We start from the raw sequence: 57,671 nt of genomic DNA, 5'->3' as shown, positions 1-57,671 counted from the left end.
CCCATTCCACCGTCGCCTTGGGCCTTTCCAATGGTGTCCGTTGCAACCGGATCCAGCGACGAGCGGGCACGGAGGGCCTGCTCCGTACGGACCTGCTCAGGGCTGGAAGACCGGCGTTCATGAAGCCTCGGTTGGTGTATCCGCTCGGAAACGATGGACGCCGCCGTTTGGATCACCTGCCGGGTGGTCATGTCTTAGGCGTTCGCCCGCCCTGCGACAAGCGGGGTTCCAGTTGCCGTCAGTGATGCAACGGCCGCTCACCCCATCTTCATCCTGCTTCCGGTTTGTTCCCTTTGAAGCCGGGACCGGAGCGCCGTCCTAACCGGCACTTAAGGGCCCCCGTGGCTCGATGACCCGCCTGCGCCTCATGCTCCGGGCCGCCATTCGCACTTTTCTAACCAACAATTGACCCGCCCTGATCCGTTTTCACGCCCAGCCCGTATCTCGCGTTCGGGAGAAATCATTCGATGTGGCAAGCCCTGACCTGTCTGCCTGAGCAGCATGACCTCAGCTACGTCACAGCTGCGGCCCTCGTCTGCGTGCTGGGCTCCCTGCTGTCGATGCGGCTGTTGGCGCGAGTTCGTCGCAATACCGGCATGCGGCGGCTGCATCTGCTGTTCCTGTCAGGACTGGTTGCGGGCGGCACCGTCTGGACCACCCATTTTGCGGCCATGCTCGGCTACAATGCGCCGGTCGCGCGCGCCTTTGAGCCGGCGCTGTCGTTTGCTTCGCTGATGATCGCCGTGATCCTGGCCTGGGTGGGGTTCTTCATGACGACCCGCACCCGGCTCGGGCCCGAGATCGAGGGCGGCGGCGCGATCTTCGGTCTCGGCATCGCCGCGATGCACTACACCGGGATGGCGGGGTTCGAGATTCCAGGCGTGCTCGGCTGGAACTACCCGCTCGTTGCACTGTCTGTCGTGTTCGCGGCGGGCTTTGGCGCTGTGGCCGCGAACCGCATTGCGCGGCCGATCACGCGCTTCTGCAAATATGGCGGCACGCTCGCGATGATCCTGGCGATCGTCTCGTTGCATTTCACCGGCATGGCCGCCGTGACGATATATCCGGTCTTCGACCTGGCCGTGCCGCCGCAGACCCTGTCCGACACGTTCATGATCACCAGTGTCATCGTCGGCGTCAGCCTGATGATGGCGATGGGAGCCTCGGCCTACGCGATCGACTTGCAGGCCGCCAACGAAGCGACCGAAAGTTACAAGCAACTGGCGATGCACGATCCGCTGACCGGTTTGCCGAACCGCAACGGCTTGGCGCAGCGGCTGCACGATCTGCTGGCTGGACGCGGCGACGACACCGCGCGCGTCGTCGTACTGGCGATCGATCTCGATCGCTTCAAGGACATCAACGACGTCCACGGCCATATCGGCGGTGACTATCTGCTGCAGCAGGTGGCACGGCGCATCTCCGGCGAATTGCAGGAGGGCGAATTCCTGGCCCGGATCGGCGGTGACGAATTCGTCGCCGTCAAGAGCGAGATCTTCGCGCGGGGCGAGGCGGTGAAGTTCGCCGAGCGGCTGCGCAAGGTCGTGCTCGAGCCGGTCGAGTGGCAGCATCAGACGCTGGCAGTCGGTTGCAGCATCGGCGTTGCCCTGTTTCCCGAGCACGGGCAGACCGGCGAGTGTCTCACCCAGCGCGCCGACCTTGCGATGTATCGTGCAAAGAGCCTCGGCCGCGGCAAGATCTGCACCTATGAGCCGTCGATGGACGAGGCCAGCCGCGCCCGCGCCGAGCTTGCGATCGATCTCAAGCGCGCACTGATCGGCAACGAGCTGGAGCTCTACTATCAGGTTCAGAACGATACGCAGACCGGAGGGATCGTCGGTTTCGAAGCCTTGATCCGCTGGAACCACCCGCAGAAGGGACGCATCCCGCCGGATGCCTTCATTCCGATCGCGGAAGAGACCGGCCTGATCATCGAGATCGGCGACTGGGTAATGCGGACGGCCTGCCAGACCGCCACCCGGTGGCGCCTGCCGTTCAAGGTCGCGGTGAACGTTGCGCCGATGCAGCTCAACCACGACCTGCCGCGGCGGGTGACGGAAATTCTGAAGGAGACCGGGCTGCAGCCGGCGCGTCTGGAGATCGAACTGACCGAGAGCGGCATCATCGCCGACCGTCAGCATGCGCTCCAGGTCGTGCTCGCCCTGAAGAACATCGGCGTGACCGTCGCGATGGACGATTTCGGCACCGGCTATTCCTCGCTGTCGACGCTCCAGGCCTTTCCGTTCGACAAGATCAAGGTCGACAAGAGCTTCGTCCAGGCGGTCGAGACCAGCGTGCATGCGGCGGCGATCGTCAAGGCGACGCTGCTGCTCGGGCGCAGTCTCAACATCCCCGTGCTGGCCGAGGGCGTCGAGACCACGCGTCATCTCGATTTCCTGCGCGCGGAGGGCTGCGACAGCGTGCAGGGCTATCTGTTCGGCAAGCCGATGCCGGTCGATGTCATCAACCGGATGATCGACGAGCAGAAGGTCGCGGAGCCTGCTGAAGCGCAGCATGCGCACGCCATGCGCAGGCCGGTCGCTGCGGCCTGAACGCACACCGGACGCTTGAGTGCCATACTCTTGAAGGCTTAAGCTGCGACCTCGCATCCCTGCCGGAAAAGGTCGCATGCAACACAAATCCGTCACCACCGAAATCCTCGACATAGCCTATCTCGACTACGGCCCGCCCGATGGCTGGCCCTGCATCATGGGCCACGGCTTTCCCTATGACGTGAACGCCTATGCCGAGGCCGCGCCGATCCTGGCGCAAGCGGGCGCGCGGGTGCTGGTGCCCTGGTTGCGCGGCTACGGGCCGACGCGGTTTCGTTCAACTTCCACTTTGCGCTCCGGTGAGCAGGCGGCGCTGGGCGCCGATCTGCTCGCTTTCATGGACGCGCTTGGCATCGAACGCGCAGTCGTCAGCGGTTATGACTGGGGTGGGCGCGCGGCCTGCGTCGTCTCGGTGCTGTATCCCGAGCGCGTGATCGGACTCGTCACCGGCAATTCCTACAACATCCAGAACATCGCCCGTGCAATGGAGCCGGCTTCGCCGCCGGAGGAAGCGGCGCTCTGGTATCAATATCTCTTTCACAACGAGCGCGGCCGCCGCGCGCTCGAGCGCAACCGCCGCGGCTTCGCGCGCCAGCTCTGGGCGATGTGGTCGCCGACCTGGGCATTTGACGACGCGACCTTCGAAAGGAGCGCGGCGTCGTTCGACAATCCCGATTTCGTCGACGTCGTGATCCATTCCTACCGCCACCGCTACGCGCTGGTCGCGGGGGATCCCGCCTATGCTGCGATCGAGGCAGAACTCGCCGTCCAGCCGCCGGTGCGCGTGCCGGCCATTGCGATCGACGGCGACAGCGACGGCGTCAATCCCGGCACCGCCCATCATGCGAAGAAGTTCGAGGGATTTTTCGAGCGGCGCGTGTTCACCGGCGCCGGCCACAACCTGCCGCAGGAACGGCCCGCCGAATGGGCGCAGGCCGTGCTGGATGTGCGCGAGGCGGCTGCCGGGTCCTGATTTTCGCAATCGCAGGAACTTTTCGCTGGTCCAGCCGTCCAAATCCAGAGCTGCCCGTTAAGATGCGAAGGAGATGGCCATGAACGAGAAGAAGCCCAGCGGGCCCGATCTGACCAAGGGTGTTTCACACACTGATTTCAGGGACAGCAAGCTGCTCGGCCATGTCGGCGACGAGGATGTTCTGCTGGTGCAGGCGGGCAGCGAGATCTTCGCGATCGAGCCCGAGTGCAGCCATTGGCACGGTCCCCTCGCCGACGGGCTGGTGGTTGGCGACACGATCCGCTGCCCCTGGCATCACGCCTGCTTTTCCCTGCGGACCGGCGCGGCCACGCGTGCGCCGGCACTGAGCACACTGGCCGTGTGGGAGGTGACGCGAGATGGGGACAGGGTCGTCGTTCAGCGCAAGCGCGAGATGCCGGAGCCGCCAGCGCCCCACCGCGCAGCACCGACACAGGAGAAATTCGTCATCATCGGCGGCGGCGGGGCCGGTTTTGCGGCGGCCGAGATGCTTCGGCGCGAGGGTTTTGCCGGCAGCATCACGATGCTCAGCAATGACCGTGCGACGCCGGCCGACCGGCCCAACCTCTCCAAGGACTATCTCGCGGGCAATGCGCCGGAGGATTACCTGCCGTTGCGCCCTAAGGATTATTACAAGGACACAGCCATCGACCTTCGACTTGAAACCAATGTCGCCGCGATTGATCCGAAGGCGCGCATCGTCATGCTCGACAACGGCGACAAGCTGCCGTTCGATCGTCTGCTGCTGGCCACTGGTGCGGAGCCGGTGAAACTCCAGATCCCCGGCGCGGACCAGCCGCATGTCCACACCTTGCGCTCCGTTGCCGACAGCAAAGCCATCATCAACGCGGCGGGCAATGCAAAACGCGTGCTGGTGATAGGTGCCAGCTTCATCGGCCTTGAGGTCGCGGCGTCTTTGAGGGCTCGCAAGCTCGAGGTGCACGTTGTCGCGCCCGATGAACGGCCGATGCAGAAGGTGCTTGGCCCCGATATGGGCGACTTCATTCGCGCACTGCACGAAAAGAACGGCGTCAAATTCCACCTGAAGGACACGGTCGAGAAGCTCGACGGCACGCGCGCGACGCTGAAGAGCGGTACGGTGATCGAGGCTGATCTCGTCGTGGTCGGCATCGGCGTCAAGCCGCGTGTTGCGCTTGCCGAGCAGGCGGGTCTTGTCGCCGATCACGGTGTCAGTGTGAACGAATATCTCGAAACCAGCTCATCGGGCATCTTTGCCGCGGGCGACATCGCGCGCTGGCCCGATCCGCGCTCGGGCCGGAACATTCGCGTCGAGCATTGGGTGGTGGCGGAGCGGCAAGGCCAGACCGCCGCGCGCAACATGCTGGGCCGGCGCGAGCGTTTCGACGCTGTGCCGTTCTTCTGGACACAGCATTATGACACGGTGGTCAGCTATCTCGGTCACGCCGAGAGCTATGACGACATCGAGATCGACGGCAGTATTGCCCAACAAGACTGCCTGCTGCGTTACCGCAAGGAGGGCCGCGTGCTGGCCGTTGCGTCGATCAACCGCGACCTCGACAATCTCAGAGCGGAGCTCGAGATGGAGCTGGGGCCCGGCTGAAACGCCGCATTCGATCTTGATTTGCGTCAATGTTGCGGCCGGCCTGGGCTGCTCTGCTGGCTGTCGTTCCGGTCCGGTTCATGCTATCCTGAATTGTGCCTCCGGGCTTCGCATGCAGGAGTGGCGTCATGACAAGTGCTTCGGATACATCTCATCATTCAAGCCTCGGCTCCGGCATCGCGACGCTGCATGCCAAATGGGGCTGGATCGTCGCGCTCGGTGTCGTTTACCTCATCGCCGGCTTCGTCGCGCTCGGCAGCGTGGTGATGGCGACGGTGGCGAGCGTGATCGTGGTCGGCGCCATGATGATCGTCGCCGGCGCGGCCGAGATCATCGGCGCGTTCCAGATGAGGAGCTGGGGCAAGTTCCTGATCTGGGCCTTGCTCGGCGTGCTCTATGTGGTCGCGGGCTTCCTGACCTTCGAGAACCCGCTGTTCGCGGCAGTGCTGCTGACGCTCTTCCTCGGCGCTTCGCTGATCGCCTCGGGCGCGGTGCGGCTGTTCCTCGCCTTCAGCATGAAGCGCGAAAGCCCGTGGGTCTGGGTGGCGCTCTCGGGCGCCATCACGCTGCTGCTCGGATTGCTGATCGTGGCGCGCTGGCCTGTCAACAGCGTCTACATCCTTGGCCTGTTCCTCGGCATCGACCTGATCATGGCCGGCGCGGGCTGGATCAGCCTCGGCTTCAGCCTGAAGCAGCGCCACTAGCTCACCAGCAACTCGACGCAAGACCGCCTTGGCGAACTCCGCTGATCTGACGCGCTGACAAAAAGCAGCACGCCGCGCCTTCGCCTTGCCGCGCGGATGATAATCACTGGGGAGAAACCATGAAAGCCGCTTTGGCCCTGGCCGCAGCGCTGGCTGCCGTCTGCCTGTCCACACCAGTCTCCGCGCAAAAATCCTACGGTCCCGGCGTCAGCGACACCGAGATCAAGATCGGCAACACCATGCCCTATAGCGGCCCGGCGTCGCCGCTCGGCATCACCGGCCGGGTGATCGCTGCCTATTTCGACGAGGTCAACGAGAAGGGCGGGGTCAACGGCCGCAAGCTCAATCTCATGTCGCTCGACGACGCGTTCTCGCCGCCCAAGACCATGGAAGCCGCGCGGCGCCTCGTCGAGGGCGACGGTGTCGCCTTCATCTTCGCCACCATGGGCACCGCGCCGAGCTCGGCGATCGCAAAATATCTCAACAGCAACAAGGTGCCGCAACTGTTCCTGATCAGCTCGGCCTCGAAATGGAACGACCCGGCCAACATGCCGTGGTCGATGGCGCTGCCCTGGGCGCCGAACTACACCAGCGAGGCCGCGATCGACGTCGCCTATGCCCGCGCCAAGAACCCGAATGCGCGCTTCGCGGTGCTCTACCAGAACGACGATGCCGGCAAGGAATATCTTCGCGGCGTCAAGGAAGCGCTTGGTGCGGATGCAGACAAGGCGATCGCGATGGCCTCGAGCTTCGAGGTCAGCGATCCCACCGTCGATTCCCAGGTGCTGACGCTGGCGAACACCAAGGCGGACGTCTTCATGATCTATTCGGTGACGCCACGCGCCTGCGCGCAGGCGATCCGCAAAGCCCATGAGGTCGGCTGGCAGCCGACGCGCTTCCTCGCCTCCGGCTGCGCCAACAAGGCGACCGTGATGGTGCCCGCGGGTCTCGATGCCGGCAAGGGCGTGTTATCGCTCGGCTCGCTCAAGCCGTTCACGGCTGAGCCGAAGGACGATCCGGCGATGTCGGCCTATATCGACTTCGTGAAGAGGCGGCTGCCCAATGCCGACATCAACAACGTCGCCGCGCTCTACGGCTACACGGTTGCCGAGGCGCTGGTGGTGGTGCTGAAGCAGTGCAAGGACAATCTGACGCGCGAAAACATCATGGCGCAGGCGGCGAACCTGAAGAGCGTGCCGCTGTCGCTGCTGCTGCCGGGCATCACGCTGAATACGACGCCGCAGGATTTCCGCCCGATCAAGGACGGCTACATGCTCCAGTTCGACGGCAACGACTGGGTCGTGGCCAGCGAGCTGCTGCGGGGGACGTGAGGCGCGGTTCAGCGAACTGGAGACGACAATGGACTTTCAACACTCCGCACGTTCGCTGGAGCTTCAGGAGCGCGTCCGCCAGTTCATGCGGACGCATGTCGAGCCGGTCGAGGAGCTCTATTACGAGCAGGTGAAGCCGGAAGCGACGCGCTACAGGACGCCGCAGGTTCTTCAGGACCTGAAGCGGCTGGCGCGGGAGCAGGGGCTCTGGAACCTGTTCCTGTCAGGCGAGCACGGACCGGGCCTGACCAACCTCGACTACGCGCCCGTGAAGGAAATCATGGGCCGTATCCTCTGGGCGCCGGAGGTCTTCAACTGCTCGGCGCCCGATGTCGGCAACATGGAGGTGCTGGCGAACTACGGCACGCCCGCGCAGCAGGAGCGCTGGCTGAAGCCGCTCTTGGACGGGCGCATCCGCTCCGGCTTCTCGATGACCGAGCCACAGGTCGCCTCCAGCGATGCCACCAACATCCAGTGCGAGATCAAGCGCGACGGTGACAGCTACGTCATCAACGGACGAAAGTGGTTCACCTCGGGCGCGATGAACGAGGATTGTGAGATCCTGATCGTGATGGGCAAGACCGCGCCTGACGATCCCGACCGCCATCGCCAGCAATCCATGATCCTGGTGCCCAGAAACACGCCGGGCGTGCGCATCGTTCGCGACATGCTCACCTACGGCTATGACGACGCGCCGGTCGGCCACCCCGAGATCGTCTACGAGAATGTGCGTGTGCCCGCAGAAAACATCCTGCTCGGCGAAGGCCGCGGCTTCGAGATCGCGCAGGGCAGGCTCGGGCCCGGGCGCATCCATCACTGCATGCGCCTGATCGGCTGCGCCCAGCGCGCGCTGGAATTGACGTGCCAGCGTGCGGTTTCCCGCGTCGCCTTCGGCAAGCCGCTCGCCGAGCAGGGATCGGTCAAGGAGGACATCGCAAATTCGTTCTGCGAAATCGCGCAGGCGCGCCTCCTCACGCTGCAAGCCGCCGACAGGATGGACCGCGAAGGCAACAAGGCCGCCCGCGACTTGATCGCGGCCGCCAAGATCGTGGTGCCGAGCATGGCCGCCCGCGTCATCGACCGGGCCATCCAGATCCATGGCGCCGCCGGTGTCTCGCAGGATACTTTCCTGGCCCGCGCCTATGTCTACGCCCGTTTCATCCGCATCGGCGACGGGCCGGATCAGGTGCATCTGGCCGCGGTGGGCAAGGCGCTGATCAAGCGCGGCGGGGTGATGGCGTAGGCGGACAGCTTTCCGGGCGTTCGCGCAAAAATCGGGGCTCGCATCTAGTCGCAAGGTAGCATGGTGTGCTTTGATGCACCGGATTCTTTGGTACGTCACTGCCGACGTTGTTGCGCTCGGCACATCAGCGAGCAGGTCAACAATGTACAGTTTCGTCCCGGGCAGCCGGGCCTCCGGCGCGCGGTCCATCGCGGCCATTTTCGCCTCCATCCTGACGATCCTGATCGTCTGGAGCGGCCGATCCGCCCTTGCGGCCGTCGAGCCGTTTCCCGGGGATTTCAGAATCGAGCGTATTTCGGTCAACGGCGTCACCCTGCATGTCCGCGTCGGCGGAAAGGGACCGGCGGTCGTCCTCCTGCACGGCTTTGCCGACACCGGCGACATGTGGGCGCCGCTCGCCAAGGCGCTCTACAAGGACCACACCGTGATCGTTCCAGACCTGCGCGGGATGGGGCTGTCGTCGCAACCCGCGGGCGGCTACGACAAGAAAAACCAGGGCGTCGACATCGCCATGGTCATGGACAAGCTCAATGTCCAGAAAGCCGATCTCGTGACTCACGACATCGGCAACATGGTGGGCTATGCGCTGGCGGCGCAATATTCCGGTCGCATCACCAAATGGGTCGTCATCGATGCGCCGCTGCCCGGCATCGGGCCCTGGGACGAAATCCTGAAAAGCCCCATGCTGTGGCATTTCAATTTCCGCGGCCCTGACGTCGACCGTCTGGTCAAGGGCCGCGAGCGCATCTATCTCGACCGGTTCTACAACGAGCTGTCGGCCGATCCCAAGGCCATCGACGAAGCGACGCGCAACCATTATGCGAAGCTCTACGCCCGGCCCGGCAACATGCACTACGCCTTCGAACAGTTCGCGGCATTCGGGAAGGACGCCGCCGACAACAAGGTTTTTGCCGCGACCAAGCTGAACATGCCGATCCTTGCCCTCGGCGCCGAAAAGTCCTTTGGCGACCAGCAGGCTGCGGTCCTGCGCGAGGTCGGCACCAAGGTCGACGGCGGCATCATCACCGGCTCCGGGCATTGGATCATGGAAGAGCAGCCGGCGCAGACCGTGAGCAAGGTGCGCGCTTTCCTCGACGGGAAATGACGGGCAGGCGCTTCATCCGCATCGGCGACGCGCCGGATCAGGTGCATCTTCGGCGCGCCGTCGAGCAGATGCCCGGGCGGGCAGGTCAAGCCGCCGGGATCTCGTCGAGCGGCCAGATCGGACGACGGGCTTTTCGGTAGGACAGCTTGGTGTGGTCAAAGGTGGCAAGGCCGCCGCTGTCGGCCAGGATCACCTCCTTGGCCATCGGTCCGAAGGCAGCCCGGAAGTGGTGCGCGGACTTGACTGCGACGATCCGGAATTGAGCCGGCTCTGCGCCGAGAATGCGGAACATTTCCTGATCGTAGGTCTGCAGCGTGTTGGTCGAAATCGCGATGGAGATGCCGTTGACCTCGAGCAGGGCCGCGGGCCCGAGCGTCATGGGCTGGCCGGCATTCATCGGCCCCTCGCATACGAAGGCGCCGTCCGACAGGCCGGTCACCCGCCCGGTCAGCGTGAGCGGAGGTCCGTAGCTGGCGGGATGGCGCTTGGCGCCGACAACGACATCCAGGCTGGCGCCAAGGCCCGCGGCATGGCAGCGGGCCGCCGCGTCGGGGTCGCCGAGGACGCCGAACAGCACGCTTTCCACCTCGGCTTGCAGCAGCGTCTCCAACAGGCGGACACCGTCGCCATAAGCGCCCGAACCCGGGTTGTCGCTGAAGTCGGCGATCACGAGAGGGCGGGTATCCGCGCCATCCGCTGCAGCTGCGACGGCGAGCTTGGTCGCGGCCGGCAAGTCGAGCGCCGTGACGGTGACCTCGGCGCGTCGCTCGTACATCTCGTCGTTGAGCGCGACCGCGGCCTGCCGCGCGGCCGCCTCGGCGGCGTTGTGGGAGGCATCATAGGTGACCTGAACGCTGGGGCCGACCTCGGCAATGTCTGAGCGGCTGAAACCCGCGCAGACGTCGACGGACAGAAGGCCGGGCGTTTGCGTCTGCATCTCCGCGGCGCGCGCCAGCAGGTCGCTCATCACGCCGCCCTGGGTCCGGCCGTGATTGCATCCTTCGAGCAGAGGTCCCTGCAGGCGGAAGACTTTCGGGCGAATCGTGCCGTCCATCGCCGACTGCAGCAGTTCAGCGGCGCGGAACGCCGTCTCATACTGGTCGATATGCGGGTAGGTTCGGTAGGGCAGCATGATGTTGGCCAGCCGGCCCATCCGTTCGGTGACGTTGGCATGCAGGTCGAGCGTCACCGCGATCGGGATCTTATCGCCCAGGCGCTTGCGCAAGCCTTCGAGCAGCGCACCCTCGGCGTCGTCGTCGTTCTCGGTCACCATCGCGCCGTGCAATGCGAGGATGACGCCGTCGAGCGGCCCCGTTTCGCAGGCCGCGTAGACCAGGCGCTGCAGTTCGGTCCAGCACTCGGCCGTCACCTTCCCGGATGGGGTGGCTGAGGCGGCGACCGGCTGCACCAGGCTCCAGCCGTAACGTTTGGCTGCGGCCAGATGCGCTGCGATTTCCATCCTGGTGTCGGCCAGCGCCGCGGCGACCTCGGCATCCAGCAGAAATAGCCGCTTGCGATAGTCCTCGAGCGTGGTCGGAACGATCGAGAAAGTGTTGGTCTCGTGGGCAATCTGCGCCGAGAGAACGCGCCGCGTCTGGCTCATGGGATTCCTTCTTGGTCTTTCTTATGCAATCTGACGAAAGTTCAGTCGCGCCGGCGCATGTTGATCTCTTGCCGCGATGGATCAGTATCGCGGGATGAGGCAGAATGCCAATCGAAGTGTGGGCATCTCACTGCATAGCATATCCTCATCCTGAGGGCCCGCCGCAGGCGGGCGTCTCGAAGGATGGCCGCGGGCGAGCTCCCCGCCACGCCGTGCACCATATGCAAAAGGCCTGCCGTTATCGCGCGCGAATCTGCAGGCGTCCGATCAGCAGGCCAACCTGTTCGTCGATCTTCGCCAGCGCTGTCGGGGGATCGAGATATTCGATATCATCCACGTCCCAGTATTGAACGCGATGGGCGACGCCGGCAAAGCGGCGCTCGACCATCGGGCGATGCTCGGCATCCTTCAGCGCGATGACAAGCTCGGCCCCCGCGAAGTCGTCAACGGTACAGAGCACAGGGGCTCGCACAGCGCCGCCCGGTGCGATGCCCTTGGCTTGCAGGGCCTCCAGCGCATAGCGCGAGATCGGCCCAACATTTTCCGGCGAGAGGCTTTCGGCCACGGCTCGCGAGAAGGAGACCCAGTTCAGCCCTTCGAGGCCGACGCGATGGTTGAAGACCTCTTCGGCATAGCGGCTTCGATAATAATTGCCGGTGCAGAGAAACAGCACACGATTGTTCTTGTTCATTGAGCTGTGCTTCTACCCGCGACCTGCTGCTCGCCGGGGGCAGCCAGACGATCCGACAACCTGGACAGGTTAGCACGGCTCTGCCTGATGGGCATCTGGCTCCTCGATTATCCTCTAGCCGCCGTGCGCGCTGCAGTCCGGCTCACGATTATGTGCGGCGGAGTTCGCGACCTCCGGCGTCGCCATGACGCAAGTAAAGTTGGAATGGCAATGATCGCCACGGGCAAGCGTCGGTCAAGCCGAACCGGGTCCCGGTGGCTGGGATAGGATGGGCAGATCGAGCAGGAAACGAGTCCCGGGTCGATCCTTCAACAGCGTAAGATGGCCCTGAAGCTGCCTCACCATGCCCGTGACAACCTTGAAGCCGAGGCTTGCCCGCGGCTGATCGATGTCGAACCATTCCGGAAGGCCGATCCCCTGGTCGGAGACTTCGACGTGCAGGTGTCCGTCGACTTCCCGGGCCGAAACTTGGATGTCGCCGGGTCCTTCCGGATAGGCGTATTTGACCGCGTTGGTGACCAGTTCGTTGATCAGGAGTCCGAGGGGAATTGCGTGGTCGGCTGCAAGCAGCATTGAATCGGCGTGGCAATGCAGAGTGTGCCCCTCGGTGCTGCCCTGCAGCTTCTTGCAGAGCTCGGTCATGAAGTCCGCAAGTTCGACATAGCCGATGTGCGAACTGCGCCAGAGGTGATCGTGCACCTCGGCAATGGTCGACACCCGCAAACTCGCGTCCTGCAGCGCATTTGTGACATCCTGGGACTGGGCGCTGCGCGCCTGGACACGGAGCAGGCCCACAACCGATGCGAGGCTGTTCTTGACGCGGTGGCTCATCTCCCGCGTCAGCAACGCCTGGTGCTTGAGCGCTTCTTGAAGCCTGGCATCGGCCTGTTGACGCTCGATCGCGACCCCGAGCAGGCCGGCAAAGCCGGTAAGGAAATGAACGTCGTCCTGGTCGAACTGGCCGGGATCGGCGCTGTCGACTTCGAGCACGCCGAAGAAGGCCTTACCCTCTCCGCCTTTTTCGATCAGCACGTTGATGGCGCGCCTGATGCCGTGATCCGCCAATAGCTTTGGCGTGCGGAAGCGGGTATCCGCTTCCAGATGGTTCGAAATGACGGGCGTTCCTGTCTGATAGGCATAGCCGGCAGGCGATCCGATGTCGGCGGCGAGTGAGACGGCATCGATGGTCCCAGGCGCCCAGCCGACCCCCGCGCGCACCATCAGACGCTTTTCATCCGGTTCATATTCAAGCACCTTGACGAACGGCGCCTGCAATCCGATGGCGCACAGTTCGGTGGCGCGTTGTAGAATTTCCCGCAAGTTGCGGGTCTGCATGGCTGTGCGACCGAACTCGCCGAGTAGGGACTGTTGCCGCAGCCGATAGTGAAGTTCGTTCCGGCTGAGGGGGGCGGACGAAGTATCGCGGGATTCCTGGGTCGCTTGACGCCCCTCATGCATACGATTCTCCGAACACAGGTTGCGCCCGGCAAACTTCGAGTGTGTTTCAGCTGAAGTGTGGCTGCCTTCCTTCGGAGAGTCTGAGCAAAATAGCTCACTCTCCGAGTTCCATTCGCTCCTGTGGCGACTTCGGCTCTGTGGTCTGGACCACCGACACCGGCAACGTCGGTGTGCGACTACTCACCTCCGGTTTCGGAGGACCATGGCTCATTCAGAAAACGATCGTAAATCCGAGCTCGAGCGGCTGCGCTTGGCTTCGGATCTCAGGCAGCTCGCCAAGGAAACGAGCGACCCCGATTTGAGGGAACATTGGGAGCGAATGGCAAGGCAATGGTCTGGCGAGGTGGAAGAACCGGCCCAGGACCATGCCGGGGTGGATGATGCCGAGGTTGACGATACCGGGGTCGATAAGGATTTGGACGAATGATGAGCGCCCCAGCCGGCAAATTACTGCCAATCGTCCTTGTCGTGGATGATGAACCGCTGCTGCGGATGCTTGCCGTCGAAGTCGTCGAGGAGGCGGGCTTCACGGCGATCGAGGCCCGCGATGCGGACGAAGCGGTGGCCTTGCTGGAATCGCGCACAGACATCGCTCTGGTCTTCACGGATATCAACATGCCCGGCAGTATGGACGGACTGAAACTGGCCCATGCGGTGCGTAACCGCTGGCCGCCGATCAAGATTTTGGTTGTGTCGGGCAGGCAGCGGCATCAATCCTCCGATCTCCCCACGAACAGCTGCTTCCTCGGAAAGCCGTACCAGGCGTCGGTATTGGTCGAGAAACTTCGATCATTGGTTCCTATTGACTGAGCTCAAGCTATCAAACGCGGGTGACTGAGCGCTTTTGCTCAGACTCATCTGTCAGATGAGTGCGACGTGATGGTCCCGATCCCGCGCGCTCCTATCGACCTGCCCGTTGTCCGGATGACGCAGAAGGCGGAGCCGGAACGAGATGGAGCCTTGGTGCAAACGGACCATGATCTGCGGAGCAATCGGCTGCTGGGCGCGATGGAGCCCGCCAGTCGCAAGCGACTGGATCCCCATCTGGAGCCGATCTCGTTCAAGCTTGGCGAGATGGTCTGCGACGCGGGAGGCCTGCTCCAGCACGCCTATTTCCCCCAGGGTTCCGTGCTGTCCCTGCTGACCGTGCTGGAAAATGGCGCGGCGATCGAGACCGCGAATATCGGGCGCGAAGGTGCGTTCGGCCTGTTCGCCGCCATGTACAGCCGGGTCTCCTTCAACCGGTGCATCGTCCAGCTCACAGGCCATACGGTCCGTTGTCCCATCCAGCTGTTGCAGTACGAATTCAGGAACAGCGAGCACGTGCGCGATCTGTTCGTAAGCTACTCGGAGACGCTGCTGTCGCAGGTCCAGCAGACGGTCGCATGCAATACGATGCATTCGACGGAGGAGCGGATGTGCCGCTGGCTTCTGATGATGCACGACAGGGCCGAGGGCGAAGCTCTTCCCTACACCCACGAATTTCTCTCTCATATCCTAGGCGCCAATCGGAAATCCGTGACGCTGGCCGCGCAGTCGATGCAGACCGCGGGTCTCATCAGCTATCGCCGGGGAGCGATTCAGGTGCTGGATCGCCTGGCCCTGGAAGAGGCATCGTGCGAGTGCTACGCGATCGTGAAAGAGCGCTTCGACGCATTTCTCACGCCGCCGTCGACCGCAGCTCCGGGCCACAACAAAAGCCGAAGCGGCCCAAGCGACGAGGATTGAGTGATCCATCCCGGCGCGGGAGCAGAACGGCGCGCCACCGCCACGATGACACCATGCCAGTGTTTTGTCCGACGGGTCAACTAGAATTCGAAAAATCAGTATTTATCTAGCCGGCGGCCAAGCCATTGATTTGGCTGGCCCCGGCTACAGGGGGTTGTCTTCGGCAGCTTTGTTGGGAGCTGGCCAATCGCCGCCTTGTATCGGCGGACGTGGCGTCACCCCGCCTTGGCAATACGTCCGTCCGCCGACCCCGACCGCAGGTTCTGGAAGAACTTTTCCACTTCCCGCGACAGCGTGTCCGCCGTCGTCGTCAGGCTGCTTGCCGCGGTCAGCACGGACGCTGCCGCCGTGTCGGTCTCGCCGATGGCGTCGCGGAGCGAGGTGATGTTGGCCACAAGCGTCTCGTTGCCCTGGGCCGCCGATTGCGCATTGGAAGAGATCTCGCGGGTTGCCTGGTCCTGCTGGCCGACGGCGCCGGCGATGGCCGTCGTGACCTCGTTGATCTCGCGCACCGCGCCGCCGATCTCGCGGACGGCATCGACCGCGTTTCGGGTGGAGGCCTGGATCAGCGCGACGTTCCCGCTGATGTCGGCGGTCGCCTTCGCGGTCTGTCCCGCCAGCGCCTTGACCTCGTGCGCGACGACGGCAAAGCCCTGGCCGGCGTCACCGGCGCGCGCGGCCTCGATGGTGGCGTTGAGCGCGAGCAGGTTGGTCTGCTCGGCGATCGCCTGGATCAGGCTGAGCACGCCGTCGATGCGCTGCGTAGCGGCGGCAAGGCTCTCGATCTCGGCGATCGATTTCTCGGTGCGCTGGCTGGTCTGCTCGACCGCGCCGGCGCTCTGCCGGACCTGACGGCCGATCTCCTCGACGGAGGCCGACAGCTCTTCGGCCGCGCCCGCCACCGCGGTGACGTTGTGGGAGGCCTGCTCGCTCGCGTCCGCCGCCGTGCCGGCGCGGCTGCTCGCATCCGCGGTGACGCGGGTGATGGTCTGCGCCGTCTCGCGCATGACCGAGGCGTTGTCGCTGAGGCCGCGCATGATCGCGCCGATCGCTTCGCGGAACTCGTCGACGGATTGCTCGATATGGCGGGCGCGCTGCTCGCGCGCAGCGGAGTCCTGCGACACCTGCGAAGCGAGATTTCGGTTGCGGCCCATCGCGTTCTGGAAGATCTGGATGGCGCGTGCCAGCGCGCCGATCTCGTCGGCGCGGTCAGCGTGTGGCACCACGACATCATCGGCGCCGTCCGCGACCTGCTTGATGGTCGCCGTGATGGCGGAGAGGGGGCGGGCGATCGAGCGGGCGATGATGACGATGCCGATCACGACCAGCGCCAGCGCCACGCCGCCGAGGCAGGTCAGCACGAAGGACAGCGTGCGATTGGTCTCGGTCTGCTGCGCGATCTGTCTGGCGCGCTCGGCGTAGACCTTGGACAGCGCCTCGAGATCCTTGTTCAGCGCCGAGCGCACCGCGCGGTTGGCGTCGTTGTCGCCCCATTCGCGGCCCGCGGCGGCGTTGATCTCGACGCCGCGGCGCACCAGCTCCTTGCGGAAGTCGACGAACTGCTCGATGCGCTTCTTGAAGGTGGCAAACTGCTCGGCATCGTCGGCTTTGACGATGCCCTCCCAGCCCTTCACGACGTTCAGGATCTGCGCGTTGAACTTGAGCAGGCCCTCGCCGTATTTCTTCACCACGGCCGGTTCAGCCGACATGTAGACGCCGCGCGATTCCATCACGACCGCATAGACCAGCGAGTTGACCCGCTCGACGTTCAGCGCGGCGGCGTTCGCCGTCTCGATCGCGCTCGTCAGGTCGGCGTTGCGGCGGCTGTTGTAGTCGGACAGCAGCGCGATCGCGGCGGTGAGCAGCGCGAACAACGCGAAGATCGCGTAGAGCTTGGTCGCGAGCGTGAAGCGGCCTGCCAGGCGAGTGGCATTCCCAGATCGGTCTGATGTCATGGTGTCCAGGGACCCGAATGGCCGCGAGCGGCCGGAAGCGCGGTCGTAAAAAATGCTGCAAAACTATGCAGAATGAAGGTGGACACGGCGTTAACGCGCCGGCCCGGCCCCCTCGTCCTTGGTCTAAATAAAGGTAAGCTAGCGTCTTGGTTCCCTCGTACCGGTTCCGGCAGGCCCGCCCCCGGGAATTGCCCGGAATGCCCCGAACTTCGGCGTGCGCACCGGCCGTCAAACGCGTATTCGATTCCAGGTCGGTCACTGGCCGACGAACTCCGGAGGGGCCTTTGGTCTACCGCCACACCATCGACGCCACGACCTATGCATTCCCTGATATGCGCGACCTCCTCGCCAAGGCGACGCCGCCGCGCTCGGGCGACCGGCTGGCCGGGGTTGCCGCAGGGAGCGCCGAGCAGATGATCGCGGCACGGATGGCGCTTGCCGACGTTCCGCTTGGGCAGTTCCTGCAGGAAGCCGTCATTCCCTACGAAGCCGACGAGGTCACGCGCCTCGTGATCGACAGCCATGACGCAGAAGCCTTCGCGCCCGTGGCCTCGCTCACGGTCGGCGGCTTCCGCGACTGGCTGTTGTCCGATGCCGCCACGCCCGAGATCCTGCGCAAGCTGGCGCCCGGCATCACCCCGGAGATGGCGACCGCGGTCTCCAAACTGATGCGCAACCAGGACTTGATCCTGGCCGCGCGGAAATGCGAGGTCGTCACCGCCTTCCGCAACACCATCGGCCTGAAGGGGCGGATGAGCACGCGGCTCCAGCCCAATCATCCCTTCGATGATGCCAGGGGCATCACCGCCTCGATCCTCGACGGCCTCCTGTTAGGGGCCGGCGATGCCTGCATCGGCATCAACCCGGCGAGCGACGATCCGGCCGTGATCGCGCAATTGCTGCGGCTGCTGGACGAGATCATCGCGCGGCTGAAGATCCCGACGCAGGCCTGCGTGCTGACCCACGTCACCACGACGCTGTCGCTGATCGGGCAGGGCGTGCCGGTCGACCTCGTCTTCCAGTCGGTCGCCGGCACTGAGGCCGCCAACCGCAGTTTTGGCATCGACCTCGCTCTGCTCAAGGAAGGGCAAGAGGCCGGTTTGTCGCAGAAGCGCGGCACGGTCGGCCAGAACGTGATGTATTTCGAAACCGGGCAGGGCTCGGCGCTGTCGGCGAATGCCCATCACGGCGTCGACCAGCAGACCTGCGAAGCGCGCGCCTATGCGGTCGCCCGCGCCTATGCGCCATTGCTGGTCAACAGCGTGGTCGGCTTTATCGGCCCGGAATATCTCTACGACGGCAAGGAGATCATCCGGGCGGGGCTGGAGGATCATTTTTGCGGCAAGTTGCTCGGCCTGCCGCTCGGGATCGACATCTGCTACACCAACCATGCCGAGGCGGATCAGGACGACATGGACAATCTGCTGACGCTGCTTGCTGCCGCTGGCGTCACCTTCATCATGGGGGTGCCGGGCGCGGACGACGTCATGCTGAACTACCAGTCGACGTCTTTTCACGACGCGCTCTATGTCCGCGACGTCTTCGGCCTGCGCCGCGCGCCGGAGTTCGACGACTGGCTGGTGCGGGCGGGGCTGGCGGGCGCGGATTTCCGGCTTGCCGGTGATGCAGTCCTGCTGCCCGATTTTGCCTCGCGGCTGATCGCGTGAGCATGCGGTCGCGCGCCATCCACGGAAGTCAAGGAAACCATTGGCGTCCTTCGCGAATTAGGATGATGCCACAATATTGAGAAATTTCGGCGGCAGCGTTACGCTAGAGGTCCGGCTATTCCGAACCATATACCGAGCGTGGCTGGGGGAACTTTGATGCGAGCTGAAAGCAACGGAACGTCCCGGCGGATTCTCTGTGTGTTTCCGCGGTACACCTCCTCGTTCGGAACGTTCGAGCACTCCTATCCGCTAACCGACGGCGTCAGCGCCTTCATGCCGCCGCAGGGGCTTTTGCTGCTCGCAGCCTACCTGCCCGAGGAGTGGCAGGTTAAATTCGTCGACGAGAACCTCCGCCTCGCGACCAGGGACGAATTCGACTGGGCCGAGGCGGTCTTCGTCAGCGGCATGCACATCCAGCGCCAGCAGATGAACGACATCTGCCGCCGCGCCCATGAATTCGACCTTCCGGTGGCGCTCGGCGGCCCCTCGGTCAGCGCCTGCCCGGATTATTATCCGTCGTTCGACTATCTCCATGTCGGCGAGCTCGGCGACGCCACCAACCAGCTGATCGAGATCCTGTCGCGCGACACGGCCCGTCCCGAGGGCCAGGTGGTGCTGACCACCAAGGACCGGGTGCCGATGACGGAGTTTCCGATCCCGGCCTATGAGCTTGCCGATGTGAAGAAATACATGCTCGGCAGCATCCAGTATTCCAGCGGCTGCCCCTATCAGTGCGAGTTCTGCGACATCCCGGGCCTCTACGGCCGCAATCCGCGCATCAAGTCGCCGGAGCAGATCATCGCCGAACTCGACCGCCTGCGCGAATGCGGCATGACCGACACGGTCTATTTCGTCGACGACAATTTCATCGGCAACCGCAAGGCTGCAATGGACCTGCTGCCGCATCTGATCGAATGGCAGAAGCGGACCGGCTACGTGGTGCGGCTCGCCTGCGAGGCGACGCTCAACATCGCCAAGCGGCCGGAGATCCTCGAGAAGATGCGCGAGGCCTATTTCATCACCATCTTTTGCGGCATCGAGACGCCGGATCCCGACGCGTTGAAGGCGATGCAGAAGGATCACAACATGATGGTCCCGATCCTGGAGGGCGTGCGCACCATCAACTCCTACGGCATTGAGGTGGTGTCCGGCATCATCATGGGTCTCGACACCGACAAGCCGAAGACCTCCGATGCGCTGCTGGCTTTCGTCGAGGAATCCCAGATTCCGTTGCTCACCATCAACCTGCTCCAGGCGCTGCCGAAGACGCCGCTGTGGGACCGGCTGGAGCGGGAAGGGCGTCTGATCGAGGACGACGGCCGCGATTCCAACGTCGATTTCCTGCTGCCCTATGACGACGTCGTCGCGTCGTGGAAGCACTGCATGGGCGTCGCCTACGAGCCCGAGAAGGTCTTTGCGCGCTTCCAGTATCAATGCGACCACACCTATCCCCACCGCCTCAAGATGCCGGTGCCGGACGAGATGAAGACCTGGCGCAACATCAGGCGCGGCCTCGTCATGCTGCGTAACATCTTCTGGAAGGTCGGTGTGCTCGGCGACTACAAGCGGGTGTTCTGGAAGTTCGCGCTGGGACGCATCAAGCGCGGCGATTTCGAAGGGCTGATCGGCTGCACCCTCATCGCGCATCACCTCATCACCTTTGCGCGCGCGGCCTCCAGCGGCAAGCAGAACGCCTCGAACTATTCGATCCGGCTGCGCGAGGCCTCCGTTCCCGCCGAATGATGCGACATGTCTGATCCGGCCGTCCCCCGCCGCCCGACCCTCGATCTGCGGTCGCTCACGTCCGCGCGCGTTGCACTAGGGCGCAGCGGCGCGAGCGTGCCGACGCGCGCGCTGCTCGATTTCACACTGGACCATGCCCGCGCCCGCGACGCCGTGCATGCGGCCTTCGATGCGCCGCGACTGGTCTCCGATTTCGGCGCGCTTGGCCTCGTCGTCACCGAGGCGCGGAGCCAGGCGGCCGACCGCAGGGACTATCTGCGGCGGCCTGATCTTGGACGACAGCTCGATGCCGATTCGGCGCAGCTTCTGGCGCGAAGTGCTTCGCAGCCGTGCCGGCTCGCGATCGTGATCGGCGACGGCCTGTCGGCGGCGGCGGTCCATGCCCATGCGGTCGAGCTGGTGAAGCATCTGCTGCCGCTGCTCGCGGAAGCCGATGGCGTCGCGATCGGCAAAATCGTCGTCGCCTCAGGCGCGCGCGTCGCGCTCGGCGACGAGATCGGCGCCATTCTCGGTGCGCAGATGGTGGTGACGCTGATCGGCGAGCGGCCCGGCCTGTCCGCACCCGACAGTCTCGGCGCCTATCTGACATTCGCGCCGAGGCCCGGCCGCACCGATGCCGAGCGCAATTGCGTGTCGAACATCCACAAGGCCGGGTTGAGCTATGACGAGGCGGCGTTCAAGATCGCCTGGCTCGTGCGCGAGGGGCTGGCGCGGGAAGCAACCGGCGTGGCGCTGAAAGACGAGAGCGCGGACCGGGCGCCGCGTCGAATTGGCACGGCTTTGCCCGAATGACGGGCATTCCGGCAAAATCGCCGCATCTTGATCGGTTGGGCCACCCTTCGCCTGCTTGCGAGAAGAGTGATTGACCTGCTAAACCCCTCCCGGCGATTTTCCGCGCATTTTCAACGGGCAAGACCCCCATTGGTATGGCATTTTCAAGCCGTTCGCGGGGCGCAACAAGCTCACAGACCGAGCCGATTTAGGAACTGGACAAGGCATGCTCGAAAAGCACAGCGAGAGTGAGGTTCATGTCGAGAAGGTCGAGCAGGGACCTGCGTCCTCGATCGCCTTCGGGCTTGAGCGCATCGGGCTGATCGCCGTCCGGGCGCCGATCGTTTCCTGCATCGTCCTGCTCGTGCTGATCGTCGGCGCCGTGTTCGGCATCCACCGGATCAAGATCGACGATTCGCTGTCGCAGCTGTTCCGCTCCAACACACGCGAATTCCGCCAGTACGAAGAGGTGACGAAGAAGTTCCCGGCCGAGGAATTCGACGTGCTCGTCGTGGTCGAGGGCAAGACCCTGCTGGCGCGGAATAACCTCGAGAAGCTGCGCGACTTCGTCACCGACCTGCAACTCGTCGAAGGCACGCGCGGCCTGGTCTCGCTGTTCTCCGCGCGCCAGGCGCCGGCGCCGGGCAAGTTGCCGGCGGCGCTATTCCCGTCCGAGCTGCCCGAGGGCGCGGCCTATGACAAGTTCATCGAGACCGTCAAGAACAACGAGATCATCCGCGGCAAGCTGTTGTCTGAGGACGGCACGCTGGCGCTGATCGTGCTCTCGCTCGATCCGGAGGTGGTCGCTTCCAACAAGCTGACCAAGACCGTCGGCGACATCCGCGCGCTGATGAAGGAAGACCTCGGCGATACCGGGCTCAACGTGCAGCTCTCCGGCGTCCCGGTGATGCAGCTCGAGATTCGCAACGCGGTCGAGCGTGACGGGCTCACCTACAACATCCTCGGCATCCTCGCCGGCTGCGTCATCGCCATCATCTTCTTCCGCAAGATATCCTTCATGGTGGCGGCGGCGTTCCCGCCGATGATCGCGATCCTGCTGGCGCTCGGCGCGCTCGGCTGGGCCAATTTCAATCTCAACATGTTCCTGAACGTGATGACGCCGCTCATCATGGTGATCAGCTTCTCGGACTCGATGCAGCTCACATTTGCCGCGCGCGACCGGCTGATCGCAGGCCAGGACAAGTTCACCGCGTTCAAGAACGCGGTGCTGGTGGTCGGCCCGGCCTGTGTGCTGACGCACGGCACCGCCGGCATCTCCTTCATCGCGCTCCAGTTCTCCGACTCCGACCTGATCCGCAAGTTCGGCGAGGCGGGTCTCGCCGCCACCATCATCGCGCTGGTCGCGGTGCTGTCGCTGGTGCCGGTGTTCGGCGTGCTGCTGGTGCGCAACGAGAAAGTCTTCGCGACAAAGTTCCAGAGCGCTGATTCCGGCGTGCAGGCGCTGCGTAATTTCTGCTACTGGATCGCGGTGCGCATGGTGGGCCGGCCCGGCCTGTTCAGCCTGATCGCGGTGCTGTTCGTCGCCGGCCTCGGCGTCATCTACGCCAATCTGGAGCCGCGCTACCGTCTTGCAGACCAGGTGCCGGACAAGCGTCAGGCCGTTGCCGCGAGCGACCGGCTCGATGCCAAGCTCACCGGCGCCAACCCGGTGAACGTGCTGATCCAGTTCCCCAAGGGTGAATCGCTCTACTCGCCGGAGACGTTGCAGACGATTGCCGACGTCCACGCGACCGTCGAGAAGACGGCCGGTGTCGGCAACGTCTGGTCGGTCGAAACCTTGCGCCGCTGGCTTGCGGAAAAGGCGGGCAATGCCGACGTCGCGACGCTGAAGGAATATATCAGCGTCATTCCGGAACATCTGGTGCGGCGCTTCATCGATGCCGAGCAGGATGCCGTCGTGGTCGCCGGCCGCGTGCCGGACAAGGATTCCAGCCAGCTTCTGCCGATCGTCGACAAGCTCGATTCCGAGCTCGACGCTGTCCGCAAGAAGCATCCCGGCTACGAAGTCGCTGTCACGGGTCTTGCCGCGATTGCCGCGCGCAACTCGGCCGGCATGATCGAGAAGCTCAACCGCGGGCTCACCGTCGAATTCGCCCTGGTCGCGATCTTCATCGGCCTCGCCTTCCGCTCATGGGTTGTGATGCTCGCCTGCATCCTGCCGGGTATCTTCCCGGTGGTGATGTCGGGAACGGTGCTGTGGGCGATGGGTGAGGGGCTGCAATTCGCCAGTGTCGTGGCTCTGACGGTTTCGTTCGGCCTCGGCTTGAGCGCCACCATCCACTTCCTCAATCGCCTCAGGCTGGAGAGCAAGCCGGGCGTCGGTTCGGCGCTCGCCGTGGAGCGCGCGACCGTGCTGGTCGGCCCGGCGTTGATCCTGACCACGCTGGTGCTGGCCTGCGGCCTCGTCGTCACCGTGTTCTCGGACCTGCCGTCGCTGCGGCTGTTCGGCTGGCTCAGCGCCTTCTCGATGGTGATGGCCCTCGTCGCCGATCTCTTCATCCTGCGGCCGACGGCGATGTGGCTGATCAACCTGCACGCCAGGCTGCAAGGCGCGGACAAGCCGGCGATCTGACCGACAACACGGTCTGCAATGAAAAACCCCCGGTTCGCGCGAACCGGGGGTTTTTCATGAGGTGAATATTTGAAATACGACGGGCGATCAGCCCTTCGTCATCGTGATGTTGACGCCGCGGATCTCGCCCTTGGAGCTGATCTGCACGGTCTGCTTGCTACCGTTGGTGCGGAGCGACAAATTGGCGGCGAAGCCGTTGGCCTCGACGAACACCTCGATCTGGCCGCCGCCGGCGGTGCCCTGCAGATTGCCGAAGATGTTGCGGCTGGACTCGCTCCAGTTGCCGGAGATGCGGTCGCCCTGGCTGGTCACATCGCTGGTGAGGTTGAACTTGTAGCTGTCGCTGGCACAGTTCAGGGCCTGCTTGAGGTTGAGACCGCTGCCGGCGACCTTATAGTCGGCCTTGCAGCGGATACGCTCGGTGGAACCGTCGGACAGCGACACCGTGCCGGTGCCGGTCCAAGCGCCGTCGAAACCGGCGAACGGCCCGGACGACTGAGCATGGCTTGCAGAGACTGAAAAGAGCAGCGCAGCCCCGATGCCGGCCGCCTTGATCGCCTGTCCAGATCGTCCAAAGAATTGCATTTTGAATATCCCATTTTCGAACGATGTTCGCTGACTGTCGAGAACGTCTCGCCACATCGAAAGTTTAGTGTTCCGAGCCTGTGTCAGGTTCAAAGCCTGACCGCCAGAGATGGCGGTTCACCACGCCCCCTGCAACAGGCTCCGATCCTGCAACGCCCAGTGTTTCGATGTGTTTCCGCCAAAAAAGACCGGTCGAGAGATGCAGCTCTGCAACAGGTGCGCAGCAAAACGCGGCGCTCCAGAATTATGACGTAGTATCAATCTCTTACATCTGCCAATGAAACGTGGGGGAGGGCCTGGTTTGGTGAGCGCGGCGCCAATTTGGCCGCATTTACCAGCGCTTGTGCCTTCTCCGAATGCCGTGCTTTCCGCGGCGAACTTGCCACCAGAACGATCCGTTCCGGCCGTCCGCCCTGTGCTGCCCGGGATCGGTGCGCTTCTGCCGTCAGAACGAAGGAATACAATGCGTAAGCTTCTCGTCGCTCTCACCCTGCTGTCGGCATCCCTTTCCACGGCAGCTTTCGCCCAGGCAGGACGCGGCACGGACGCCGAACAGAAGGCCTGCACGCGCGATGTGCAGAAGTTCTGCCGTCCGGTCATCGACCAGGGCGATTTCACCATCCTGGCCTGCCTCAAGGAAAACCGGCCCAAGATCTCGCAGGCCTGCGACCAGGTCCTGAAGAGCCACAACCAGTAAGCTCGGCCGCTGGCCCACAAAAGGCGGACCCCGGGCTGCCTTTTCGGGTCCGATCGGCGCGGGCTGCCATCGACAGACAGGATTGGTTTTGCGGCCGTATTCCCCTATATGGGGGCCGCGGCGGCATCGCCGGCATGAGCCCGCGCGAGCGAAAAGCCCTTCCTGTCCAAACGATTGTTGACCAGCCCTCGATGACCTCTGCGAGCGAATTGCGATCCGGCAAGGGTGACCGCGACGAGAATTTTCCCGTCGCGTCCTGGATCATTCATCCGCGTCATCGTGCGCTGATCCTGGCGTACTATAATTTCGTCCGCACCGCCGACGACATCGCCGATCACGCCACGCTGCCGCCCGACCAGAAGCTCGCCTATCTCGACCTGCTCGAGGCGGAGTTGCTCGGCAACGGCGACACCCAGGCTGAAGCCGTCATGCTGCGGCGTGCAATGGCCGAGCGCGGCATGGCGCCCCGCCATGCGCTCGACGTGCTGATCGCGTTCCGCATGGACGTGACCAAGCTGCGCTACGAGACCTGGGACGAGGTCATCCACTATTGCCGCTATTCGGCAATGCCGGTCGGCCGCTTCATGCTCGACGTCCATGGCGAGAGCACCTCGACCTGGGCCGCGTCGGACGCACTCTGCGCAGGCCTCCAGATCAACAACCATCTGCAGGATTGCGGCAAGGATTTCCGCGAGCTCAACCGCGTCTACCTGCCGCGCGATGCGCTGGCCGCGAGCGGCGCCTCGGTCGAGCAGCTTGGCCTGACGCAGTCGCCGCCGGCGATGCTGGCCTGTCTTCAGGCGCTCGCGTTACGCAACGAAGCGCTGCTCGACGAGGGCAGGTCGCTGGCTGCGGAGATCCGGGATGTCCGCCTCGGCATCGACGTCGCGGTGATCCAGGCCTATGCCGACCGTATCGTGCGCCTGTTGAAGGTGCGTGATCCCCTGCGTGAGCGCGTGCATCTGAACAAGTTCGAGCTTCTCACCTTCAGCCTTGCCGGGATGATCGGCGAAGTCGGCCGCCGTGCGATCGGACGCAAGGCCATTTCCAGACCGGGGACTGCACATGACGCTTGAGGCGACCTCGCCCGGCGCCAATTATGGCTCGACCGCATCGAACAGCTCCTTCTACGCTGCGATGCGCATCCTGCCGCGCGACCAGCGCGAGGCGATGTTCCAGATCTACAGCTTCTGCCGCCAGGTCGACGACATCGCCGATTCCGACGGCCCGCGCGACGAGCGGCTCGCCGCGCTTCAGGAGTGGCGAAACGACATCGATGCGCTCTATCAGGGCCATCCGCCGCCGCGCCTTGCCGACTACATCGGCTCGGTGAAGACGTTCGGGCTGAAGCGGGAGGATTTCCTCGCCATCGTCGACGGCATGGAGATGGACGTGCCGCAGGACATCCGCGCGCCCGACATGGCGACGCTCGATCTTTACTGCGATCGCGTCGCCAGCGCCGTGGGACGATTGTCGGTGCGGGTGTTTGGCCTGCCTGAAGAGGACGGCATCCTGCTCGCCCATCATCTCGGCCGCGCGCTCCAGCTCACCAATATCCTGCGCGACATCGACGAGGACGCTGGCCTCGGCCGGCTCTATCTGCCGCGTGAGGCGCTGCTGCATGCCGGCATCACCTCCAACGATCCGAACCGCGTGATCGTCGAGCGCGCGCTGGCGAAGGTCTGCCTGCCGCTGGCACAGCGTGCGAAGACGCATTTCGAGCAGTCGGACGAGATCATGAACCGCAACAAGCGCCGCGCGGTGCGCGCGCCGCGGATCATGTCGAAATACTATCACGCCATTCTGGATCTGCTGATCGCGCGCGGCTTCAACGCGCCGCGCGAGCCGGTGCGTGTGTCGAAGATCACACGCATGCTGATCCTGCTTCGTTACGCTTTCATCTGATGCAAAACACAGCTCACATCATCGGTGCCGGAATTTCCGGCCTCTCCGCCGCCGTGCGGCTCGCCAATGGCGGCTACAAGGTCGCCGTGCACGAGGCGACGCAGCAGGCCGGCGGCCGCTGCCGTTCCTATTTCGACGGCGCCACGAATCTCACCATCGACAACGGCAATCATCTGCTGCTGTCGGGCAACAGCCACGCGCGCGCCTACGCACGTTCGATCGGCACCGAGGCCGGCCTCGTCGGTCCCGAAAGCGCGCAGTTTCCCTTTGTCGACATGACGACCGGGCAGCGCTGGCAGATCGATCTCGGCAAAGGCCGGCTGCCGACCTGGGTGCTCGACGAGAGCCGCCGCGTTCCCGACACCGGGCTCACCGATTATCTCAAGCTGGCGCCGCTGATCTGGGCGTCGGAGCAGACACTGGTCGGCAAGTCGATTCCTACCGAAGGCGTCCTCTATCAGCGCCTGGTGCAGCCGCTGCTGCTGGCGGCGCTCAACGTCGATCCGCCCGAGGGTTCGGCGGGGCTTGCCGGCGCGATCGTGCGCGAGACATTGCTTGCCGGCGGGCAGGCGTGCCGCCCGCTGATCGCCCGCGAGGGGCTCAGCACCGTGCTGATCGAGCCTGCGGTGAAATTTCTGCAGGAGCGGGGCCACACCGTTCAGCTCGGCCATGAGCTGCGTTCGTTCGCGACCACCGACGGCAAGGTCGGCGCGCTGAACTTTGGCGGCGAGGATGTGATCCAGGTCGGTGAGGGCGACGTCGTCGTGATGGCGGTGCCGCCGCGCGCCGCCTCCAGCCTGCTGCCGGGCCTGAAGACGCCGACCGAATTCCGCGCCATCGTGAATGCGCATTTCCGCTTTGAGCCGCCGCAGGGTTCGCCGCCGATCCTCGGCGTCATCGGCAGCATCGTGGAATGGCTGTTCGCTTTCCCGAACCGCCTCTCCGTGACCATCAGCAATGGCGATCGGCTGGTCGATATGCCGCGCGAGGAACTCGCGCAGGCGATCTGGAACGACGTCTGCAAGGCGGGCGGGATTTCCGGCGACGTGCCGCCGCCGTTGCCTCCCTGGCAGATCGTGCGCGAGCGCCGGGCTACTTTCGCCGCCACGCCGGCCCAGAATGCCCTGCGTCCGGGGCCGGTCACCGCGCTGAAAAACCTGTTCCTCGCCGGCGACTGGACTGCTACGGGATTGCCTGCAACCATCGAGGGATCGGTCCGGTCCGGTGATCGCGCCGCCGATCTGGTTTTGGCCGCCAAGGGATACTGACGAGCGGCCCTGACGGGCAAATGTCCCGGTCAATTTCAATCGACTATCGGAGCAATCGAGCGAGATGGATTCCGTGAACGCGACCAGCCGCGAAGCACAAGAATCGAGGATCTTGGAATCGAAGGTCCTGGAATCGAGCATTGCGTCGGCGACGCAAGGCGTCATCGGTTTCCAGCAACCGGACGGCCATTGGGTGTTCGAGCTCGAGGCCGACTGCACGATTCCGGCCGAGTACATCCTGCTGCGCCATTACCTCGCCGAGCCCGTCGATACCGTGCTCGAAGCCAAGATCGGCAACTATCTGCGCCGCGTCCAGGGCGCCCATGGCGGCTGGCCGCTGGTGCATGACGGCGAGTTCGACATGAGCGCCAGCGTGAAGGCCTATTTCGCGCTGAAGATGATCGGCGATTCCGTCGACGCGCCGCACATGGTGCGCGCGCGTGAGGCGATGCACGCCCGCGGCGGCGCCATCAACAGCAACGTCTTCACGCGCTTCATGCTGGCGATGTTCGGCGTCGTGACCTGGCGTGCGGTGCCGGTGCTGCCGATCGAGATCGTGCTGCTGCCGTTCTGGTCGCCGTTCCACCTTAACAAGATCTCCTACTGGGCGCGCACCACGATGGTGCCGCTGATGGTTCTCGCTGCGCTCAAGCCGCGCGCGAAGAATCCGAAGGGCGTCGGCATCGACGAATTGTTTCTCCAGGATCCGCGCTCGATCGGCATGACGGCGAAGGCGCCGCACCAGAGCATGGCCTGGTTCGTGCTGTTCCGCGCGCTCGACGGGATTTTGCGCGTGGTCGAGCCGATGTTTCCGAAGAGCCTGCGCAAGCGCGCGATCGATGCAGCGCTTGCCTTCACCGAGGAGCGACTGAACGGCGAGGACGGCATGGGCGCGATCTATCCGCCCATGGCCAACATCGTCATGATGTATGACGCGCTCGGCAAGGACGAGAATTTCCCGCCGCGCGCCATCACGCGCCGGGGCATCGACAAGCTGCTGGTGATCAACGACGACGAGGCTTACTGCCAGCCCTGCGTCTCGCCGGTGTGGGACACGACCTTGACCGCCCACGCATTGCTGGAAGCCGGAGGTGACAAGGCGGTGCCTGCGGCGAGGCAAGGCCTCGACTGGCTGATCCCGAAGCAGGAGCTCGAGGTCAAGGGCGACTGGGCCGTGAAGCGGCCCGACGTGCGCCCGGGCGGCTGGGCCTTCCAGTACAACAATGCCCATTATCCTGATCTCGACGACACCGCTGTCGTGGTGATGTCGATGGACCGCATGCGCCGGGAGCACGGTGTGGCCGGCTATGACGCCGCGATCGACCGCGGCCGGGAGTGGATCGAGGGCATGCAGAGCGACGATGGCGGCTGGGCAGCCTTCGACGTCAACAACCTCGAATATTATCTGAACAACATCCCGTTCTCGGACCATGGCGCGCTGCTCGACCCGCCGACCGAGGACGTCACCGCCCGCTGCATCTCGATGCTGGCTCAGCTCGGCGAGACTGAGAAGACCAGCAAGCACGTGGCCGCCGGAATCGCCTACCTCAGGAAGACCCAGCACCCCGAGGGCTCCTGGTACGGCCGCTGGGGCATGAACTTCATCTACGGTACCTGGTCGGTGCTGTGCGCCCTCAACATGGCCGGAATCCGCCACGACGACCCCATGATGCGCAAGGCCGCCGCCTGGCTGGCCTCGATCCAGAACAAGGACGGCGGCTGGGGCGAGGACGCCGTCAGCTACCGGCTGGACTACAGGGGCTGGGAAGCCGCCCCCTCGACCGCCTCGCAAACGGCATGGGCCTTGCTTGCCCTGATGGCAGCTGGCGAGGTTGATCACCCGGCCGTCGCCCGCGGGGTGGAGTACCTGATTGCAACACAGAACAAAAAAGGACTGTGGGACGAGCAGCGGTACACCGCCACAGGCTTTCCTCGTGTATTCTACCTTCGATATCATGGTTACCCAAAGTTCTTCCCGCTGTGGGCGTTGGCGCGGTATCGGAACTTGCGGAACACCAACAGCAGGGTGGTAGGGGTCGGAATGTGACTTTGGGGACGGGGGACTATTTGACCGCGGGCAATGCCATTGATCCGCGGCCCATCTTGATTGTGACCGGACTGGTTCAGGAGGCCCGCATCGCGGCCGGGCCCGGAATGGCGGTCATTTGCTCGTCGAGCAGCCCGACCCAGTTGCGGGCGCTCCTGACGGTGCTCGATCCCAATACGATTCGCGGCGTGATCTCGTTCGGCGTGGCCGGCGGGCTCGACCCGAAGCTGCGCTCCGGCGACGTCGTGCTGGCGACCGAAGTGCTCTCCGGCGATGCTCGCTGGGCCGCCGGCCTGTCGCTCGGCGACGACCTGATCGACCGCCTGACGTCGGGCCGCCGCCGCGTGGTGCGCGGCAGCCTCGCCGGCGCCGAGGAAGTGGTCACCGGGCGCTCCGGCAAGGCGGCGCTGCATTCGGAGACCGGGGCCTCCGCCGTCGACATGGAAAGCCACATCGCGGCCGCCTACGCCGCCGAGGCCGGCTTGCCGTTCGCCGCGGTCCGCGTCATCAGCGATCCCGCCCATCGCGCGCTGCCGGCGCTCGCCCGCGCCGCCATCAAGCCGAACGGCCAGATCGACCTCGCCGCTGTCCTGCGTGGCATCGTCCGCAATCCGGCCACGCTGCATGCGCTGGTCTCCACCGGCATCGACTTCAACCGCGCACTGCGTAGCCTGCGCGGCTGCCGCGATTTCCTGATCGGGACGGAACTGATCGAGAGCGAGCCGATGGTGTCGAAGGCGGCCTGAGCGACGTCTTCGATCCGACAAAAGAAGAGGCCCGGTCGCCATTGGTGTCCGGGCCTTTTTCGTCCGTGCTGCTGTTCTCGCTTACGCGGCGGTCGAGAGGTCGCGGCGGCCTCGTCCTTGCGAATCTCCGACAGGCGATTCTGCAGGTCCGCCGATCTTCAAATGTACGTCGATTTCATCGCCGATCAGGCTACGAAGGTTGATGCCTTCCGCAACGTGCTGGAGCCGCGGCATGTGATTGTGCCACGGCTGCTTGGCGGCGGAGACACGGAGATTCGCGAGAATTGCGCGCTACTCATGGTCGATGCCGATCTGCGCGTCCAGCAAATCAAGCTGGTTGTGAAGGAGTTGGGCCTCGTTCCCGAGCCAGTCCGGCTTATCGACGTAGCCATGGCGGCAATGGGCAATGGTTCGGACGCACGTCCGCCTCGGATGGCTCGAACAGCGCGCAGCCACCAGCGCTGCCAACAAAAAGCCCGGCGCTGAGGCCGGGCTTTGAATTCATCAATGAAGAAATCAGAAGTGATAGTTCGCGCCGACGCGAACAACATGAAAGTCCAGATCACTGAAGTGCGTGCCGATGGTCGAAGGCGTCGTGCCGGCAACCGCAGGCGCGGTTGACGTGATGTTGCTGCTTCCGAGATTGACGTAGAGATACTCGGCCTTCAAGGAAACATTTCGCCAGGCGGCATACTCAAATCCGCCACCCACCGCGTATCCGGTCAAGATTTTGGTCGTTGGTCCTGTGTAGCAGGCTGCCGAAGCCGCGCAGACAGCGCTCACGCCCGCGCCCCCGGCGACGGCGGTGAAACCGATTGTGTTGCTGAGAATAGAATCTTCGCGGACCGATCCGTAGGCGAAGCCGCCCGTACCGTAGACGAGGAGCTTGTTGGTCGCGAGCAATCCGGCGCGCGCGCGAAGCGTTCCGAACCATTCGACATTCTGTTGCGCTTCGATCTGACCCGGTCGCCCAATAACCGCGTAAGGAGACGCCGCTGATCCCTTGATGTCGCTGCCCTGAAAATCCGCCTCAAAACCAATCAACCAGTTCGGCGATACCTGCCAATTGTAACCAGCCTGCGCGCCGCCGAGAACACCTTTGACATCGTAGGCGACCGGCGATGCGGCAGTACCGACGTTTCCAATGATCGAATTGGAGACAACGTCATTCGCAGTAAAGGTCGCAACCGGATCATTGAACCCATAGCCAACGTTGAGGCCGGCATAGAAGCCGGTCCAGCTTGCGACAGCGGCCATCGTTGGCGCTTTCGTATAGTTGGAAGCAGCCATGTCGGCAGCCGATGCGGACGTGGCCGCCAGCGCTGCGAACGCGGCGAAAGCAATTCTTTTCAATTTAGTATCCTGAGGTTGGCTGGCGCTGTGGTCGCCGAGAGTAGACCATCGCAGACGCGGAAATGCTGTCCCTGCTGAGCCACAGTAGCGGCAGTTCGCACAGCCTGTGGTTGGTCGCTGGCGTCAGGTTCGCCCATCGGATGGGACTACGGCGACGTATTGCGATATTACCAATGCAGTCCGGCACTGAAGATCATCTAGCCCGCCTCCGCGACCGCGGGGGTGGTGGAGCTAAAGTGAGTTCGCAATCAACGAATCGCTTTGACCGCGATGAGGCGAAGATGATGCATGGCGGGATTGATCTGCTGCATTCCAACAACTGCGTTGTGGTGATTAGTCGGTGGATTCAATACGGCGCGGGAGTGGCTCTGAGCGACGTGTCACCAGCGCGATGACGGCGTTGTATCGAGAAGCCATTTCGTCATCGAATAGCCCGATCGAGATCGCGGCGTGTCTGAACTGCGCCAAGCAGGCACGATGGCATAGTGCCACTGTTTTGCCCGACGCGTCAAACGGATTTCGTAAAATTCGAATTCGCGCGGACTCTGAATCGCGTTGGCTGGCGGCGTGTCTGGCTGCGAAAATAACCCGTGCTGCGATGCTCGCCGGTTTGCGGCTGATTTGATCGATGCATCAATGGTTTGACGGAGCTGGTCCTGTGTCGGCCAGCGATCGTGGTTCTACTGTGTATGGGGTTGTTTTTCCATTTTTTTTGCAGGAGGGCTCCCGGGCTGGCCAAGCAAGGGAGGACAGCGAGCGTAGCCTCCGCAAAGCCTCCGGCCTCTCGAAGGTGCTTGCGCCGAAAAAGAAAAGGCCCGGTCGCGATGGCGACCGGGCCTTTTTCGTTCGTGACTTGCGTGCGCGCTTACGCCGCCGTCGAAGCCTTCCGCGCGGCCTTCTCCTGCGCAGCCTCGGCTTCGTCCTTGCGGATCTCCGACAGGCGCTTCTGCACCTCCGCCGAGAAGATGTACTGCGCCGGACGCTGCTTGGTCATGTCGATCTCGGGCGCCATCGGACCCGTGGTCCTGATGCCGCGCAGCGACACCCACATCGCCTTCAGCGGGTTGTTGAACGCCGCGGTCGCCGCCGTTGGCTCATAGCCGCAATGGGCCATGCAGTCGGCGCACTTCTCGTACTTGCCGGTGCCGTAGGTCTCCCAGTCGGTGGTGTCCATCAGCTCCTTGAAGGTCTTGGCGTAGCCTTCACCGAGCAGGTAGCAGGGCTTCTGCCAGCCGAAGATGTTGCGCGCGGGCATGCCCCACGGGGTGCACTCGTATTCCTGGTTGCCGGCAAGGAAGTCCAGGAACAGGCTGGAATGCATGAAATTCCACTTCTTGCCCTTGCCCATCGCGAAGACGTCGCGGAACAGCTTCTTGGTCTTGGTGCGGTTGAGGAAGTGCTCCTGGTCCGGCGCACGCTCATAGGCGTAGCCCGGCGACATCGAGACGCCGACACCGAGCTCGACGGTGAGGTCGAGGAATTTCGCGATCTCCTCGGCCGGATGGCCGTCGAAGATGGTGGCGTTGACGTTGACGGTGAAGCCGCGCGCCTTGGCTGCCTTGATCGCGGAGACGGCGCGGTCGAACACGCCCTTCTGCGACACGGCCTTGTCGTGATGCTCCTTCAGGCCGTCCAAATGCACAGAGAAGAACAGATACGGGGAGGGCTCGAACAGGTCGAGCTTCTTCTCGAGCAGCAGCGCGTTGGTGCAGAGCGAGACGAACTTCTTGCGCGCGACGAGGCCGCGCACAATTTCGCCGATCTCCTTGTGGATCAGCGGCTCGCCGCCGGGAATGGCGACCATCGGCGCGCCGCACTCGTCGGCCGCGTCCCAGCACTCCTGCGCCGTCATGCGGCGGTTGAGGATCGCATCCGGATAATCGATCTTGCCGCAGCCGACGCAGGCGAGGTTGCAGCGAAACAGCGGCTCCAGCATCAGCACGAGCGGATAGCGTTTGCGGCCAAGCATTTTCTGCTTGAGCAAATAGCCGCCGATACGCATTTCCTTGAAGAAGGGGATAGCCATTACAAAGTTTCTTTCTGGGCTTGGAATTCGGGTGGGTCAGCTCGCAGCCAATTGGGCCGGAAGCCGGAATTCGATGTTTTCCTCGCGACCCGGCAGTACCGAGACCTTGACCGGTCCGATCCGCCGCATCGCTTCGATCACGTCATCCACGAGCACCTCGGGCGCCGAAGCGCCGGCCGTGACGCCGACGGTCCGGGCATCTTTCAACCATTCCGGATTGAGCTTGCTGCCGTCGGCAATCAAATAACTCGCGACGCCGGCCTCAGTGCCGATTTCGCGGAGCCGGTTCGAGTTCGAACTGTTGGCAGCGCCCACCACCAGGATCACGTCGACCAGCTTGCTCAAGTCCCTTACCGCAGATTGGCGGTTCTGTGTCGCATAGCAGATATCCCGGATATCGGGGCCTTGAATATCTGTAAAGCGGGCCTGGAGGGCCGCAATAATGTCCTTGGTGTCGTCCACCGACAAGGTGGTCTGGGTGATGTAGGCCACTGGCGTATCTGCCGGCAGGGTCAGGGCGTTAACCTCTTCAACGCTTTGAACCAGCAACACGGGGGCGGGAACCTGGCCCATCGTGCCCTCGACCTCGGGGTGGCCGGCATGCCCGATCAGGATCAGGGTGCAGCCCCTCGCGATGTAGCGCTTCCCCTGATTGTGAACTTTCGTGACCAGGGGGCAGGTGGCATTGAGCACCGGAAGGTCCCGCGCGGCGGCCTCTTCCTCGACGCTGCGGGCGACGCCATGGGCGCTGAAAACGGTCACAGCCTTCGGCGGAACCTCGGACAGCTCCTCGACGAAGATCGCGCCTTTGTTCTTCAGGCTCTCGACCACGTACTTGTTGTGGACGATCTCATGGCGCACGTAGACGGGCGGGCCGTACTTCTCCAGCGCCCGTTCCACGATCTCGATCGCGCGCACCACGCCTGCGCAAAAGCCGCGCGGCTGCGCCAGATAAACTTCCATAGGACGTCCATCACGCAAGTTGCACCAATCCGCTTCTCAGGTCCCCGGCGGCACCCCGATACTGCCCAATGAGCTGCAATAACCGCACCATTGGTTTCGCACACACGGTAACCACCCACCCCAACTGGGCCAGCGCATGCAGGCACAGCAATTTGTGTCAAAAAATCGGCAGAAAGGAAAGGTGGAATGAAACCCGGGTTCCGTTCCGGCTCGATTTGGTGGTGTTATAGTACAGACCCTGCTGTGGGCAAAATGGCGACATTTGTGCTCATCCCTTCGCCACTTTGCCGCCTCAACTTCCCGGCTATACCGACCGCCCCGCAATGATTTTTTCATGGCTTCCCGCCGTTTACCTCGAACCTTGTTCCGGCGAATGCCACTCAAAACAGCAATAGGTTTCGCCGGGGAACTCCGATAAACAGCGGGCGTTTCCGGCAAGCTGTTAACAGCAGAAAGAAAAGAAGTGCTGCAAAGCGTCGTCGTTGCCATCGTCAGGGTCTGCACCCGATTTGCCCCCCTCGTCGTCGTTCTCGGTCTCCTGCTGTCGGTGGGGGCCGGCTATTACACATCGCAGCACTTCGCCATCAACACCGACATCAATTCGCTGATTGCCCAAAATCTGGACTGGCGCCAGCGCGACCAGCAATTCGACCGCGCCTTCGACCGCGACGCGACGATTCTCGCGGTCGTCGAGGCAAGGACGCCCGAAATGGCGACCGCGGCGTCGGATGCGCTCTTCGCCAAGCTGAAGGACAACAAGACCGACTTCCAGTCGATGCAACAACTCGGCACCGGCGAGTTCTTCGAGAAGAACGGTCTGCTTTTCCTGCCGACTGACGAGGTCGCCAAGACCACGAGCCAGTTCGAGTCCGCGGCGCCCCTGATCGAGATCATGGCGGGCGACCCCTCGATCCGCGGCCTGACCGGCGCGCTGGAAACGGGACTTGCCGGCGTCAAGCGCGGCCAGGTCAAGCTCGACAACACCGCGCGGCCCTTCAACCAGATCGCGCAGACGGTGGAGACGGTGCTCAACAAGGGCAACGCGAGCTTCTCCTGGCGCGAGCTCGTCAGCGACGAGCCGCTGTCGGATTCTGACAAACGCGCATTCATCGAGTTCAAGCCGATCCTCGACTACAACGCGCTGGAGCCCGGCAAGGGCGCCACCGATGCGATTCGCAAGGCTGCGGTCGATTTGGATTTCGCGACCAAATATCAGGCGCGGGTGCGGCTGACGGGCCCGGTCCCGATTGCCAACGAGGAGTACGCTACCGTCCAGGAAGGCGCCGTCGTCAACGGCGTCGGCACGGTTCTCGTCGTGCTGCTGATCCTGTGGATGGCGCTGCATTCGTCGAAGATCATCTTCGCAGTATTCGTCAATCTCTTCGTCGGCCTTGCGCTGACGACCGCTGCCGGCCTGATGATGGTCGGCTCGTTCAACTTGCTGTCGATCGCGTTCGCCGTGCTGTTCGTGGGACTGGGCGTCGATTTCGGTATCCAGTACAGCGTCCGCTACCGCTCGGAGCGCTACAAGCACAATGATCTCTCCGGCGCGCTGGTGCTAGCAGCCAAGCGCTCCGCGGTGCCGCTGTCGCTGGCAGCGATGGCGACCGCGGCCGGCTTCCTCTGTTTCCTGCCGACCGATTACAAGGGCATCTCGGAGCTCGGCCAGATCGCCGGCGTCGGCATGCTGGTGGCGTTCCTCTCCAGCATCACGGTACTGCCCGCGATGCTGAAGCTGTTGAACCCGCCCGGTGAGCAGGAACCGGTCGGCTACGCCTTCCTGGCGCCGCTCGATCACTTCCTGGAGAACCACCGCGTTCTGGTTGTCGGTGGCACGCTGCTGCTGGCGGTGGCCGGCCTGCCGCTGCTCTACTTCCTGAAGTTCGACTTCAACCCGATGAACCTGCGCAACCCGAAGGCGGAATCGATCGCGACCTTCCTCGACCTGCGCAAGGATCCGAACACCGGCGCCAATGCCATCAACGTGATGACCACGTCGGAAGAGCAGGCGAGGCAGGTCGAGGCGAAGCTGGAGAAGGTGCCGGAGGTGCTGCGAGTGATGTCGCTCGACAGCTTCGTGCCTGAAGACCAGCAGCCGAAGCTGAAGCTGATCGCGCAGGGCGCCAAGGTGCTGAACCCTGCGCTCAATCCTGACCAGGTCGACGCAGCGCCGACGGACAAGGAAAACGTCGATTCGCTGAAGTCCTCGGTCGACAATCTGCGCCGGACCGCGGGTGACGACAAGGGCCCCGGCGCGGTCGCCTCGCGCCGGCTGGCGGATGCGCTTCAGAAGCTCGCCGATGGCGACGAGGCCACGCGCAACAAGGCGCAGGACGTGTTCGTCACGCCGCTGAAGATCGTGTTCGACCAGCTCAGGAACGCGATGCAGGCCGGGCCGGTCACTCTAAACTCACTGCCCCCCGAACTCGTCAGCGCCTGGAAGAGCAAGGACGGCATCATTCGCGTCGAGGCGCAGCCGAAGGGCGATCCCAACGACAACGACACGCTGCGCAAATTTGCGGCGGCAGTGCTCATTGCCGAGCCGACCGCGATCGGCGGACCGGTCTCGATCCTTAAATCCGGCGACACCGTGGTGAAGGCATTCATCCACGCCGGCATCTACGCGCTGCTGGTGATCGGCCTTCTGCTGTGGATCACGCTGCGGCGGTTCGTCGACGTGCTGATGACGCTGGTGCCGCTGCTGGTTGCGGGCGCGGTGACGCTCGAGATCTGCGTGTTGATCGGCCTGCCGCTCAACTTCGCCAATATCGTCGCCTTCCCGCTGCTGCTCGGCGTCGGCGTCGCCTTCAAGATCTACTATGTCGTGGCGTGGCGCTCGGGCAGAACAAACCTGCTTCAGACCAGCCTGACGCGTGCGATCTTTTTCAGTGCGTTGACCACGGCGACGGCGTTCGGCAGCCTGTGGCTGTCGAGCCATCCCGGCACGTCCAGCATGGGCAAGCTGCTCGCGCTCTCGCTGGTGACGACGCTTGCCGCGGTGTTGCTGTTTCAGCCGGCCCTAATGGGCAAACCCCGCAATCTCAGGGAGTAGGCAGATGTCGCCGACCGGGTCGGCGGCGCTTTTCTGACCGGGCTTGGCCGCAGTGGCGGCCTTCGGGGCCGCGGGGGCAGGCGCCGCTGCGGCGACCGTCGTGCCTGCAGCTTTTGGAGCTGTGCCGGGCTTGGGCGCGCCCTTGGCCATAGCGTTCGAGGGGCTCAAGGGAATCGGCGGACCGACCCGGGTCCAGGTCTCGCCGCCGCAGAGAAAGCCCATCACGCAGCCCTTGATTTCGAGCTGGTCGGCCCCGGCCGGCGTGATGGTCGCGCTGTAGAGCTGGCCGTCTTTCGCATTGTAGACCTGCCCCTCCCACTGATCGATGCCGGGCTTCTTCTTCATGTCGATCAGGGTCGCCATGCCGAGCGTAGGCCTGTTCTTTTTTGATGCATCTGGATTGTATTCGTCGCGTCCGCCGGGCTGCTTTTCCCAGGAAACCGCGCCCCACATGCTGCCATTGCATTGGGCAACGCGGATGTTGGCGACGCCGTCGGCGACCCGCCAGTCGCCGGTGGGATCGGCGGCAAGCGCAGGTGTCAGGCAGGCGTAACCGCCTGCCAGTAATATTCCGGTGTAAAGGGCCAAACGCATGATAGTTCCTCGGCAGTGCAACATGGTCTAAAGCTGTGCTTGCGAAGATGGTCCGAAAAAGGGCAAAAGGCCGCACAGACCGTTTTCAGTTACTCACCGTTTTCAGTTGACGAGACGGTCCTCAATCGAAGTATGTAGCGGATGCAAAGCCAAAATCCAGACATGTCTCAGCTATTCGCGGACCGTCAGGCCCAGCGCAGCGCCCTGCATAACCGGTATCTGAACGAGCAGTTCGTTCGGGTTCTCAAGACCATCGGTTACGACGTCGGCTTCCAGAAGGGGCAGGGGCAGTACCTCTACGATCGCGACGGCGCCCGCTATCTCGACCTGTTGTCCGGCTTTGGCGTGTTTGCGATCGGGCGCAATCATCCCGTCATGCGCGAGGCGCTCAAGAGCGTGCTCGATGCCGACCTGCCCAATCTCGTCCAGTTCGACGTCTCGGTGCTCGCCGGCGTGCTCGCCGAACGGCTCCTGAAGTACGTCCCCTATCTCGACAAGGCGTTCTTCGCCAATTCCGGCGCCGAATGCGTCGAAGCGGCGATCAAGTTCGCGCGAGGCGCGACCGGCCGCCCCGGCATCGTCTATTGCGCGCATGGCTATCACGGCCTGACCTATGGCGCGCTGTCGCTGACGGGTGATTCGAATTTCCGCACCGGCTTCGAGCCGCTGCTGCCGGGCTGCACCTCGATCCCGTTCAACGATCTCGCCGCGCTCGAAAAGGCCCTGGCCTCGCGCGAGGTCGCGGCCTTCGTCGTCGAGCCGATCCAGGGCAAGGGTGTCAACATGCCCACCGACGAGTTCCTGCCCGGCGCGGCCGCGCTCTGCAAGAAATACGGCACGCTGTTCGTCGCCGACGAGATCCAGACCGGCATGGGCCGCACCGGCCGCTTCCTCGCGGTCGAGCACTGGAACGTCGAGCCCGACATGGTGCTGCTGTCGAAGTCGCTGTCCGGAGGACACGTGCCGGTCGGCGCCGTGCTGACGCGCAAGAGCATCTTCGACAAGATTTTTAATCAGATGGATCGCGCGGTGGTGCACGGCTCCACCTTCTCGAAAAACGACCTCGCGATGGCCGCGGGCATTGCCACGCTCGACGTCATGGAGTCCGAGAAGCTGATCGAGTCCGCCGCCAAGCGTGGCGCCGAGCTGCGCCTCGCGCTGACGCGCATGGTGCCCGGCTACGAGCTGATGAAGGAAGTGCGCGGCAAGGGCCTGATGATCGGCGTCGAGTTTGGGCCGCCGAAGTCGCTTCGGCTGCGCGCGTCCTGGAACGTGCTCGAGGCTGCCAACAAGGGTCTGTTCTGTCAGCTCATCACCGTGCCGCTGTTCAAGGATCACAAGATCCTCACGCAAGTCGCCGGCCACGGCAGCCACACCATCAAGCTCTTGCCGCCGCTCACGATCACCGAAGAAGACTGCAGCTGGATTGAGAAGGCGTTCGACGACGTCATCGCCGGCAGCCACAAGGTCCCCGGTGCGATCTGGTCGCTCGGCAAGACGCTGGTCGACAACGCGGTGCGGCGGTCAGCGTAAGAGCGCTCCGTAGCGTCGGCCACGTATCTGCTGGCCAGGCGTGAGATATCGTCATGCGATCGGCAATTGTTCTTGTTTCGCTTCTGCTGTTTCTGACATTTGTACTGTCCGGCGCTCGTGCATGGCTCAGCTACAACAGCTACAGAGAGCTGATGCCTAAGCCCCTCGTGTCCGGGCCGCTTACGACTATACGTGTCTCCATGCGTGCGATGCATGATCCGGACGATCCCGACGTGTCCGAAGAGTGCTTGGCGCACCTTAAGAGCTTCAAGATTGCGGCGCTGGTCGCCGCCACGACATGGATCGTCATGGGACTATTTGTCGTGGCAGTGAGAGCATTTGACCTTCAACGATTTCTCGATTGAGTTTGACCGCAGAAATAATCTACCCCTCCACATTCGCCTTCATCGCCGCCTCGAACTTGTCGACGAATTCGGCGAGCTCGTCGCCCCCGATATCACTGACGGCCCAGAAGTTCAGGCCGCGCTCGCCCCAGCGGCGACAGTTGAAGCCCTGCATGGTCTGGGTCTTCGGCGGCCGGTGTTCGGTGCTCGTGGTCTGCGATACGAACAAATTGATCACGTGCTGCCGGCGCTTGTAGACGACCGCGCCGATGGCGCGCGCGTCGATATAGTCGAGCCGGCCGCCGACCAGCGTAAAGCCTTGCGCGGTGAGATCGATCACGGGCGGAGCGACGTCGAGCTTGCCGTTGAACCAGGGCTTGACGGTGTGCTGGTCGGTGGAAACCACGTCGATGAGGTGGCCGGCCTGGAGCGAGCGCAGATGCGCGGACACGACTTCCGAGAGAATGCGCTGCTGGTCGTCCTGGCGCAGCACAACCGCGACGACGCCCGAAGCGGCGAGCGCGGAGACCGCCGAGCCCATCGCAAAGCCGCGCAGTACGGAGCGGCGGGTCGGCTGGCGTTGCTGCTTTGGCAGCGAAGCCTCGATCCGGGTGCGCAGGCCTGCCGGCGCGCTGTAGCGCAGATTGGTGTCGGCGAGCACGCGCTGCATCTCGCGTTGTGCGGCGAACTCCGCGGCGCAGGCCGGGCAGCTGGCGATGTGGGCCTCGACCTCGCGCGCGTGGCTGGCATCGAGCTCGTTGTCGAGCAGCGCGTGAAGCAGGATCTTTGCTTCGTCGCAGGTCATCTTGCTTGCTCCTCTTCCGCCGTCCAGGCCGCGCGCAGCATGGCGCGGGCCCGGGCGAGGCGGGACATCACGGTGCCGACGGGCACGCCGGCGGCCTCGGCGATTTCACGATAGGACAGGTTGTTGATCTCCCGCAGCACGAATGTTTCCTTGAACGGCTCGGCGAGCGCGTCGATCAACTTGCGGATCGCGCCGGCATCGCGGCTGCGCAGCACCTCGGTTTCCGGGCTCGCCTCGCTCTCCTGCCATATCGGCGTCTGCTCGGCGGCGCCGGGCGTGTCCTCGATCGCACTGGGCCTGTGTGCGCGCCGGGCATATTCTGCGTTGCAGACGTTACGCAGGATCGCGAACAGCCAGGGCTTCATCGCCGGCCCGCGGTAGCTGTCGAAATGCTTCAGCGCGCGCAGATAGCATTCCTGCACTGCATCCTCGGCATCGGAGGCGTCGCGCAGCAGATAGCGCGCGAGCGTGTAGACGTCGTCGAGATAGGGCAGCGCCGCCTCGCGGAAGCGCTGTGCCTTCTGCAGATCGTCGATGGCGGGCATCGCTCCTCGCTTTGCCTCTAGTTCTGCGCGTCGCGTTGCTTCGTCCCTATTCGTCTTGTCCGCCTGTGTGACCGAGGGCACACGAGCCCGGCCGGCGTGGGACCACCGGCCGGGCAAGACGTTGATGCCTTGGTTGGACATGTTACTCAACCTTGATCATCCCCGTCATGTGCGGGTGCAACGAACAAAAATATCTGTAGTCGCCCGCATTGGTGAAGGTGAACGAGAACTTGTCGTCGGTGTCCAGGGTCTTGGATCTGAACTTGCCAGCCGACACCACGGTGTGCGGAATGTCGTCCCGATTGGTCCAGGTCACGGTGGTGCCGACCTTGACCGTGAGCTCGGCCGGCTTGAAAACGAAATTGTCGATATGCACGTCCATGTCGTCGGCGCGGGCATGTGTTGCGGGCAACAGGATGGCCGCGGCCACAGCGACACCGAAGTCGCGGCGATTGAGTATCTTCATTGTCAATTTCCGTTCAGCCTTGCAGCGGCGTGTCGATGATCGCGAGCCGCTGCTCGTTCTGCTTGAAGTTGATGCTGGCGACGCCGAGCATGGCGCGGAGCCTGGCGTCCTCGACCTTCATCGGTCCTGGCGAGGGAGCGGTGCCCGGTGCCGGCTGCGGGAAGGCGGTCGAGCGCGCGGTGTGGAAGGTGACGTTGCCCTCGACCTTCTGCATCACCTGGTGAATGTGGCCGTTCAGGACGGTGACCGAGCCAAAGCCCTTGACGTATTCGAGCGCGCGGCCGCCGTCCTCGGTGCCCCAGCCCCATTCGGGATAGACGGTCCAGAGCGGGATGTGGGCGAACAGCACGATCGGTGTCGATTTCGACTTGCCGCGCAGATCGTCCTCGAGCCAGGCGAGCTGCTCGGTGCCGAGATTGCCGAGCCCGCCGGCCTTGAGGTCGACGACGTTGACGAGGCCGACGAAGTGCACGCCGCCGGCATCGAAGGAATACCAGCCCGCACCCTTGGTGCCGCGACCGTAGCGCTCGCGATAGAACTTCACGTCCTCGTCGAGGAAGTCATGTTCGCCGGGCACGTAGTGCACGTCGAGCTTGCTCTGCGAGATGATGCGCTCTGCATTGTCGAACTCGGCGGCCTTCGACAGGTGCGTGATGTCGCCGGTGTGGATCATGAAGGACGGCTTGGCCGCCATCGCGTTGATCTTGTTGACAGCTTCCTCCAGCGTGCCGAGCGCGTTGGGATTGGCCGGCTTGTCGAAGCCGACATGGCTGTCGCTGATCTGGAGGAAGGTCATGCCTGATACGGCCGCGGTCGCGGCTTGCGCGGAATCGATGATGCCGAGCGAGCGCGGCACGCCGCCTGTGATGGTCCAGAGCACCCCGGTGCCGGCCCAGGTCATGCACTCCAGCACCTTGCGGCGGCTGACGCCGTCCTCGCCGTGATCGTGTCCGCTCATCGCGCAGCTCCTCTCGCCCGGAATTGGGCTTCGGGGAGGTGATTGGAGGAGGGAGGGACTTATTCCCGGTTGTGATGACGTTTTCGTGAGATCTAACCTGCGAACTTTCTCACGGCTTCCACGACCTTCTCGGGCACTTCCTGCGCCACGCAGTGCCCGGCGCCCTCGAAGACCATCGTGCTGACGCACGGAATCAGCGACACGGCCCGTCGCGCCATCTCCTGGTAGATCGGCCCCGACTTCGCGGCGGTCGTGACGCGGACCGGGCAATCGATCCCGGCGAGCCCGCCAAACGGATTGCCGCGGGAATCACCGGCATAGACCTGCTCCATCGCCTCGTAGATCGGACGCAGGATCGCCGACTCGATCTCGGGGGTGCAGCAGAGCCGAACGCGACCATTGTCGAGCGGGACGAAGCCGTGGCGTACATAGGCGCGCAGCGACGTCTCGGTCCAATCCGCAAATGCCGGAGCGGTGCGGTAGCGCTCGAACACGGCGTCGGCATTGTCGAATTCGGCGCGTCGGCGCAGCGTGCCCTCGACGCGCACGAGGGATTCGTCGTTCAGTCCTCCGGAACGTGCCGCGCGCGGGTCCATGACCGTTGGCTCCATCACGAACAGGCGCGTGAAACGTCCCGGCAGAAGTTGTGCCGCAAGCAGAAGATCGGTTGCACCGGCGCTGTGGCCGATGCCGTAGACGTCGCGCAGCTCAAGCGTATCGATCACCCGGCAGACATCCTCGGCATAGTCGAGGAAATGATAGGCGCCGGGCTTGTGGCTGGCGCCGTGGCCGCGGCGGTCCAGTGCATAGACGGTGTAGGTCGAGGCGAGATCGCGCGCGACCTCGTCCCAGACATCGGCGACGAAGCCGGTGCCGTGCACGAGGAGCGCGGGTGGTTTGCCACTCTCGCCCCATTGCAGCATGGCGATCTCCGCGTCGGCGGGGCCGATTGAAAAGCGGTGTGGTTTGATCATGGCGGCGGGACGCTAGTTCGCATCCTCCAGAATCATCGTCGCGCCTTTCTCGGCGATCATTGCGGTCGGTGTGTTGGTGTTGCCCGAGGTGATCGTCGGCATGATGGACGCGTCGACGATGCGAAGGCCGCCGAGGCCGTAGAAGCGCAGGCGCTCGTCGACCACCGCCATCGGATCGTTCGCCGTGCCCATCTTCGCGGTGCCGACGGGATGGAAGATGGTGGTGCCGATATCGCCGGCGGCCTTGGCGAGCGAGGCGTCGTCGTCGCCGACGGTGGGGCCGGGCAGATATTCGCTCGGGCGATATTTTGCCAGCGCCTGCTGCTGCATCAGGCGGCGGGTGGTGCGGATGGCGTCGGCGCCGACCTGGCGGTCGTCATCGGTCGACAGATAGTTCGGCGCGATGATCGGCTTTTCATCAGGGCTCGCCGAACGCAGCCGCACGGTGCCGCGCGAGGTTGGCTGGAGATTGCAGGCGCTCACTGTGATCGCGGGGAAGCGGTGCAGCGGATCGCCGAACTTGTCGAGCGACAGCGGCTGCACGTGGAACTGGATATTGGCGCGCGCGCGCGTCGCATCGGAGCGGGTGAAGATGCCGAGTTGCGACGGCGCCATCGTCAGCGGCCCACGGCGGCGGAACGCATAGTCGAGCCCCATCATGCCGCGGCGGAACAGATTGTAATAGGTCTCGTTCAGCGTGCGCACGCCCTCGACCTTGTAGATCGCGCGCTGCTGGAGATGGTCCTGCAGATTGCGTCCGACGCCGGGCTTGTCCATGACGATGTCGACGCCGAGCGGCGACAGCCAGTCGGCGGGCCCGATGCCGGAGCGGTGCAGCACCTGCACCGAGCCGATCGAGCCTGCCGAGAGCACCACCTCGCGTTTGGCGCGCGCCTCGAGGATCTCGCCGTTCTGGATGAAGCGCACGCCGACGGCGCGGCCCTGCTCGATGATGAGGCGGTCGACCAGCACGTGCTTCTCGAGCCGCAGGTTCGCCCGGTTCAGCGCCGGCTTGAGGAAGCCGCGCGCCGACGACCAGCGCCGGCCGCGCTTCTGGTTGACGTGGAAATAGCTCGTGCCTTCGTTGTCGCCGGTGTTGAAGTCCGGAATGCGCTTGATGCCCATCTCTTCCGCGGCATCGCCGACGGCATCAAGGACGTCCCACGACAGCCGCGGCGCCTCGATGCGCCAGCCGCCGCCACTGCCGTGATGCTCGCTCGCGCCGAGGAAGTGATCTTCCAGCCGCTTGAACAGCGGCAGCACGTCGTCATAGCCCCATCCAGTCATGCCGAGCTGGCGCCAGTGGTCGTAGTCGGCGGCCTGTCCGCGCATCGAGATCATGGCGTTGATCGCCGAGCAGCCGCCGATGACCTTGCCGCGGGGATAGGCGAGCGCGCGGCCGTTCAGGCCCGGCTCGGCCTCGGTCTTAAACATCCAGTCCGAGCGTGGATTGCCGATCGCGAAGAGATAGCCGACCGGGATGTGAAACCAGATCCAGTTGTCATCGCCGCCGGCTTCGAGGATGAGAACGCGGTTTCCTGGTACGGCCGAGAGCCGGTTGGCGAGGATACAGCCGGCTGTGCCGGCTCCGACGACGATATAGTCAAACTCACCTTCGAGCCGCCTTGGCATTCTGTTTCCACCCGGATGGTCACTTAACGTTCCATCCTAATAGGCAGACGCGGCGGGTCGGGACAAGTCCGGCCATGCCGGGCGGGCAGGGCTAGGCCTCAGCTGGGCCGGTTGGGTGGACTCGCCCTTGCATGGTAGACAGTCCTGTATTTTCAACAAAGCTTGAGATCGTCCATGCCCATCGTGAACCGCGTCGCCGACCTTCAACCCGATATTCAGGCCTGGCGCCGGGACATCCACGAGCATCCAGAGCTGCTGTATGACGTCCACCGCACCGCAGCATTCGTGGCAGATCGGCTGCGCGAGTTCGGCTGCGATCAGGTCGTGACCGGACTCGGCCAGACCGGCGTGGTCGGAGTGATCAAGGGCAGCAAGCCGGCCGGCGAGGGGCTCAAGGTGATCGGCATGCGTGCCGACATGGACGCGCTGCCGGTCGACGAGCAGACCAACCTGCCTTACGCCTCCAAGACGCCCGGCAAGATGCACGCCTGCGGCCACGACGGCCACACCGCGATGCTGCTCGGCGCAGCCCGCTACCTCGCCGAGACCCGCAACTTTGCCGGCGATGCGGTGGTGATCTTCCAGCCGGCCGAGGAGGGCGGCGCCGGTGGCGCAGCCATGGTCAAGGACGGCCTGATGGAGCGTTTCGGCATCGAGCAGGTCTACGGCATGCACAACGGTCCCGGCATTCCGGTCGGCTCGTTCGCGATCCGGCCGGGCGCCATCATGGCGGCAACCGACGAGGTCGACATCAACATCGAAGGTCTCGGCGGCCATGCCGCGCGTCCGCACAAATGCGTCGATTCCGTGCTGGTCGGCGCGCAAGTGATCACCGCCTTGCAGTCGATCGTCGCGCGCAGCGTCGATCCGCTGGAATCGGCCGTGATCTCGATCTGCGAATTCCATGCCGGTAACGCCCGCAACGTCATTCCGCAGACCGCGACGTTGAGGGGCACCATCCGCACGCTGTCGCCGGAGGTGCGCAAGCTGGTCGAGAAGCGCGTGCGCGAAGTGGTGGCGGGCGTGGCGCAGATCACCGGCGCCAGGATCGATCTGCACTACAAGAACAACTATCCGGTCGTGATCAATCACGCTGCGGAGACCGAGGTCGCCAAGCGCATCGCGAAGCAAGTCGCGGGCGATGCCAATGTGCACGAGATGCCGCCGCTGATGGGCGCCGAAGATTTCGCCTATATGCTGGAAGCCCGGCCAGGCGCCTTCATCTTCTGCGGCAACGGCGACAGCGCCGGCCTGCATCACCCCGCCTACAATTTCAACGACGAGGCGATCGTGTTCGGCACGTCCTACTGGGTCAAGCTGGTCGAGGAACAGCTCGCGGCGTCGTAAGGCCGAATTCAAAGCGCAAATGAAAAAGGCCCGTGCATCGCACGGGCCTTTTGTCTTTGCGAGGATGTGATCGTTCAGAAGATCCGCGAGAAGATCACGTAGAGCGTCGCCGACAGCGCAATCGCGCAAGGCAGCGTCAGCACCCAGGCCATCAGCAGGTTGCGGATGGTCGCCATTTGCAGGCCCGAACCGTTCGCGGCCATGGTGCCGGCGACGCCTGAAGATAGTACGTGGGTTGTCGAGACCGGCAGGCCGAACACGTCGGCCGCGCCGATCGTGGCGGCGGCGACGAGCTCGGCGGAGGCGCCCTGCGCATAGGTGAGATGGGTCTTGCCGATCTTCTCTCCGACCGTGACCACGATACGCTTCCAGCCAATCATGGTGCCGAGGCCAAGCGCGATGGCGACCGCGATCTTCACCCAGGTCGGGATGAACTTCGTGGCGGCGTCGAGCGAGCCCTTGTAGGTGTTGAGCACCGCGACATCGTCTTTGCTGAGGTCGTTTTCCTTGTCCTTCATCAGGAAGCGGATGGCTTCCGAGGTCAGGTACATGTCGTTGCGGGTGTTGCCGACGGCTTCGGCCGGCACCTTGTTGAGCGAGCCATATTTGGCAACCTGGTCGCCGACGTCCTTCACCAGCACGGCGAGCGAGGGATAGGTGCCCTCGTTGAGCTTATGCAGCGCGATGTACTGCGTCACCGCCGGACGGGGATCGCCGATGATGCTGTGGCCGGCGCCCTTGGCCGCGATCACCTTGGCGGCGGCTTCCGAGGTCTTCTGGAACTGGGCGACCTGGGAGTCGGGCAGCGCGCGGTTGAGCGCGTAGGCGGTCGGCACGGTGCCGATCAGGATCAGCATGATCAGGCCCATGCCCTTCTGGCCGTCATTGGAGCCGTGGGCAAAGCTGACCCCGGTGCAGGTCGCGATCAGCAGGCCACGGATCCACAGCGGCGGCGCCTTGTTGCCTTCGGGGGCCGCATACAGGGCCGGGTTGCGCACGACGAACTTGAGCAGCAACAGCAGCGCGGCTGCGCAGACGAAGCCGAACAGCGGCGACAGCAGGAGCGCGTAGCCGATTTCGGTGGCCTTGCTCCAGTCGACGCCCGAGGTGCCGTCACGGCCGCGCATCACGGCGTTGGCAATGCCGACGCCGATGATCGAGCCGATCAGCGTGTGCGAGGAGGAGGCTGGCAGGCCGAAATACCAGGTGCCGAGATTCCACAGGATCGCGGCGATCAGCAGCGCGAACACCATCGCGAAGCCGGCGCTGGAGCCGACCTGGAGGATCAGCTCGACCGGCAGCAGCGAGACGATGCCGAAGGCGACAGCGCCGGAGGACAGCAGCACGCCGAGGAAATTGAAGAAGCCCGACCACATCACCGCGACTTCGGCCGGCAGCGAATGGGTGTAGATCACGGTCGCGACCGCATTGGCGGTGTCGTGGAAGCCGTTGACGAACTCGAAGCCGAGAGCGATCAGGAGCGCGACGAACAGCAGGATGTAGGGCAGGTAGGTCGTAACCTTTGCGCCGGTCGCGGTGACGTCGACATAGATGCTGTAGGCGACGAACAGCAGGCCCGCGGCGAGGATGCCGAAGAACAGGATCATCGTCAGCGGGTTGAAACCCTTGTCGAGATTGGGCCGGGAAGCCGGCTGGACAGGCGTCGGATCGCCTACCGCACGGTCGAATGCAACATCTGTCATTTTTGGACGCCCTTTGGCTTTTTTGAAGGGCTATTGTCCGCGATGGATTTGAAGGCTGGATGACAGCTGCGTCGTATCGTCGCTTTCTCACCGGTATTTATGCGGCGCGTGCGGCCTTCTTCTGCAAGCCGGCCGCGATCTTCAGATCTTCGACAAAGCGCTGATATTCCAGCGCCTTCGCTTCCGGATCAGGCAGCCGCAGCAGATAAGACGGATGCACCGTCACCAGTGCCTTGCGGCCGTCGGGAAGATCGATCAGTCGGCCGCGGGTCTTGCCGATCGGGGTGATCTTGCCGAATACGCTTTGCGCGGCGGTGGCGCCCATCGCAACGACGAGATCAGGTTGAACGACCGCCAGCTCCCGCTCATACCATTGCCGGCACGCCTTGATCTCTGGCGTCGCCGGCTTCTGGTGCAGGCGGATCTTTCCACGCGGCACGAATTTGAAGTGCTTCACCGCGTTGGTGACATAAACCTTCTTGCGGTCGAGGCCGGCCTCCGCCAGCGCGCGGTCGAGCATCTGGCCGGCCGGGCCGACGAAAGGATGGCCGGCGAGGTCTTCCTTGTCGCCGGGCTGCTCGCCGACCAGCATGATGGTCGCGTCTTTCGGGCCTTCGCCGAACACGGTCTGCGTCGCGTCCTTGTAGAGCGGGCAGGCGCGGCAATGGGCGGCCTCCGCGCGGAGCGCATCGAGATCGTCGGCAGCAAGCTTGCGTGTCATCGGAGCCTCCGGTCGCTTTTGTGGCTTGTGCGGGTCGGTTGCGGCACTGGCGAGCATGGCGCCGGTCATGCGCTCGGCGTCCTCGATCAAAGGCTTAATGATTGAGGCTTCGGGCAGGTTCCTCCAATACTTTTTCGGCATCTCCGCCTGCATCGCCTTCACCTTCAACCGCGCCGGATTGAAGATGCTGGCGTAGTAACGCCGCCAGGTTTCCTCCAGCCGGTCTTCGCCAGGTGCTTCGCTCTTGCTGACGCCCGGCGTGAACGAGAGCGCGTGGCCGTCCCAATGCGCGCAGAGGTCTGGCGTCAGGATCGACCAGGGCATGTCGGCAAAGCGCTTGGCAAAGAACGGCGCGGCGAGCTCGACGATGTGGTGCTCCGGCTCGAACCAGGCGACGTAATGCGCCTGCCGTTCCCTGCCGATCTCGCGGAAGCGCACGAAGGCTTGCATCTTGTGCTCGTCACGATGGACCGCTCTCGCCATCGCAATGACCTGCGCGACGTCAGGGTCGGTCGCGACCTCGATGAGATCGTGACTGTCCTTCAATCGCCAGAGCAGGCGATAGAGGATCGCAAAACGCTGGGAATCGCGGTGCAGAACTGCTGACTGTGCGAGGTTGACGAATTTGCCTGATACGTTGAAGGTGCCGTCGTTCACCTCGAGGATCGGAGACGGTGCGGGCGGCGCGAACAACTCGGCTTCACCGCCTTGCACGGTCCAGATGACATCGGTTGGCTGCACATGATGAAGCACGAGGCTGCGTGCGGCTTTGCGCCAGCCGTGGAAATCGGTTTCGGTGTCGAGGGTGATGTACTGCATCAGAAGCCAAATCCCAGTTGCGTTGCCTTCGGCTTGAACCGCTCGATGAGCCCGGCCGCATCGAGCCGATGTGGGGCGGGCCGGTGATCGCTGAGGACGATGAACGGCAGCGCCTTGTTCCGGGGGATGTGCAGCCGCGCGAGATCGGCCGCTCGGATCGTTGTGGTGCGCCGCGTCGCGATGATGCGTTCGACCGCCTTGGTGCCGAAGCCGGGCACGCGCAGCAACTCCTCGCGGCTGGCGCGGTTGATGTCGAGCGGGAAGCGGTCGCGGTTGCGCAGCGCCCAGGCGAGCTTGGGGTCGATGTCGAGCGGCAGCATGGCGCTGTCGTCCACGATCTCCGCAACGTCGAACCCGTAGAACCGCATCAGCCAGTCGGCCTGGTAGAGCCGGTGCTCGCGCAGCAGCGGCGGCTGCACCAGAGGCAAGGCGCGGCTGGCATCGGGGATCGGGCTGAAGGCGGAATAGTAGACGCGCCTCAGCCGGTATGAGCCGTAGAGATTGGCGCTTGTGTGCAGGATGGTGTGGTCGGAGGCGCTATCTGCGCCGACGATCATCTGCGTGCTTTGGCCGGCGGGCGCGAAGCGTTGCGGCCTGGCCTTCGTCTTTGCGCTGCGGCTATCCTCGGCCTCGTCCAGTTTTAGCCGCAGCCGGCCCATGGTGCGGCGGATCGCGCGTACGTCCTTCTCCGGCGCAAATTGCTGCAGGCTCGTCTCCTCGGGCATCTCGATGTTGATGGAGAGGCGGTCGGCATATTTGCCGGCTTCCGCGATCAGCGTGTCGTCGGCCTCGGGAATGGTCTTGAGGTGGATGTAACCGCGGAAGTGATGCTCCTGGCGCAGTTTGCGCGCGACGCCGACCACCTGCTCCATCGTGTAGTCGGGGCTGCGGATGATGCCGGAGGACAGGAACAGCCCTTCGATGTAGTTGCGCCGGTAGAAGTCGAGCGTCAGCTTGACCACCTCGTCGATGGTGAAGCGGGCGCGCGGCACGTTGGAAGAGGCGCGGTTGACGCAATAGAGGCAATCGTAATTGCAGGCGTTGGTCAGCAGCACCTTGAGCAGGGAGATGCAGCGTCCGTCCGGCGCGTAGGAGTGGCAGATACCCATGCCCGGAGCGGTCGAGCCCATGCCCTTGCCGTCGCTGGAATCCCGCTTCTCGGAGCCGCTGGAGGCGCAGGACGCGTCGTATTTGGCGGCGTCCGCCAGGATCTCCAGCTTGCGTTGTACGTCCATCGTGAATCCCTTTGATTCAGCTCATGAATCAGACCGAATGCCAATTCGATTGACTCCCGGGCCGCCGTTAGCTTTATATTAGAACATATCATGAACAAATGAGCCAGCCGCAGGTTCTTATTTTTGAGAGCCTCGGCAATCACCCCTGAAGGAGCGGCGACATGAGCGGCGCACGCATCAGCGCGCTTGCGACCTTGCGCGGCCAGATCGAGCGCATCGAGACGGCGGAGGTCGTACATCAGCGCGATCGCGTCGCGCTTGGCCATCGCGAGGTCGACAGCGCGCTAAAGGGCGGGCTCGCGCGCGCGGTGATCCACGAGGTGTTTTGCGAGGGCCGGCAGGGGGCGGCCGCGACGGGTTTCGTCATGGGTCTCGCGGGGCGCGTGTCGGCGCGCCGGCCGCTGCTGTGGGTGCGGCAGGATTTTTCGGAACTGGAGACCGGTGCGCTGTCGATGAGCGGGCTCGTCGAGCTCGGCCTCGATCCGCGCCGCGTGGTGATGGTGCGCGCCGCCGATGTCGAGAGCGCGCTGCGCAGCTCGGCCGACGCGCTCGCCTGCGATGCGCTCGGGGCCGTCGTGCTCGAGCTCTGGGGCGAGACGCGGCAGTTCGATCTCGTGGCAAGCCGCAAGCTGACGCTGGCCGCGCAATCTTCCGGTGTCACCGGCTTGATGCTGCGGATGGCGGCGCAGCCGCTGCCTTCGACCGCCGAGACGCGGTGGATGCTGCGCGCGGCGCATTCGCCGCCGGGTGCGATGTGGGGTGCATGGGGCGCGCCTCGCTTCGATGCCGAGCTGTTGCGCAATCGTCATGGCCCGTGCGGCCGGTGGATCATGGAATGGAAATGTAATGAGTGCCAGTTCAGTGAACCGTCGGCGCATCCTCAGCCTGTGGCTGCCGCGCCTGCCCATCGACCGGATCCAGCGGTTTTTGCCGAGCATCGTCGCGCAGGATGAGCCGTGCATCGTCGTCATCAAGGACAACAATGCGCTGGTGATCCATGCGCTTGACGATGCCGCGTCGCGTTTGGGGCTGTATATCGGCCAGCCGCTGGCCAATGCGCGGGCGATGTGTCCGGACTTGAAAGTGTTCGACGCCGATGTCGTGGCCGACGCGAAGACGCTCAGTGACATCGCCGACTGGTGCGACCGCTTCACGCCGCTGGTGGCGCTCGATCCACCGCACGGGCTGTTCCTTGACATCACCGGCTGCGCGCATCTGTTCGGCGGCGAGGCGGCACTGTTGCAGACGCTGGTCCGTGCGCTCGGCCGGCAGGGTTTTGCCGTCAGCGCGGCGATTGCCGGCACCTCGGTTTGCGCGCGTACGCTGACGCGGCAGACCTCAGGCACCATTGTTGCCGATGGCGGGGAAGCCGCGGCGATCGACCGGTTTCCGGTGTCCGCGCTCGGTGCCGGCGAGGCCATCACCACCGGTTTGCGCCGTGCGGGCCTGAAAACCATCGGCGATGTCGCTGCGCGCGCGCCGAGCGAGATCACGGCACGGTTCGGCGCGCGGTTCTCCACGCTGCTCGCGCATGCGTTGGGGCAGGGCGATGCGCCGATCAATCCGCGAAAGCCGCTGCCCGATTACATCGTGGAGAAGCGCTTTGCCGAGCCGATCGCGACCGACACCATGATCGCGATGACGCTGTCGCGCCTTGCCGACACATTGATCGCGTCCATGGAGAAACAGGGCAAGGGCGCGCGCCGGCTGGAAGCCGCCTTCTTCCGCACCGACGGCGTGGTGCGCGCGATCATGGTCGAGACCGGGCGGCCGGTGACGAAAAGCGCGGTCATCGACCGTCTGTTCCGCGAGCGTCTCGATGCGCTCGCCGACCCGCTCGATCCCGGCTTCGGCTTCGACATGGTGCGGCTGTCGGCGAGCCGCACCGAGATCGTGGTGCAGGAGCAGCGCGATCTCGACGCCCATGTCCATGACAATGACGAGCTCGCCGCGCTGATCGACCGGATCGCCGCGCGTATCGGCGGAAAACGCGTCGTCGTGCACCTGCCGCAGGACACGCATATCCCCGAATGTGCGGTGGTGGCCGCGCCGGCGCAGCACCATCTCGCCGTCGCCATGCAGGCCGAATGGCCGGCGCGCGCCGAGAGCGAGCCGCCGCTGCGTCCCTTGCGGCTGTTCGACAGACCGGAGCCGATCAATGTGCCGTTCGCGACCGTCCCCGACGGGCCGCCGCATCAGTTCACCTGGCGCCGCGCGCTGCATGCGGTGGTGCGGGTGGAGGGACCCGAGCGCATTGCCATGGAATGGTGGCGGCAGGACGGCAGGCAGCTGACGCGGGACTATTTCCGCATCGAGGATGCCGAAGGCCTGCGTTTCTGGATTTTTCGCGATGGTCTCTATGAGGGGGAAGTGTTCGACGGCGATGGCAAGCCCGCTTCTCCCGGCTGGTATGTCCACGGTCTTTTCGCATGACTACGCCCGCTTATGCCGAGATCGGCATCACCACGAATTTCTCCTTCCTGCGCGGCGGCTCGGATCCGCGCGCCTATGTGCATCAGGCGAGCAGGCTCGAGATCCCCGCAATCGGAATCGCCGACCACAACACGCTTGCCGGCGTCGTGCGGGCCTGGAAGGAGCTCGACAATGTCGAGGTGCTGAACAAGCCGAAGCTGTTGATCGGCGCGCGCATCGTCTTCATCGACGGCACGCCCGACATCTTTGTCTATCCGCGCGACCGCGCGGCCTATGGCCAGCTCTGCCAGCTCCTCACCCGGGGCAAGCGCGGCGACGACATCACGCGGATCGAGAAGGGCGAGTGCCATCTCACCTTCGCCGACCTCCTGGATTTTTCCGAAGGCCAGCTCCTGGTCCTGACGTTGCCGCATCGCTTCGATGCGGCGCAGGCGCTGGATATTCTTGCAAAGCTGAAAGCAAGCCGCGCCGATTGCGTGTGGCTGGCGGCGAGCCTGATCTATCGTGGCGACGACCGCCGCCGTCTGGCGCGGCTCGATGATCTCGCGGCGGCAGCAAAGGTGCCGCTGCTCGCGACCAACGAGGTGCTCTATCACGATGCCGGCCGTCGTCCGCTTCAGGATGTGCTGACCTGCATCCGGGAAAAGACCACCATCGAGGCGATCGGGCGGAAGCTGGAAGCCAACGCCGAGCGCTTTTTGAAGACGCCGCGCGAAATGTCGCGGCTGTTCCGCGACTTCCCCGAGGCGATCGCGGAGACCATGCGCTTTGCCGACCGCATCGACTTCTCGCTCGACCAGCTCAAATACCAGTATCCGGACGAGCCGCTGCCGCCGGGCAAGACCGCGCAAGGGCATCTGGAGGACCTGACCTGGGCGGGTGTCGACACCTATTTTGGTGGTATCGACAACATCGACGACAAGCTTCGCGCGACCCTGAAGAAAGAGCTCGCGCTGATCGCCGAGCTGAAATACGCGCACTATTTCCTCACCGTGCACGACATCGTCCACTACGCGCGCAGTCAGAACATCCTGTGCCAGGGGCGCGGCTCGGCGGCGAATTCGGCCGTCTGCTACGTGCTCGGCGTCACCTCGGTCGACCCGACCAAGGTCGATCTCCTGTTTGAGCGTTTCATCTCCAAGGAGCGGCTGGAGCCGCCTGACATCGACGTCGATTTCGAGCATTCGCGGCGCGAGGAGGTGATGCAATACGTCTATCGCCGCTACGGCCGCCACCGCGCCGCGATCATCGCCACCGTGATCCACTACCGTCCGCGCAGCGCCATCCGCGACGTCGGCAAGGCGCTGGGCCTGACCGAGGACGTCACCGCCGCGCTCGCCGACACCGTGTGGGGAAGCTGGGGCCGTGGCCTCAACGACATGCAGGTCAGGCAGGCCGGGCTCGATCCGCAAAATCCGATGATCAACCTCGCGGTCGAGCTTGCGACCGAGCTGATCGAATTCCCGCGCCATCTCTCCCAGCACGTCGGCGGCTATGTGCTGACGCAGGACCGGCTCGACACCTATGTGCCGATCGGTAACGCCGCGATGGACGACCGCACCTTCATCGAATGGGACAAGGACGACGTCGACGCGCTCAACATGATGAAGGTCGACGTGCTCGCGCTCGGCATGCTGACCTGCATCCGCAAGTGCTTTGATCTGGTCGCGGACCACAAGGGTGAACGCTGGGTTCTGGCGAGCGTCCCGCAGGACGATCCAAAAGTCTACGACATGCTGTGTCTCGGGGAATCGCTCGGCGTATTCCAGGTCGAGAGCCGCGCCCAGATGAACATGCTGCCGCGGCTGAAGCCGAGGACCTTCTATGATCTCGTCATCGAGGTTGCGATCGTGAGGCCCGGACCGATCCAAGGCGACATGGTGCACCCTTACTTGCGGCGGCGGAACGGTCAGGAGGAGGTTCGTTATCCCTCGCCATCGCCTGAGCATGGTCCAGCGGACGAACTCTACAAGGTGCTGCACAAGACGAAGGGCGTGCCACTGTTCCAGGAACAGGCCATGCGCATCGCGATCGAGGCGGCAAAGTTCACTTCCGAGGAAGCCAATGGCTTGCGCCGCTCGATGGCGACCTTCCGCAATGTCGGCACCATCGGCCAATACGAAGAGAAGCTGATCGGCAATATGGTCGCGCGCGGCTACGATCCCAACTTCGCCAGAAGCTGTTTTGATCAGATCAAGGGGTTTGGCTCCTACGGTTTCCCCGAGAGCCACGCGGCCAGCTTTGCCCAGCTCGTCTACATCTCCTCCTGGCTGAAGTATCACCACCCCGATGCGTTCTGCTGCGGGCTCCTCAATTCGCAGCCAATGGGCTTCTACGCCCCGGCTCAGATCGTCAGCGACGCCCGCAAGAATGGCGTCGAGGTGCGCGACATCGACGTGTCCCGCAGCTTTGCGCAGAACACGCTGGAGGAGGGGAGCGGCAAATACTGCGCCGTGCGCCTCGGCTTCCGCCAGATCGACGGCTTCCACTGGCTCGATCAGGATGAGGAGAGGCTCAAGGAGGAGCAGGCAAGGCGGCAAGGCAAGGACTATGTCAATCAGGACGACTGGGCCGGTCGCATCATCGCCGCGCGCAATCGCGATACCTTCACCTCGCTCGAGGATTTTGCTCGGGATACCGGCCTGCCCAAACGCGCGCTGATCCTGCTGGCGGATGCCGACGCGTTCCGTTCGCTCGGGCTCGATCGCCGCGAGGCGTTGTGGCAGGTGCGGCGGCTGCCTGACGATGTCCCGTTGCCGCTGTTCGAAGCGGCGACCGCGCGCGAGCAGCCCGACGAGCACGCACAGCCGCTGCCGCTGATGCCGCGTGCCGAGCAGGTGGTCGCGGACTACCAGACCATCCGGCTGTCGCTGAAGGGCCATCCGATGGAGTTCTTGCGTGAGATGTTTTTGCGCGAGCGGGTGGTGGCATGCAGGGAGATCAGCCACGAGAACGAACGGCGCCGTGTCCGCTGCGCCGGCGTGGTGCTGGTCCGGCAGCGGCCGGGCAGCGCCAGCGGCGTCGTGTTCATGACGCTCGAGGACGAAACCGGCATCGCCAATGTCGTGGTGTGGCCCAAGATCATGGAGCAGTACCGCAAGGAGGTGATGGGCGCGCGCCTCATCCTGGTCGAGGGCTATATCCAGAGCAGCCCCGAAAAGGTGACGCATCTCATCGCCCAGCGCATGATCGACCGCTCGCAT

General features: G+C 64.1%; 47 protein-coding genes (2 of these 47 cut by a window edge). 28 read left to right on the top strand and 19 right to left on the bottom strand.

The features are described from left to right. Positions 1–10: the beginning of a sigma-70 family RNA polymerase sigma factor gene (locus WHZ77_RS23475; RefSeq protein WP_375314799.1), read on the bottom strand. 536 nt of this gene lie to the left of the window's left edge; 10 of the gene's 546 nt are visible here — the first part of the coding sequence; the start codon lies at positions 8–10; its stop codon lies off the left edge, out of view. A 457-nt stretch (positions 11–467) separates the two neighbouring features. Here WHZ77_RS23475 and WHZ77_RS23470 point away from each other — a divergent pair, with 457 nt between their 5' ends. The 7 genes from WHZ77_RS23470 (at position 468) to WHZ77_RS23440 (ending at position 9,508) form a co-directional block, all read left to right on the top strand. Further along, positions 468–2,552, top strand: a complete 2,085-nt coding sequence (locus WHZ77_RS23470; protein WP_375310117.1) for a putative bifunctional diguanylate cyclase/phosphodiesterase — start codon at positions 468–470, stop codon at positions 2,550–2,552. Positions 2,553–2,628: 76 nt separating this feature from the next. Next, positions 2,629–3,525 carry an alpha/beta fold hydrolase gene (locus tag WHZ77_RS23465; RefSeq protein WP_375310116.1) on the top strand — a complete coding sequence of 299 codons (897 nt, stop codon included), beginning with the start codon at positions 2,629–2,631 and terminating at the stop codon, positions 3,523–3,525. 73 nt (positions 3,526–3,598) lie between these two features. Continuing rightward, entirely contained in the window at positions 3,599–5,125 is a 1,527-nt protein-coding gene (locus tag WHZ77_RS23460; RefSeq protein ID WP_375310115.1) for an FAD-dependent oxidoreductase, read from the top strand. 128 nt (positions 5,126–5,253) lie between these two features. Further along, a complete protein-coding gene (locus WHZ77_RS23455; protein WP_375310114.1) occupies positions 5,254–5,829 on the top strand; it encodes an HdeD family acid-resistance protein in 576 nt (191 codons plus the stop codon). A gap of 119 nt (positions 5,830–5,948) precedes the next feature. After that, on the top strand, positions 5,949–7,160 hold the full coding sequence (locus WHZ77_RS23450) for an ABC transporter substrate-binding protein (protein WP_375310113.1): 1,212 nt from the start codon (positions 5,949–5,951) through the stop codon (positions 7,158–7,160). A gap of 28 nt (positions 7,161–7,188) precedes the next feature. Continuing rightward, the gene (locus tag WHZ77_RS23445; RefSeq protein WP_375310112.1) at positions 7,189–8,403 is read left to right on the top strand and encodes an acyl-CoA dehydrogenase family protein; all 1,215 of its coding nucleotides are present in this window, start codon (positions 7,189–7,191) and stop codon (positions 8,401–8,403) included. Positions 8,404–8,545: 142 nt separating this feature from the next. Next, complete coding sequence (locus WHZ77_RS23440; RefSeq protein WP_375310111.1) at positions 8,546–9,508, top strand: alpha/beta fold hydrolase; 963 nt, start codon at positions 8,546–8,548, stop codon at positions 9,506–9,508. Between the two features lie 85 nt (positions 9,509–9,593). Here WHZ77_RS23440 and WHZ77_RS23435 read toward each other — a convergent pair whose 3' ends face one another. The 3 genes from WHZ77_RS23435 to WHZ77_RS23425 all read right to left on the bottom strand — a co-directional run bounded on the left by WHZ77_RS23435 (position 9,594) and on the right by WHZ77_RS23425 (position 13,260). Continuing rightward, entirely contained in the window at positions 9,594–11,111 is a 1,518-nt protein-coding gene (locus WHZ77_RS23435; protein ID WP_375310110.1) for a M81 family metallopeptidase, read from the bottom strand. 238 nt (positions 11,112–11,349) lie between these two features. Continuing rightward, positions 11,350–11,802 (bottom strand): low molecular weight phosphatase family protein, encoded by a 453-nt coding sequence (locus tag WHZ77_RS23430; protein WP_375310109.1) that lies wholly within the window; start codon positions 11,800–11,802, stop codon positions 11,350–11,352. Positions 11,803–12,036: 234 nt separating this feature from the next. Beyond that, positions 12,037–13,260, bottom strand: a complete 1,224-nt coding sequence (locus tag WHZ77_RS23425; RefSeq protein WP_375310108.1) for a sensor histidine kinase — start codon at positions 13,258–13,260, stop codon at positions 12,037–12,039. Positions 13,261–13,462: 202 nt separating this feature from the next. Here WHZ77_RS23425 and WHZ77_RS23420 point away from each other — a divergent pair, with 202 nt between their 5' ends. The 3 genes from WHZ77_RS23420 to WHZ77_RS23410 all read left to right on the top strand — a co-directional run bounded on the left by WHZ77_RS23420 (position 13,463) and on the right by WHZ77_RS23410 (position 14,988). Further along, a complete protein-coding gene (locus WHZ77_RS23420; protein ID WP_375310107.1) occupies positions 13,463–13,687 on the top strand; it encodes a hypothetical protein in 225 nt (74 codons plus the stop codon). Beyond that, complete coding sequence (locus WHZ77_RS23415) at positions 13,684–14,070, top strand: response regulator (protein WP_375310106.1); 387 nt, start codon at positions 13,684–13,686, stop codon at positions 14,068–14,070. The genes WHZ77_RS23420 and WHZ77_RS23415 overlap by 4 nt, the downstream gene beginning before the upstream one ends. 198 nt (positions 14,071–14,268) lie before the next feature. After that, positions 14,269–14,988, top strand: a complete 720-nt coding sequence (locus tag WHZ77_RS23410) for a Crp/Fnr family transcriptional regulator (RefSeq protein WP_375314798.1) — start codon at positions 14,269–14,271, stop codon at positions 14,986–14,988. A gap of 215 nt (positions 14,989–15,203) precedes the next feature. Here the strand turns inward: WHZ77_RS23410 and WHZ77_RS23405 are convergent, their stop codons facing one another. Beyond that, positions 15,204–16,943 carry a methyl-accepting chemotaxis protein gene (locus WHZ77_RS23405; protein WP_375310105.1) on the bottom strand — a complete coding sequence of 580 codons (1,740 nt, stop codon included), beginning with the start codon at positions 16,941–16,943 and terminating at the stop codon, positions 15,204–15,206. Between the two features lie 284 nt (positions 16,944–17,227). Between WHZ77_RS23405 and WHZ77_RS23400 the strand changes: the two genes are divergently transcribed. The 4 genes from WHZ77_RS23400 (at position 17,228) to WHZ77_RS23385 (ending at position 23,717) form a co-directional block, all read left to right on the top strand. Beyond that, positions 17,228–18,610, top strand: coding sequence for an ethanolamine ammonia-lyase subunit EutB (locus WHZ77_RS23400; RefSeq protein ID WP_375310104.1), 1,383 nt, complete (start codon positions 17,228–17,230; stop codon positions 18,608–18,610). A gap of 156 nt (positions 18,611–18,766) precedes the next feature. Next, complete coding sequence (locus WHZ77_RS23395) at positions 18,767–20,353, top strand: B12-binding domain-containing radical SAM protein (RefSeq protein WP_375310103.1); 1,587 nt, start codon at positions 18,767–18,769, stop codon at positions 20,351–20,353. Between the two features lie 6 nt (positions 20,354–20,359). Continuing rightward, the gene (gene eutC / locus WHZ77_RS23390) at positions 20,360–21,145 is read left to right on the top strand and encodes an ethanolamine ammonia-lyase subunit EutC (protein ID WP_375310102.1); all 786 of its coding nucleotides are present in this window, start codon (positions 20,360–20,362) and stop codon (positions 21,143–21,145) included. A 205-nt stretch (positions 21,146–21,350) separates the two neighbouring features. Then, positions 21,351–23,717: an RND family transporter gene (locus tag WHZ77_RS23385; RefSeq protein ID WP_375310101.1), complete on the top strand. Its 2,367-nt coding sequence runs from the start codon at positions 21,351–21,353 to the stop codon at positions 23,715–23,717. A gap of 87 nt (positions 23,718–23,804) precedes the next feature. Here WHZ77_RS23385 and WHZ77_RS23380 read toward each other — a convergent pair whose 3' ends face one another. Beyond that, positions 23,805–24,302 carry a hypothetical protein gene (locus tag WHZ77_RS23380; RefSeq protein ID WP_375310100.1) on the bottom strand — a complete coding sequence of 166 codons (498 nt, stop codon included), beginning with the start codon at positions 24,300–24,302 and terminating at the stop codon, positions 23,805–23,807. Between the two features lie 463 nt (positions 24,303–24,765). On the opposite strand from WHZ77_RS23380, the gene WHZ77_RS23375 reads away from it, so the two are divergent. The 7 genes from WHZ77_RS23375 to WHZ77_RS23345 all read left to right on the top strand — a co-directional run bounded on the left by WHZ77_RS23375 (position 24,766) and on the right by WHZ77_RS23345 (position 31,451). After that, positions 24,766–24,999: a hypothetical protein gene (locus tag WHZ77_RS23375; protein ID WP_015687467.1), complete on the top strand. Its 234-nt coding sequence runs from the start codon at positions 24,766–24,768 to the stop codon at positions 24,997–24,999. Positions 25,000–25,190: 191 nt separating this feature from the next. Then, on the top strand, positions 25,191–26,075 hold the full coding sequence (gene hpnC / locus WHZ77_RS23370; protein ID WP_375310099.1) for a squalene synthase HpnC: 885 nt from the start codon (positions 25,191–25,193) through the stop codon (positions 26,073–26,075). After that, the gene (gene hpnD / locus WHZ77_RS23365; RefSeq protein ID WP_375310098.1) at positions 26,065–26,904 is read left to right on the top strand and encodes a presqualene diphosphate synthase HpnD; all 840 of its coding nucleotides are present in this window, start codon (positions 26,065–26,067) and stop codon (positions 26,902–26,904) included. The genes hpnC and hpnD overlap by 11 nt, the downstream gene beginning before the upstream one ends. Further along, entirely contained in the window at positions 26,904–28,172 is a 1,269-nt protein-coding gene (gene hpnE / locus WHZ77_RS23360) for a hydroxysqualene dehydroxylase HpnE (RefSeq protein ID WP_375310097.1), read from the top strand. The genes hpnD and hpnE overlap by 1 nt, the downstream gene beginning before the upstream one ends. 64 nt (positions 28,173–28,236) lie before the next feature. After that, the gene (gene shc, locus WHZ77_RS23355; RefSeq protein WP_375310096.1) at positions 28,237–30,219 is read left to right on the top strand and encodes a squalene--hopene cyclase; all 1,983 of its coding nucleotides are present in this window, start codon (positions 28,237–28,239) and stop codon (positions 30,217–30,219) included. Beyond that, positions 30,216–30,965 (top strand): phosphorylase, encoded by a 750-nt coding sequence (locus WHZ77_RS23350; RefSeq protein ID WP_375310095.1) that lies wholly within the window; start codon positions 30,216–30,218, stop codon positions 30,963–30,965. The genes shc and WHZ77_RS23350 overlap by 4 nt, the downstream gene beginning before the upstream one ends. Positions 30,966–31,127: 162 nt before the next feature. Further along, positions 31,128–31,451 carry a hypothetical protein gene (locus WHZ77_RS23345; protein ID WP_375310094.1) on the top strand — a complete coding sequence of 108 codons (324 nt, stop codon included), beginning with the start codon at positions 31,128–31,130 and terminating at the stop codon, positions 31,449–31,451. Between the two features lie 30 nt (positions 31,452–31,481). On the opposite strand, the gene WHZ77_RS23340 is transcribed toward WHZ77_RS23345, so the two are convergent. The 3 genes from WHZ77_RS23340 to ispH all read right to left on the bottom strand — a co-directional run bounded on the left by WHZ77_RS23340 (position 31,482) and on the right by ispH (position 35,307). Further along, positions 31,482–32,318: an outer membrane protein gene (locus WHZ77_RS23340; protein ID WP_375310093.1), complete on the bottom strand. Its 837-nt coding sequence runs from the start codon at positions 32,316–32,318 to the stop codon at positions 31,482–31,484. Positions 32,319–33,183: 865 nt separating this feature from the next. After that, positions 33,184–34,344, bottom strand: coding sequence for an adenosyl-hopene transferase HpnH (gene hpnH / locus WHZ77_RS23335; protein ID WP_375310092.1), 1,161 nt, complete (start codon positions 34,342–34,344; stop codon positions 33,184–33,186). A 36-nt stretch (positions 34,345–34,380) separates the two neighbouring features. Next, positions 34,381–35,307, bottom strand: a complete 927-nt coding sequence (ispH, locus tag WHZ77_RS23330; RefSeq protein WP_375310091.1) for a 4-hydroxy-3-methylbut-2-enyl diphosphate reductase — start codon at positions 35,305–35,307, stop codon at positions 34,381–34,383. A 463-nt stretch (positions 35,308–35,770) separates the two neighbouring features. Here ispH and WHZ77_RS23325 point away from each other — a divergent pair, with 463 nt between their 5' ends. Further along, positions 35,771–38,359, top strand: coding sequence for an MMPL family transporter (locus WHZ77_RS23325; protein WP_375310090.1), 2,589 nt, complete (start codon positions 35,771–35,773; stop codon positions 38,357–38,359). On the opposite strand, the gene WHZ77_RS23320 is transcribed toward WHZ77_RS23325, so the two are convergent. Then, a complete protein-coding gene (locus tag WHZ77_RS23320) occupies positions 38,327–38,953 on the bottom strand; it encodes a DUF2147 domain-containing protein (protein WP_375310089.1) in 627 nt (208 codons plus the stop codon). The genes WHZ77_RS23325 and WHZ77_RS23320 overlap by 33 nt on opposite strands. A gap of 141 nt (positions 38,954–39,094) precedes the next feature. Here WHZ77_RS23320 and hpnO point away from each other — a divergent pair, with 141 nt between their 5' ends. Then, the gene (gene hpnO, locus WHZ77_RS23315; RefSeq protein WP_375310088.1) at positions 39,095–40,486 is read left to right on the top strand and encodes an aminobacteriohopanetriol synthase HpnO; all 1,392 of its coding nucleotides are present in this window, start codon (positions 39,095–39,097) and stop codon (positions 40,484–40,486) included. A gap of 53 nt (positions 40,487–40,539) precedes the next feature. After that, entirely contained in the window at positions 40,540–40,851 is a 312-nt protein-coding gene (locus WHZ77_RS23310) for a hypothetical protein (RefSeq protein ID WP_375310087.1), read from the top strand. Between the two features lie 19 nt (positions 40,852–40,870). Here WHZ77_RS23310 and WHZ77_RS23305 read toward each other — a convergent pair whose 3' ends face one another. The 6 genes from WHZ77_RS23305 to WHZ77_RS23280 all read right to left on the bottom strand — a co-directional run bounded on the left by WHZ77_RS23305 (position 40,871) and on the right by WHZ77_RS23280 (position 46,210). After that, positions 40,871–41,635 (bottom strand): anti-sigma factor family protein, encoded by a 765-nt coding sequence (locus WHZ77_RS23305; RefSeq protein ID WP_375310086.1) that lies wholly within the window; start codon positions 41,633–41,635, stop codon positions 40,871–40,873. Next, positions 41,632–42,180: a sigma-70 family RNA polymerase sigma factor gene (locus WHZ77_RS23300; protein WP_375310085.1), complete on the bottom strand. Its 549-nt coding sequence runs from the start codon at positions 42,178–42,180 to the stop codon at positions 41,632–41,634. Before WHZ77_RS23300 ends, WHZ77_RS23305 begins: the two co-directional genes overlap by 4 nt. Positions 42,181–42,322: 142 nt before the next feature. Further along, positions 42,323–42,646, bottom strand: coding sequence for a cupredoxin family copper-binding protein (locus WHZ77_RS23295; protein WP_375310084.1), 324 nt, complete (start codon positions 42,644–42,646; stop codon positions 42,323–42,325). A gap of 13 nt (positions 42,647–42,659) precedes the next feature. Further along, positions 42,660–43,604 (bottom strand): metallophosphoesterase family protein, encoded by a 945-nt coding sequence (locus WHZ77_RS23290; protein WP_375310083.1) that lies wholly within the window; start codon positions 43,602–43,604, stop codon positions 42,660–42,662. A gap of 92 nt (positions 43,605–43,696) precedes the next feature. Beyond that, positions 43,697–44,578, bottom strand: a complete 882-nt coding sequence (locus WHZ77_RS23285) for an alpha/beta fold hydrolase (protein WP_375310082.1) — start codon at positions 44,576–44,578, stop codon at positions 43,697–43,699. A 12-nt stretch (positions 44,579–44,590) separates the two neighbouring features. After that, the gene (locus WHZ77_RS23280; RefSeq protein WP_375310081.1) at positions 44,591–46,210 is read right to left on the bottom strand and encodes a GMC family oxidoreductase; all 1,620 of its coding nucleotides are present in this window, start codon (positions 46,208–46,210) and stop codon (positions 44,591–44,593) included. A gap of 174 nt (positions 46,211–46,384) precedes the next feature. Between WHZ77_RS23280 and WHZ77_RS23275 the strand changes: the two genes are divergently transcribed. Further along, the gene (locus WHZ77_RS23275) at positions 46,385–47,557 is read left to right on the top strand and encodes a M20 aminoacylase family protein (protein WP_375310080.1); all 1,173 of its coding nucleotides are present in this window, start codon (positions 46,385–46,387) and stop codon (positions 47,555–47,557) included. Between the two features lie 74 nt (positions 47,558–47,631). Here the strand turns inward: WHZ77_RS23275 and WHZ77_RS23270 are convergent, their stop codons facing one another. The 3 genes from WHZ77_RS23270 to WHZ77_RS23260 form a co-directional block, all read right to left on the bottom strand. Further along, positions 47,632–49,260: an inorganic phosphate transporter gene (locus tag WHZ77_RS23270; protein WP_375310079.1), complete on the bottom strand. Its 1,629-nt coding sequence runs from the start codon at positions 49,258–49,260 to the stop codon at positions 47,632–47,634. Positions 49,261–49,357: 97 nt separating this feature from the next. Then, positions 49,358–50,800 carry a UdgX family uracil-DNA binding protein gene (locus tag WHZ77_RS23265; protein ID WP_375310078.1) on the bottom strand — a complete coding sequence of 481 codons (1,443 nt, stop codon included), beginning with the start codon at positions 50,798–50,800 and terminating at the stop codon, positions 49,358–49,360. After that, on the bottom strand, positions 50,800–52,035 hold the full coding sequence (locus tag WHZ77_RS23260; protein ID WP_375310077.1) for a putative DNA modification/repair radical SAM protein: 1,236 nt from the start codon (positions 52,033–52,035) through the stop codon (positions 50,800–50,802). The genes WHZ77_RS23265 and WHZ77_RS23260 overlap by 1 nt, the downstream gene beginning before the upstream one ends. A 161-nt stretch (positions 52,036–52,196) precedes the next feature. On the opposite strand from WHZ77_RS23260, the gene WHZ77_RS23255 reads away from it, so the two are divergent. The 3 genes in view from WHZ77_RS23255 to WHZ77_RS23245 are tightly spaced (each overlapping or abutting the next) and all read left to right on the top strand, a layout consistent with a single transcriptional unit that may run on beyond the window. Continuing rightward, on the top strand, positions 52,197–52,988 hold the full coding sequence (locus WHZ77_RS23255) for an ImuA family protein (protein WP_375310076.1): 792 nt from the start codon (positions 52,197–52,199) through the stop codon (positions 52,986–52,988). Further along, a complete protein-coding gene (locus tag WHZ77_RS23250) occupies positions 52,882–54,468 on the top strand; it encodes a DNA polymerase Y family protein (RefSeq protein ID WP_375310075.1) in 1,587 nt (528 codons plus the stop codon). The genes WHZ77_RS23255 and WHZ77_RS23250 overlap by 107 nt, the downstream gene beginning before the upstream one ends. Continuing rightward, positions 54,465–57,671 carry the 5' portion of an error-prone DNA polymerase gene (locus WHZ77_RS23245; protein ID WP_375310074.1) on the top strand. The gene runs 174 nt beyond the window's last position, so the window shows 3,207 of its 3,381 coding nt (coding positions 1–3,207); the start codon lies at positions 54,465–54,467; the stop codon falls past the right edge of the window. The genes WHZ77_RS23250 and WHZ77_RS23245 overlap by 4 nt, the downstream gene beginning before the upstream one ends.

Origin of the sequence: Bradyrhizobium sp. A5 (assembly GCF_042076515.1) — a bacterium.
GTDB lineage: Bacteria > Pseudomonadota > Alphaproteobacteria > Rhizobiales > Xanthobacteraceae > Bradyrhizobium > Bradyrhizobium cosmicum.
Note: the sequence above shows the minus strand (reverse complement) of the source record. Positions and strands in the feature narration are given on the sequence as shown.

Coding starts and splice junctions, on each gene's coding strand:
- WHZ77_RS23470 (WP_375310117.1), top strand. CDS start 468: ATGTGGCAAGCCCTGACCTGTCTGCCTGAGCAGCATGACCTCAGCTAC.
- WHZ77_RS23305 (WP_375310086.1), bottom strand. CDS start 41,635: ATGACCTGCGACGAAGCAAAGATCCTGCTTCACGCGCTGCTCGACAAC.
- WHZ77_RS23270 (WP_375310079.1), bottom strand. CDS start 49,260: ATGACAGATGTTGCATTCGACCGTGCGGTAGGCGATCCGACGCCTGTC.
- WHZ77_RS23255 (WP_375310076.1), top strand. CDS start 52,197: ATGAGCGGCGCACGCATCAGCGCGCTTGCGACCTTGCGCGGCCAGATC.
- WHZ77_RS23295 (WP_375310084.1), bottom strand. CDS start 42,646: ATGAAGATACTCAATCGCCGCGACTTCGGTGTCGCTGTGGCCGCGGCC.
- WHZ77_RS23465 (WP_375310116.1), top strand. CDS start 2,629: ATGCAACACAAATCCGTCACCACCGAAATCCTCGACATAGCCTATCTC.
- WHZ77_RS23265 (WP_375310078.1), bottom strand. CDS start 50,800: ATGCAGTACATCACCCTCGACACCGAAACCGATTTCCACGGCTGGCGC.
- WHZ77_RS23440 (WP_375310111.1), top strand. CDS start 8,546: ATGTACAGTTTCGTCCCGGGCAGCCGGGCCTCCGGCGCGCGGTCCATC.
- WHZ77_RS23380 (WP_375310100.1), bottom strand. CDS start 24,302: ATGCAATTCTTTGGACGATCTGGACAGGCGATCAAGGCGGCCGGCATC.
- shc (WP_375310096.1), top strand. CDS start 28,237: ATGGATTCCGTGAACGCGACCAGCCGCGAAGCACAAGAATCGAGGATC.
- WHZ77_RS23385 (WP_375310101.1), top strand. CDS start 21,351: ATGCTCGAAAAGCACAGCGAGAGTGAGGTTCATGTCGAGAAGGTCGAG.
- WHZ77_RS23290 (WP_375310083.1), bottom strand. CDS start 43,604: ATGAGCGGACACGATCACGGCGAGGACGGCGTCAGCCGCCGCAAGGTG.
- WHZ77_RS23445 (WP_375310112.1), top strand. CDS start 7,189: ATGGACTTTCAACACTCCGCACGTTCGCTGGAGCTTCAGGAGCGCGTC.
- WHZ77_RS23250 (WP_375310075.1), top strand. CDS start 52,882: ATGAGTGCCAGTTCAGTGAACCGTCGGCGCATCCTCAGCCTGTGGCTG.
- WHZ77_RS23375 (WP_015687467.1), top strand. CDS start 24,766: ATGCGTAAGCTTCTCGTCGCTCTCACCCTGCTGTCGGCATCCCTTTCC.
- WHZ77_RS23425 (WP_375310108.1), bottom strand. CDS start 13,260: ATGCATGAGGGGCGTCAAGCGACCCAGGAATCCCGCGATACTTCGTCC.
- WHZ77_RS23410 (WP_375314798.1), top strand. CDS start 14,269: ATGGAGCCCGCCAGTCGCAAGCGACTGGATCCCCATCTGGAGCCGATC.
- WHZ77_RS23435 (WP_375310110.1), bottom strand. CDS start 11,111: ATGAGCCAGACGCGGCGCGTTCTCTCGGCGCAGATTGCCCACGAGACC.
- ispH (WP_375310091.1), bottom strand. CDS start 35,307: ATGGAAGTTTATCTGGCGCAGCCGCGCGGCTTTTGCGCAGGCGTGGTG.
- WHZ77_RS23395 (WP_375310103.1), top strand. CDS start 18,767: ATGCGAGCTGAAAGCAACGGAACGTCCCGGCGGATTCTCTGTGTGTTT.
- hpnO (WP_375310088.1), top strand. CDS start 39,095: ATGCAAAGCCAAAATCCAGACATGTCTCAGCTATTCGCGGACCGTCAG.
- WHZ77_RS23320 (WP_375310089.1), bottom strand. CDS start 38,953: ATGCGTTTGGCCCTTTACACCGGAATATTACTGGCAGGCGGTTACGCC.
- WHZ77_RS23455 (WP_375310114.1), top strand. CDS start 5,254: ATGACAAGTGCTTCGGATACATCTCATCATTCAAGCCTCGGCTCCGGC.
- WHZ77_RS23430 (WP_375310109.1), bottom strand. CDS start 11,802: ATGAACAAGAACAATCGTGTGCTGTTTCTCTGCACCGGCAATTATTAT.
- WHZ77_RS23285 (WP_375310082.1), bottom strand. CDS start 44,578: ATGATCAAACCACACCGCTTTTCAATCGGCCCCGCCGACGCGGAGATC.
- eutC (WP_375310102.1), top strand. CDS start 20,360: ATGTCTGATCCGGCCGTCCCCCGCCGCCCGACCCTCGATCTGCGGTCG.
- WHZ77_RS23260 (WP_375310077.1), bottom strand. CDS start 52,035: ATGGACGTACAACGCAAGCTGGAGATCCTGGCGGACGCCGCCAAATAC.
- WHZ77_RS23450 (WP_375310113.1), top strand. CDS start 5,949: ATGAAAGCCGCTTTGGCCCTGGCCGCAGCGCTGGCTGCCGTCTGCCTG.
- WHZ77_RS23405 (WP_375310105.1), bottom strand. CDS start 16,943: ATGACATCAGACCGATCTGGGAATGCCACTCGCCTGGCAGGCCGCTTC.
- WHZ77_RS23300 (WP_375310085.1), bottom strand. CDS start 42,180: ATGCCCGCCATCGACGATCTGCAGAAGGCACAGCGCTTCCGCGAGGCG.
- hpnC (WP_375310099.1), top strand. CDS start 25,191: ATGACCTCTGCGAGCGAATTGCGATCCGGCAAGGGTGACCGCGACGAG.
- WHZ77_RS23420 (WP_375310107.1), top strand. CDS start 13,463: ATGGCTCATTCAGAAAACGATCGTAAATCCGAGCTCGAGCGGCTGCGC.
- hpnE (WP_375310097.1), top strand. CDS start 26,904: ATGCAAAACACAGCTCACATCATCGGTGCCGGAATTTCCGGCCTCTCC.
- WHZ77_RS23415 (WP_375310106.1), top strand. CDS start 13,684: ATGATGAGCGCCCCAGCCGGCAAATTACTGCCAATCGTCCTTGTCGTG.
- WHZ77_RS23345 (WP_375310094.1), top strand. CDS start 31,128: ATGTACGTCGATTTCATCGCCGATCAGGCTACGAAGGTTGATGCCTTC.
- WHZ77_RS23275 (WP_375310080.1), top strand. CDS start 46,385: ATGCCCATCGTGAACCGCGTCGCCGACCTTCAACCCGATATTCAGGCC.
- hpnH (WP_375310092.1), bottom strand. CDS start 34,344: ATGGCTATCCCCTTCTTCAAGGAAATGCGTATCGGCGGCTATTTGCTC.
- WHZ77_RS23460 (WP_375310115.1), top strand. CDS start 3,599: ATGGCCATGAACGAGAAGAAGCCCAGCGGGCCCGATCTGACCAAGGGT.
- WHZ77_RS23280 (WP_375310081.1), bottom strand. CDS start 46,210: ATGCCAAGGCGGCTCGAAGGTGAGTTTGACTATATCGTCGTCGGAGCC.
- WHZ77_RS23310 (WP_375310087.1), top strand. CDS start 40,540: ATGCGATCGGCAATTGTTCTTGTTTCGCTTCTGCTGTTTCTGACATTT.
- hpnD (WP_375310098.1), top strand. CDS start 26,065: ATGACGCTTGAGGCGACCTCGCCCGGCGCCAATTATGGCTCGACCGCA.